This window comes from Bacteroides sp. 2_2_4 (assembly GCF_000157055.1).
In the GTDB taxonomy this organism is placed as follows: domain Bacteria; phylum Bacteroidota; class Bacteroidia; order Bacteroidales; family Bacteroidaceae; genus Bacteroides; species Bacteroides ovatus.
On sequence record NZ_EQ973355.1, the window covers coordinates 406,389 to 463,269 of the forward strand.

The following is a 56,881-nucleotide window of genomic DNA, read 5'->3' on the forward strand; positions in this document are numbered from 1 at the left end:
AACCCTCACCTTTGACCCATTCATTAGCGCACCGTTTAACTCGTTTCAGTACAGTTCTTAATTAAATGGGAATTTATCGGTTAGGCTGAAAGCCTTACAATTATATATTTATTGGGGTGCCCTGAAAGGGCGGAACTGTATACAATTATGCCCTTTCAGGGCGCAAATTCAGATTGTCGTTTTTACGTAGGGCGTTGCCCTACGCTATATAATTAAGCCCTTTCAGGGCACTCCGCAAAATTATCATTTAGCTCATTTCTGCACGGTTATGAATCAAATTTTGGTGCAGTTGCCCTGTATTTTATCTGATAAGTCTAAATATCAATCTAGTTTTTTTATAACTTCGCAGCGCGAAGATCAAGAATTAGAATTAAAATGAATCAGACAACACAATCATGGTGGTTTATCTTTTACAAAGACCAACTGCTTCTTGAGAAAAAAGAGGATGGTATATATACCGTCCCATGTGGAGAAAGCTCTCCTATTGTTATTAAAGAAAAAACAACCGTACACAATATCACTACACTGGAAGGGAAAAACTGCAAGGCTTTCTCCCTCTCCTCTCCCATTGAAGAATCGGAGCAATGGATCATGATAGGGCTTCGTGCCTCCTATGAATATCTTCCTTTGTCTCATTATCAGACAGCAGGAAAAGCACATGAGATTCTGCATTGGGATAGAAACAGCCGCTTTTGTTCCGCCTGCGGCACGCCTATGGAACAGAAAGAATCTATCATGAAGCGTTGTCCGAAATGTGGCCGGGAGGTATATCCTTCCATTTCCACAGCGATTCTTGTATTAGTGAGAAAAAAAGATTCACTACTTTTAGTGCACGCCCGCAATTTTAAAGGAACATTCAACAGTCTCGTTGCCGGATTTCTGGAAACCGGAGAAACGCTAGAAGAATGTGTAGCACGTGAAGTGAAAGAAGAAACCGGACTGGATGTAAAAAATATCACTTATTTCGGTAATCAGCCCTGGCCTTATCCCAGCGGACTAATGGTCGGCTTTATTGCCGATTATGCCGGAGGGGAGATCAACCTCCAAGATGAAGAATTGAGTTCGGGAGACTTTTATACAAGAGACAATTTACCCGAACTTCCCAGAAAACTTAGTCTTGCCCGAAAGATGATTGATTGGTGGATAGAGCATCCAAATGAATAAATCAAACATGGAAAATATCATCAAAGGAATCCGTCAGTATGTTCCCGAAGCCTGCTTAGAGATGGGTAAAATGAACATTTACTAAAAACAATCATAAATTAGCCCCATGGAATTATCAACAAAAACACCCCGAATTGAAGTAGTAGATGCTCTTAGAGGATTTGCTGTAATGGCCATCCTTCTGGTTCATAACCTGGAGCATTTCATTTTCCCCGTATATCCGGAAAGTTCTCCTGAATGGCTCACCATTTTGGATGCCGGAGTATTTAATGCGACATTTTCACTGCTTGCCGGAAAGTCTTATGCCATATTCGCTCTGCTTTTCGGATTCACTTTCTATATCCAGTCGCACAACCAGCAGTTGAAAGGAAAAGATTTTGGTTACCGCTTTTTATGGAGAATGATATTGCTGGCAGGATTCGCCACTTTGAATGCCGCTTTCTTCCCGGCAGGAGATGTCCTGCTTCTGTTTGTTGTAGTCAGTCTTGTGCTGTTTATCGTACGTAAATGGAGTGACAAAGCGATTCTAATCACCGCCATCTTGTTTTCACTGCAACCGATTGAATGGTTTCATTATATAATGAGCCTTTTCAATCCTGCCTATACCCTACCCGATTTGAATGTCGGAGCCATGTATGCTGAAGTAGCAGAATACACCAAAGCCGGAAACTTTTGGGATTTTCTGATAGGCAATGTTACTTTAGGACAGAAAGCAAGCTTGTTTTGGGCTATCGGTGCCGGACGTTTCTTGCAGACTGCCGGACTTTTCCTGTTTGGCTTATATATCGGACGCAAAGAATTGTTCGTAACTACCGAATCTCATTTGAAGTTCTGGATGAAAGCACTTATTATTGCAGCTATCAGTTTCGCGCCACTGTATTCTCTGAAAGAACAGATCATGCAAAGTGACAGCAGTTTAATTCAGCAAACGGTAGGTACTGCCTTTGATATGTGGCAGAAATTTGCATTTACGATTGTACTTGTTGCTTCTTTCGTGTTGCTTTATCAGAAGGATCAGTTCAAGAAAACTGTATCTAATCTGCGATTCTACGGAAAAATGAGTTTGACCAATTATATTTCTCAATCTATTTTGGGAGCCATTATCTATTTCCCATTCGGATTCTATCTTGCTCCTTACTGTGGATATACTCTTAGCCTGATTATCGGTATTATTCTTTTCCTGGCGCAGGTTCGGTTCTGCAAATGGTGGCTGTCTAAACATAAACAAGGACCATTGGAAACAATATGGCATAAATGGACTTGGATAGGCACGAAGAAATAACAGAAAAAAAGAAATAGCACTGACTGAAAAATAGACTAAAAAAGCAGGCCACGAAATACACATAACTACAAACGAACAACTTACGAATATGAAACTGAACGTATCACTCTAAAGCATCAACAAAACATGTGTATCCGCAGCCTGCGGGTTGAAATTGAGATGATGTCAATACAACAAGATTCGGGCAAGAAGGATTAGCAAGTGGACTTAAAGAATGCAAAGGAAATGAAAGAACTGTGCCAAGTTGGGGAAAAAGCCCGAAAATAGGCAGAATCAGAGCTATGTATAGAGAAAAAGAAGCGCCTCCATAATCTTCGAAAAGACCATGGAGGCGCTATTTATTTATCTTTCGTTATCTATATCTGAAATTTCAGAAGAAACAAAATCAGATACCCAATGATTTCTTCACTGCTTCAATCTTTTCCATTGCAGCAGATTCGGCAGAAGCATAACAATTGCGGCAACCCATTTCACCCTGAACTTCCATATAGAACTTAATCTTCGGTTCTGTACCTGAAGGACGAACAGAAACTTTGCTACCGTCTTCAGTGAAATATTGAAGTACGTTAGATGGTTCCGGCATATCGATTGCAGTTACGTTACCTTTATCATCTGTCTGTTTCAGTGTCTTATAATCTTTGCTCAAGATCACTTTAGAGCCACCCAATTCTTTCGGAGGATTGGCACGGAAGTTCTCCATCATAGCTTTGATTTCTTCTGCACCACTCTTACCCGGTTTCACTACGTTTACAGTAAACTCTTTAGAGAATCCGTATTCTACGTAGATATCCAGCAACAACTGATACAAGGATTTTCCATTATCTTTTGCCCATGCAGCAACTTCAGCAATCAAACAGCAAGCTGATACGGCATCTTTATCGCGAACGAAATCTTCGGCAAGGAATCCGTAGCTTTCTTCACCGCCACCGATATATTTCTGTTTGCCTTCACGCAGACGGATTTCACGGGCAATCCATTTAAATCCGGTGTAGCAGTCAAGCATTTCGATATTGTTCTTATCTGCGATTTTCTTGATTAGTTCAGTTGTAACGATTGTCTTCACGCAGAACTCGCCACCTTTAATCTTACCCAGTTGTTTGTACTGTGTCAGAATATAATAAAGGTACATCATACAAGTCTGATTACCGTTAATCAGTACCCATTCGCCTTTATCATCCTTGCAAGCAATACCCACACGGTCAGCATCCGGGTCGGAAGCCATAACGAGGTCAGCATCAATTTCTTTGGCAAGGTTTACAGCCATAGAAAGAGCTTCCGCGTTTTCCGGGTTCGGAGATACGACAGTCGGGAAGTTACCGTCCTTAATCATCTGTTCGGGCACAGTAAATACGTTTTCGAATCCCCACATTTTCAATGCACGAGGAATCAACATCATACCTGTACCATGAATCGGAGTATAGACAATCTTCATATCTTTGTGACGGGCGATAGCTGCCGGATCAATAGAAACAGTTTTCACCATATCCAGATAAATCTTATCGATGTCTTCACCGATAATCTGAATCAAATCCGGATTTCCCTGGAATTTAATATCGGCAGCAGAAGCAATTGCATTCACTTCGTCGATGATACCTTTATCGTGTGGAGCCAATACCTGTGCACCATCGTCCCAATATGCCTTGTAACCGTTGTATTCTTTCGGATTGTGAGAAGCAGTCAGGATGATACCGCTTTGGCAACCGAGGTGACGGATGGCGAAAGACATTTCCGGTGTCGGACGCATGTCGTCAAACAGATATACTTTAATACCATTGGCAGAGAAAATATTAGCAGAAGTCTCCGCAAACAAACGACTGTTGTTGCGGCAATCGTGACCTACTACTACAGAAATTTGCGGCAGGTCTTTGAAGTTCTTTTTCAGATAGTTGGAAAGTCCTTGAGTGGCAGCACCTACTGTATAGATATTCATACGATTGCTACCTACACCCATAATACCACGCAGACCACCAGTACCGAATTCAAGATCTTTGTAGAAAGCTTCAATTAGTTCGGTTTTATCATCGTTTTCCAACATACGTTTCACTTCAGCCTGGGTTTCAGCATCATAAGCCGGGGTTAGCCATTTTTCGGCTTTTTCAGTGACCTGTTTAATAAGTTCCTGATTTTCCATTTCGATTGTTATTTATTGGTTAATGAATTATTTATTATCAATTTCTTGAGCACACAAATGTAAAATAATAAGTTTATAATTCCTATTCTTTTAATTGAAATTTGAGAATTAAGAATTAAAAAGCGATATACTTAATACCTAATATCTCATACTTAATATCTATTCTTGTGGCACTTTATATCTGTCACCAGTCTGCTTGACATATTCCTGCAAGAATTCTTTCGGATATCCGGGACGCATCACTCCGGCAGGCTGCCCGATAGAATTACGCTCAAACTTACCGTCTTTAACGCGTTTCACCACTCCATCATTGTACTTCACAATCAAGAATGTTCCTAATTGTTTCCAAGTATCGAAAGTGCTCTGTGCGGTCATATTTGTATAGTTTGTCAGAAAGTCAATTGCTGCGTTCTTATCTTTTGCCAGCAGTTTGGCAGCCATTTCTTCAATGCCTTCCTGTGCATTGTTGAAAGTAGTTTCCATTTCTTTCTGCGCTTCCCGTACATCACCGATCATCAAATCATAACGCGGATAGACCATATTAGATACCCAGTTGAAAATCCAGAAAGCAGAATTCCAGGAGAAAGTAATATAATCGGCTCCGTCTACACGGGTATAACATACCGGCGCTTTAGTAGCACAACAATAAACCGGGGTAAATACAGCCATGTTCGCATCATCCACGCCAAACCAAAGTACTCCGCCTATCGGGTCCGGCTTGTTAGCGCGCATTTGTGCAACAAATACAAACCCGCTTTGTTGAGTGGAAATCGGACGTTCGTTGAAATATTCCTGGCCGTCTACCTTGAAGTTCAGAGGAGAAAGACGGTAAGGTGTCTTATAAGGTCCGGCTCCGAAATCATTGGAGATGTCAAGAGGGGTTCCTTCATAATGGTCGCGCATCATATCTTTCACATCTTGCACGGATAACTTCTGTTTCGGCTTCACAAAAAGAGGCATCGGCGTATTAGTCTTTCCCTCAATGTAAGGAAGATAATCTTTTCCGTTATCCGTAAACTTATTAAAATAGCTCCACACACGAGCCTCACAGAAACGACGGGCACCAAAATCAAGAGGCGCATAGGCTAATGAGAAACTAAAGTCTTTGTTTACTCCATTAAAATATCCCTTCTCACGGGCAAAAGAAACGACATCCGGAGAGTACATACAGTTTTCCTTGTCGTTCATATCAAACTGGTGGATACGTGACTGGTTGGCATGGGCCGAAATACAATCATCGGGCACACGTACAGCTACCCAAACTGCTCCACGGATGCCGGGACCTTTACCAATCATTTCCATAATCCATATTTCGTTCGGATCGGCAATAGTAAAGGATTCTCCTTCGCTATAGTAGCCGTATTGCTGCACTAAGTCGGTCATGATCTTAATAGCTTCACGGGCAGTGCGCGAACGTTGCAAACCGATATAAATCAGACTTCCGTAATCGATAATCCCTGTAGAATCGGCCAATTCCGGACGTCCGCCGAAAGTTGTCTCACCAATGGTAACCTGATATTCATTCATATTACCGACTACATTGTAAGTCTGGCGTGCCTGCTCTATTTCTCCCAGATACTTGCCGGTATCCCATTCATAAACTTTCAGCATCGTACCTTTTGGATAGGTAGCAGCCGGATAATGATAAAGTTCTCCGAATAAGCCGTACGAGTCGGCAGAATAGGAAACAATCGTCGAGCCATCGGCAGACGCATTTTTTCCGACAATCAGGTTGGTGCAGGCGAAGGTGTTCGCCACAGCCGCCATCAATACGGCGGCACAAAGAATAATTCTTCTCTTCATAATAAATATATGATTCACTTTTAATAATTTACCAAATAAAGCTTTCACGGGCCACTGTTTCATTCCCACAATAGTCGGTCACTGTAAATTCAACAGTATGCTTGCCTCCCTTCTTTACGCGTTTGGGGTCCAACGTACATTCCCAGTATGATTTCACAATATTGGGACGTCCGAAAAGCGCATACTTTCCGTCAATCGTTCCACGATAGGAAGCAATTCCCGCGCCCTGATCTTTCAAACGATAGACAATTTTTCCGTTTCTTCCCCACTGATTCTTGTTGACAGGGATAATCTCCGGCGGGATGGTATCGATGGCAACAGTGTAAGTTCCCAACTCCCGGATAGATGCTTTCATGTATCCGTCTTCATACTTTCCGCCTACGCTGTACTTTCCTCCTTTGGGAGTTATGCGGGCCACATAATATTTCGTCGTATCGGCAATTGGTTTTCTACGCAACCCGATACACAGTTCACAAGCTGCATGCAGCGGAACCGCCTTATCATTCAGCTGATAAGTAAAAGCAACGGCACCACTATCCGCCTTCACCTGATAATTGAGGGGAACATCATCATACAACATTCCTTTCGGAACAACCAGGTTCAATCCCGGTTCTTGCAGATAATTAGTCTTATTCCAGGTAAAATAATATTTCTCCCGATGATTCAACGGTTCAATCGGCTGTTTCCGACCCCGTACGGTGAAACTATATTTGGAAGTGTTTCCGAAAGCATCTTTTAATGTATATAAGAACTGATAGTCCCGTTCCTCATCAATTGTCACCAAGCCACGGTTATCATTCGATGCTTTTAGCAGACGCAAAGTGTTGCCCGGATCAATGAAAGATTTCATATATTGCCCGTAAGTCCAGGAATTAATCATCCGGTTCTCTTCCTGCGAGAAACGATCTACGGTGCTACGAAATATTTCATTTCCATCTACCGTAAGCACAACTGAATAAACTCCATAATGGTTATTCACTCCATCCATGTAATCGTATGCTTTGATCCCCACACCTATCACTCCCCATGCTTCCACCGGACGCTCACTATTGGGAAGGATGGTTTTATTCTCTTGCTTTCCATCCACTACTCCTTTACCCAGTTGCGGAAAAAATAGAATGCCATCCGCTTTCGGAGCACGCGTATCTTTTATTTTCGATTGAAAGAAAGGCATAGGGTCAATATAATCTCCCGATTCCGTTTCAAATACATCCAGGTGAAGATGCGGACCGAACGAATATCCGGTATTTCCGCTCCATGCGATCTGCTGACCTCCTTTCACCGGATATTCTCCCGGTTCGGGAACAATCTCTACTTCCCAGCTTTCTTCTTCATATTGAAGTTTCTCCACCCTTTCGGCAATGGGAGAAACAAAACCACTCAAATGGCGGTTGATCGTTGAATAGCCATTGTGATAACAGACATCAAGTACATATCCCGAACCATTCGTGACGCGAATACGCGAAATATAGCCATCAGCGAGAGCACGAACGGGTTTACCGATAACTCCGCCTGTCTTAAAATCCAGTCCGCCGTGGAAGTGATTGGAGCGGATTTCTCCAAAGTTCCCACTCAATGTAAGAGGAAAGTCAAAAGGAGGTACAAAGGTTACTTGCTTCTTCTCTTGTCCATACCCTCCGATGCAGCAAGCCAGCATCAAAGCAGTGATATATCGTCTCATCATTCCGTTCACTTTTTTACTCCCGCAAATGTACACTATTCCCACTAAACTATGAAATATCCGAGGAGAATGATGACCGTAGATACTAGTTAATATTTCTTTTTAATGTTATATTCATTGCAAATTAGTAGTCATTATGTTATTTATATTAGTACTTTTGTAGCCGTTTTTTAATTATAATTAAAAGTTAGAAACTCAATGAGAATGTATGTAAAAGTAATGGCAGCGGTCATTGCATGTATATTGCTGAGTGGAGAAGCGCTCTCGGCATTTGCAACTACCCCCGCTACAGAAAATCTGAGTTGGTTTAAAAAGAAAAAGAAAAAACCAGAAGAGAAAGAAGAGAAGAGTAAAAGCGACTACGAGAAATTAGTGGAAGACAGTAAAACGACCAAAGGGATGTTTGCTGTACATCAAAAGAAGAATGATTATTATTTTGAAATTCCCACCTCACTTTTGGGACGTGACTTATTAGTTGTCAATAAGCTGCAACGAGTTCCTACCGAACTTAATGATGCGGGTGTAAACCGCGGAGTAAACTATGAAAACCAGATGGTTTGCATGGAATGGGACAAAGCGACGGGCAAACTAATGTTACGCCAACAACGTCCATTACCTCTGGCCCCCCCAACGGATGCTATCTTCCGTTCGGTAAAGGATAATTTTATCTCTCCGCTGATTGCCGCATTCAAGATCGAAGCAGTCAATGCAGATTCTACGGCATTAGTAATCAAGGTGAATGATATTTATGATGGTACGGAAACCAGTATCAATAACGTATTTACCAATATTAATCTGGGTACTTCGGCTATCAAGAATTTATCACGTATTCTATCCATCAAATCCTTTTCAAACAATGTCGTGGCAACTTCCGAGTTGACTACCCGGGTAACGGAAGGTACTACTACTGTTTATGTAACGGTGGAAGTTAGTTCTTCTATTCTCTTATTGCCCGAGAAGCCGATGATGGGACGATTCGACAATCAGAAGGTCGGTTATTTCACGAATCCGTTATTAAGTTTTAGTGATGCGCAGCAGCGTACGGATAAGACACAGTATATCACCCGCTGGCGTATGGAACCCAAACCGGAAGATCGGGAGGCTTATCTGAAAGGTCAGATGGTGGAACCTGCCAAACCGATTGTCTTCTACATTGATAATTCAACTCCTTACCAATGGCGTTCGTACATTAAGAAAGGTATCGAGGACTGGCAGATTGCCTTTGAAAAGGCTGGTTTCAAGAATGCGATTATTGCCAAAGAAATCACGGACAGTATGCATGTAGACATGGATGATGTCAATTACTCCGTACTGACTTATGCTGCTTCGGAAAAGAAAAATGCAATGGGACCTTCTCTGTTAGATCCCCGTTCCGGAGAAATCCTGGAAGCTGATATTATGTGGTGGCACAATGTGCTTTCTATGGTACGTGAATGGATTACTGTCCAGACCGGAACAGTGTGTCCGGAAGCACGTAATGTACAATTGCCTGATGCTTTGATGGGAGATGCCATTCGATTCGTCGCCTGTCATGAGGTAGGCCACTCATTGGGACTCCGTCACAATATGATGGGATCATGGGCTTTCCCGACGGATTCATTACGTTCCGAAGCATTCACTTCCAGAATGAATTCTACCGCTTCATCTATCATGGATTATGCACGATTCAATTATATCGCACAACCAGGAGATGGCGTGAAAGTTCTTTCTCCGCATATCGGTCCTTATGACATGTTTGCTATCGAATATGGTTATCGTTGGTACGGAAAGAAGACTCCGGAAGAAGAAAAGGATGTTTTATTCGATTTTTTGAGCAAACATACTGATCGTCTTTATAAATATAGTGAAGCACAGGATGTACGTGATGCGGTAGATCCACGTGCACAGAACGAAGATTTAGGTGATGATCCGGTTCGTTCTTCTTTACTTGGCATTGAGAATCTGAAACGTATTGTTCCGCAAATTCTTCAATGGACTACTACCGGTGAGAAGGGACAAACTTATGAAGAAGCATCTCGCCTCTACTACGCTGTAATCAACCAATGGAACAACTATTTATATCATGTCCTTGCCAATATTGGCGGTATCTACATTGAAAATACAATTGTAGGAGACGGCGTTAAAACTTATACATTCGTAGAGAAAGAGAAACAACAAGCTTCACTGAAATTTCTGATGAATGAAGTTTTGACATACCCTAAATGGCTGTTTGACACGGAAGTGGGGCAATATACTTATCTACTTCGCAATACTCCCATTGGAAAACAGGAAAATGCTCCTACACAAATCTTAAAGAACGCCCAAGCCTATATCCTTTGGGATTTACTTGGCAATACTCGTTTGATGCGTATGATAGAGAATGAATCTGTCAATGGAAAGAAAGCCTTTACAGTAGTGGAACTTATGGACGGACTTCATAAGAACATTTTCGGTGTTACCGAACGCGGTGGCATCCCTAACGTTATGGAACGTTCTTTGCAGAAAAACTTCCTTGATGCATTACTTACAGCCGCTGCAGAACCGGAAGCCGTTAAAATCAACAAGAAGATCGCCAACGAACATTTCTTGCTTGACCACGCTACTCCTTTCTGTAGCTGTTACGCTGCCGAACAGCGTGCACTTCGTCAGGAAGACCGGATGGGTGCTCCACGTGTGCTCAATTTCTATGGCAGCCAGCTCAACCGTATTTCAGATGCTATCTCTGTGAAACGCGGTGAATTATTACGTATCAAGAAGTTGTTGCAGAACCGTCTCGGAACTTCCGATACTGCTGCACGCTATCATTATGAGGACATGATTCTACGTATTAATACTGCTTTAGGAATCAAATAAAACCACTTATTACTTTAACTATCTACATTAATGAGAAAAAAATACTTGTGCATTCTTATATGCCTCTTTGCAAATGCGCTGGCCTTTGCCAGCGCTGCTAATCGTACAATCACCGGAGTCGTTATATCCGGTGAAGATAATGAACCTCTGATCGGTGCTTCCGTATATGTTAACGCAGATGACTTGAAAAAGGCCGGAGCATCACAGACTTCTCTAGGTACTATCACTGATATGGATGGTAAATTCTCCATTTCCATTCCGGAAAAGGTGACTAGGTTACATTGTAGTTATATAGGATTTGAAGAACAAGACATCGTTTTGCAAGCAGGAAAAGATACTTATCGTATTGTACTTCAAGCTTCATCACACACATTAGGAGACGTAGTAGTAACTGGTTATCAAGAACTGGAACGTCGTAAACTGACTGCTGCCATTGCCAAAGTAGATGTTACAGATGGAATGGTAGGTGCTGCAAAAAGTATCGATCAGGCGTTAGCAGGACAAATCGCCGGTGTAGCTGTTACGACAACTTCTGGTGCACCGGGAGCTCCAGCACGTATTCGTATTCGTGGTACGGCTTCATTAAATGGAACACAAGACCCATTATGGGTATTGGATGGAATACCTTTGGAGGGGACAGATATTCCAGAGATTAACAAAGATAACGATAATGACATTGTAAATATGTCACAATCTTCTATCGCAGGTTTGAGCCCAAACGACATTGAAAGCATTACGATATTAAAAGATGCAGCTGCTACTGCCATTTATGGCGCACGTGCTGCAAATGGTGTAATTGTGGTAACAACCAAAAGAGGAAAAACCGGAAAACCTGTTATTAACTTCAATACTAAATTGACTTATACTCCAAATCTCAATACTTCACGGCTCAACTTACTAAACTCGGAAGAGAAAGTCGATTTGGAACTTCAATTATTAAAAGAAGCACGGTTTGACATATTATGGGGATTAACAGATCCGATACCGGTATTTCCTGAAAAAGGAAAAGTTGCTGCTATCATGAAACAATATAACTTAATAGACATCTATAAAGAACAGGGGTGGAACGGACTGACACCTGAAGCCCAAAATGCTATAAACAAACTGAAAACAATCAATACAGATTGGAATGACATATTATTCAGAGATGCTTTTACGCAAGAATATAACTTTAGCATTTCTGGTGGTAGCGAAAAGGTTACTTATTACAACTCACTTGGTTATGTCAAAGAAAACGGAAATGTACCAGGTGTAAGCATGAGCCGTTTTAATCTGACCAGTAAAACGTCTTACCAAATCAACAAAATATTAAAAATTGGAATGTCTATTTTTGCCAACAGACGCAAGAATAACACATTTATGACTGATACTTACGGACTTATTAACCCTATATATTATTCACGTATCGCCAACCCTTACTTTGCTCCGTTTGACGAACAAGGAAACTACCTTTACGATTACGACGTAGTCAGAAGTAATGAAACAGATGAAAAGCAAGGCTTTAATATATTCGAAGAACGAGCAAACACCAATAAAGAATCTGTCACCACAGCCATCAATTCTATCTTTGATGTTCAGCTACGTTTTAACGATCAGTGGAAAGTTTATTCACAGATTGGTGTGCAATGGGATCAATTGTCGCAAGAAGAATATGCCGGGATAAATTCATATAATATTAGGAATATACGTGAAACCAATAAATATTGGAAAAATGGTGTACAAACCTATCTTATACCAGAAGGAGGCATGCTTAAAACAACTAATAGTACAACCTCACAACTCACATGGAAAATCCAAGGAGAATACAAAAACACATTTGGGGATATACATGACATACAAATAATGGCTGGTTCGGAAATTCGCAAAAACTGGGTAGACAACCAAGCCTCAACCGGATACGGATATGATCCCAAGAAACTAACATTCCAGAATCTCATATTTAAAGATGAAGCACAAGCCAATGATTGGAATCTAAAAACTAAATCGTACAAGGAAAACGCTTTTGCTTCTTTCTTTGCCAATGGTTCATATACTTTAATGAATCGTTATACATTGGGAGGAAGTGTGCGCATGGATGGTTCTGATTTATTCGGAGTAGATAAGAAATACCGTTTCTTACCAATCTATTCGGTAAGCGGTTTGTGGCGTTTATCTAATGAATCGTTCATTAGACAATACAAATGGATTGATAATTTAGCTCTTCGCCTTTCTTATGGCTTACAAGGAAATATTGATAAGGGAACCTCTCCATTCCTAGTCGGAAAATATGATAATGTGAATATTTTACCAGGTTACAGTGAAGAAAATATTATTATCAATAGTGCTCCCAACAGTAAATTACGCTGGGAAAAAACAGCATCTTACAATCTAGGAATAGATTTTTCCGTACTCAATCAAGCCATCAATCTTAGTGTAGATTACTACTATAGAAAAGGAACAGACTTAATTGGTTCTAAAGCATTAGCTTTAGAAAATGGATTCACTAATATGTCTATAAACTGGGCTAGTATGGAAAATAAAGGTGTAGAAATAAACCTGCAGACACGTAATATCACCACTAAAAACTTCTCTTGGTACACTACTTTCAACTTCGCATATAATCAAAATAAAGTACTAAAAGTACTTACAGATAAAAGCCAAGTGACTCCTAGTCTGGAAGGATATCCTGTAGGTGCAATCTTTGCACTAAAAACAAAAGGTATAAATCCTGATACAGGACAAATCTATCTTGAGAATAAAGAGGGAAAAGCTGTCACTGTAGAAGAGTTATTCAGAATGACATCGAATGAAGATGGTCTTGGCACTTACCAAATAGGACCAAGTACTGAAGAACAAAGAGACTTTTACAGCTATGTTGGAACGTCAGATGCTCCCTACACGGGCGGTTTTCTAAATACGTTCAATTACCGAAATTGGGAACTGAATCTGAATTTTTCATATAATTTTGGAGCACACGTAAAAACAACTCCAAGTTATAATGTATCTGACTTAGACCCAGGGCGCAATATGAATAGAGACATACTGGATAGATGGACACCGGAAAATACAACAGGAAAGTTCCCTGCATTAGCAACGTACAATTACAATCCGGCCGACTACTACTTGTTCAGTACTCGAAATGACATTTACAGATCACTGGATATCTGGGTAAAAAAGCTAAGCTTTGTACGTCTACAAAATATACGTCTTGCTTACCGGGTTCCATCCGAATGGCTTCATAAACTAAGTATCGGCGGAGCAACTGTAGGATTAGAGGCTCGTAACCTATTCGTTATCAGCTCTAATTATGATAATTATATGGATCCGGAATCAATGGGCAACCTATACTCTACCCCAGTTCCCAAATCCATTACCTTCAATCTAAGTCTTAACTTTTAAAAAATATATTATGACAAAGAAAATATATTATATATTCACATTAATAGGAAGCCTGTTATTATCTTCCTGTGATAGTTATTTGGACATACAACCAGTAGGCCAAGTAATTCCCAATACGCTAGCTGAATACAGAGCTTTATTCACAACAGCTTACAATACAGCACTCAATGACAGAGGAATATGCGAAATCAGAACAGATATCGCAACCATATTACAGTCTGATGCCACTTCCAAAAATTCTTTAGGAGATGTTGAAAAATGGAATGATGTTAATCCGAATGCAAGTACGAGACAATTTGGATGGGCGGCCTATTATACCAATATCTATTATGCCAACGCAATCATAGATAAAAAAGATGAAATATCAGAAGGAAGCCAAGAAGATATTAATCAATTAGTTGGAGAAGCTTACCTCATGAGAGCATATATGCATTTCATATTGGTCAATCTTTATGGACAACCTTATACAGCTACCGGAGCATTAGAAACCAAAGCAGTTCCTCTAAAACTCAATACTGATTTAGAAGAAATACCATCAAGAAATACTGTAAAGGAAATATATACCTCTATTTTATCTGATATAGAAACAGCACGGAAACTGATTAATAAAAAAGAATGGGAAATTCAATATTCATACCGTTTTTCAACATTATCAGTAGATGCTATGGAATCACGGGTATATTTATACATGGGTGAATGGAGCAAATCTTATGAAGCTTCGGAACGTGTATTAGCCGGAAAATCGACATTGGTAAACCTAAATGATGAAGGAGGCAAACTTCCTAATGAATTTACATCTGTAGAAATGATCACTGCCTATGAAGTTTTTCCAAATAGCGATTATGCCGGATCACTCTTACTTTACCCTTCATTTTTACAAGAATATGAGGAAGGAAAAGATCTACGTCCAAACAAGTATTATCAAGCAAATAAAAATGGAAATTATACTTCCATCAAAAGTGGTGAATCTAAATTCAAATGTACTTTCCGCACCGGAGAGCTTTATTTAAATTCAGCAGAAGCTGCTGCACATTTAAACAAATTACCTGAAGCACGTACCCGGCTCTTGAAACTAATAGAGAATCGTTATACATCAGAAGGTTATGAGCAGAAAAAGAATGAAATAAACGCGATGAGCCAAGAAAAGCTAGTCACAGAAATTCTGAAAGAACGTGCTCGCGAGCTTGCTTTTGAAGGCCATCGCTGGTTTGATTTACGCCGAACTACCCGACCGGAAATCAAAAAAGAAATTGAAGATGTAACCTACACACTTGTACAAGATGATTCCCGTTACACATTGCGTATTCCACAAGATGCAATTGATGCTAATCCCGGACTTTTAAACTAATAACCAAGCATTTTTCATAGAAACAAACCGCCTGACATCATAGACTAAAAAGCTCCCTTTACCTAAAGCGTAAAAGGAGCTTTTTTTAATCTATCTATTAGCCATCTCTCATTTTGTACACCTACCTCATTCACCATTAAATCTTTATCCCCTAAAAGCATTGTTCTTTAACAAGAAATCCGTATCTTTGTAGCGACTTATTACGATTAATAACGTAGAAGCGTTTAGAATATTATCTCTATTCAGAATCTGGTAAATTCTTTAATTGGGGAGATAATGGCAACTAAGCGTTCACGTCTTTGTTATATGCAAGGGCGTGGACTCTGTTGTTCATTTCCCAATAGGTTTACCAGAGCCTTGAATAGAATGAACTAACGACGTCCACGCTTCTCTTGTATATATATGGTATCCGGACGCTTACCACACAAACAATAAAGGTAATGAGCAGCACTATTACAAAGTTCTTCGCTTCTTTTTTAGCTTATGGGGTAGCTAATAAGAAAAAGCGCTTCTCGGCAATTGGCCGTTTCTCCGAAGGATTGGCTCCGGTAAAAGGAAAAATCCAATGGGGATACATCAATAAAGGATATGACGTTGTCATTCCTCTAATGTACGAACGGGCTTTCTCTTTTAAAGAAGGATTAGGGATGGTAGTACTCAATTCTCAATACGGATTCATCGACCATACCGGACAAATACAGATTCCGTTTAAATACACAGCCGCTCACTCGTTTGAACAAGAATGTGCACGGGTATGCCACGATGGATTATGGGGATTGATTGACAGACAAGGAAACTACATTCTTCCACCGACTTACAGTCAAATAGAACAATTCGCGGAAGGATTAGCTCTCGTCTCGCTACACAATAAGATAGGATTCATTAACAAGAAAGGAGAAGTTGTCATTCCCCTGGAATATGATAATGGACGCTCTTTCTCTGAAGGATTGGCTGCTGTTTGTATTGAAAGTCAGTCGTCCAAGTGGGGGTATATAAACAAAGACAATGAAGAAGTACTTCCTTTTAAGTACGATATTGCAGAACCCTTTTATAACAACATAGCTCGAGTGGGTCTCTATGGAAAAAGCATGAAAATCAACAAACAGGGCAGTGAATGTCTATAAAACAACCACTCTACGCATTTATTCATCTCAACACGCAAGGCATTCTGTTCTAAAACATCCCCTTACGAATAACAACGTAAGGGGATTTTTCGTACTTTCGAACATGTTAAATCTTTAATACGTAACATTATGATTATCGGAGTACCAAAGGAAATCAAAAACAATGAGAACCGTGTAGGCATGACACCTTCAGGAGTGGCCGAAGTGGTAAAACAAGGGCACCGGGTGTTTATCCAACATACAGCGGGAGTAAATAGCGGTTTTCCGGATGAAGCATATCAAGCTGTCGGCGCACATGTCCTGCCAACAATAGAAGATATTTACGCCACTGCTGAGATGATAGTAAAAGTGAAAGAACCGATAGTCACTGAATATAACTTAATAAGAAAAGGACAGTTACTATTCACTTATTTCCATTTTGCTTCCGACAAGGAATTAACCCTTGCTATGCTCTCTAACAAATCAATATGCCTGGCTTATGAAACTGTAGAAGAAGCAGACCACTCATTACCTTTATTAATTCCCATGAGTGAAGTTGCCGGACGTATGTCTATCCAAGAAGGCGCCCGTTTTCTGGAAAAACCGCAAGGCGGAAAAGGTATCCTTTTGGGAGGTGTACCAGGTGTTAAACCAGCTAAAGTATTAATTTTAGGAGGTGGAGTTGTAGGTAGCAATGCTGCACAAATGGCTGCTGGAATGGGGGCAGATGTCACTATTACAGATATAAATCTGGCACGTCTGCGCTATTTGAGCGAGACACTGCCGAAGAATGTAAAGACATTGTACGCATCCGAACTAAGAATCAGAAAAGAATTGCCGGATGTTGATTTAGTTGTCGGCTCTGTACTGATTCCCGGTGATAAAGCACCACATTTGATTACCAAAGAGATGCTTTCAATAATGCAGCCCGGCACAGTATTAGTAGATGTAGCAATCGATCAGGGAGGATGTTTCGAGACCTCTCACCCGACCACCCACAGTGCACCGACCTATATTGTAGACGGAATCGTTCATTATGCAGTAGCTAATATTCCGGGAGCTGTACCTTACACTTCCACCCTTGCACTAACCAATGCTACCCTCCCCTATGTGATAGCTTTAGCAAATAAGGGATGGAAAAAAGCCTGCAAAGAGAATCCAGCATTAGCACTCGGATTAAATATCGTAGAAGGAAAAATCGTTTATAAGGCCGTTGCCGACGTATTTGGTTTGAAGTACGATCCTATCAACCTGTAACTATGCATTTTCACCATACAGTAATATAAAGTCTTACAGAGTTCTTTCTTTTTTTCAAAGTAAGGCTATCTCAATGTCTTACGTCTTCGATTGATAACCTTTAAAAAACTCTGCAAGACTTTGTATTACTCTGTGGTGAGCTATATCTTTAAAATAAATAATCTTTCTTTGCCGCCCGTTGATAAGCCGCTACCAATTCGTTCATTACTTCTGCCACAGACTGCCGACGGGATATGATTGCCGAAACTTGTCCGATCTCCAATTCCCCTTCTTCCAGATCACCTTCAAAGATTCCTTTTTTAGCACGCCCCCGTCCTAATAAAGTTCTCAAATCTTCAGCACTAGCTCCACTATCTTCAGCCTTCTCCACCGCTTCGCGGAAAGCATTCTTTACCAAACGTGTTGGAGCCAGCTTTTTCAACAACAACTTAGTATCCCCTTCTCTGAGACTCAAGCAATAATCTTTAAATACCGAACTCGCTGAACTCTCTTCAGTAAGAGCAAAACGGGTTCCTATCTGCACCCCTTCGGCTCCCAACACCATAGCAGCCAATACTCCTTCCCCTGTGCCGACACCTCCTGCAGCTATCAAAGGTAATGTTGTAGCCTCACGTACAGCCGGAATCAAACAGAAAGTCGTTGTTTCTTCGCGTCCATTATGCCCTCCGGCTTCAAACCCTTCTGCCACTACCGCATCTACTCCAGCCTCCTCACATTTTACAGCAAAACGGGAAGAAGAAACAACATGAACAACCGTTATTCCACGCTCTTTCAACCACCCAGTCCACGTTTTCGGATTTCCGGCAGAGGTAAAAACAATCTTCACTCCCTCTTCCACCACAATATTCATAATCTCTTCTATCTGGGGATACATCAAAGGAATGTTTACACCAAAAGGCAATTTCGTGGCCGCATTACATTTACGGATATGCTCGCGTAAAGTGTCCGGATGCATGGAACCGGCACCGATCAATCCCAGTCCACCGGCATTGCTCACAGCAGAAGCAAGACGCCAACCGCTGCACCACACCATACCACCTTGAATAATAGGATACCGAATACCCAGAAGAGAAGTAATTCTATTCATAACCAATAATTTATCTATGTGTTAATATACTAAGATACCAATAATAGCGACAAAGCTATATAACAATGCGCCAACATAACAACACACAAATATACTAATTATTCAATTACAAACATTCTCTAGTCAGCACATTAGCGCATTGCTACATCAACACATCATTATAACGCCTTCAACGGGCAATCTGTTCAATTGGTTTATTTATCAACACAGTGGTAGAATCTCCATAAGTTCTCAACACTTCCAATGTGCGGGCACGGTTATCCCGTCCCGTCTTATTCCAGAAATCTTTTGTAAAGACAGCCATCAGGTCAAGTCCGCCGATAGTTCCACCATTGATATACACTCCACTCCCACCAAACAAGGGAATAGGTGCATCCATCACTACCGTGTTCACCATCATTCCGTTAGCACGTTCACCCAACTGACGGAAACGCACCCCACTCGCCTGTATCTCATCCAACGACTTACGCATTCCCTTTGCCATCGGATTGCGTGCCCAGTTTGAATAAGATCTTTGATGGCGTATCTCGTAGAAAGGATCACCCCGCCAGGTATTTTTATCGATCTTTATCTTCTTCTGATAGATGGGATCCCAGTTATAGCGGGTATTCGCTTTATATGGCATCAGAGTCAACATCACTTTCGGTTTAGGCAACGCTTCAGGAAGCGATTCGTCAGGCATCATCCAGCTTTTCTCCTCCGACATCCGGGGAGTACCCACTGCGCTTCCGAAATCAATCGATTTCACAGCATCCATATTTAAATGCAACTCCTGGTCACTCTCCAGCAATTTCTTCAAATGCAAAGAATCTTGCGCCGTCCATACTTGCGAATATGCAAATACAGCAGTCAAGCACAGTGCCATCGTTGTTATAAACCGTTTTAATCCATCCATCCTTTTTACTCTTTCATTACCTATATTTCGGAGCACTTCATATACATTTGCACGTATGAGAGCCCATCGTTTGAGCGTAATAATCCCCTGTCAGCAGCAAAAGACTGCTGATACAAACAAATGTTCCCACATGAATGTTTCCTATTTTTTACTTTCCGAAGGCTCTTCCCCCTTTATTACCACCAACGATAACCCGATCCGCAAAGCGGCTCATCGTAGCACGGATCAATTGTCCATCTCGTTTTCGGATATTGGCGTTCTTCCCACCAACTACGATAACAAGCGGCTGCATCGAGTACTTCCTCATCGGTCAGGAAATAGATTGCTTCATAATTTTCGGCATTCGCCAATACCATTTTGCAACCTAATGACGGAGGTGTGCCCTGACGGATAGACTCAATCACCCAAAGCATACACTCGCCCAACCGAATTTTACCGTTGTTCATATTATAAACCGACGGAAAAGAAGGAATAATGGTCAGATCTTCTGCATATTTTAAAAGTTCGGGGATGTCCTCTTCCGTAAAATGAGGGACCTCCACCACCCCTTTATCATTCTTCATCTTGTACGTACCCGACTTCAATTGTTTCACAAAAAGGGCAACATCCGGATTGTTATAATCCATTTCTTCGCTGGTGCATCCTGTAAAAGATACGATCAGGCAAACAGCCATCCACAGCATTAGTAGTGTTTTTTTCATTTTCATAAGGATTAATACGTCATGCGAAGTCCGCAAAGTAAATTAAAATTAGTCGGCCGTTTCGTTCGTACCGTAGCCAGTTTCGAATCTGTTTTGAAATGATGCGAAACTCCGGGTTCGGCAAAAACAGCAAGTCGGTCATTAATCTTATAATTGATTCCAATGCCGGCAGTCACTGCCAGTTGGATAGGTTCTTCTTTAAAACTGTTGTCCGGCGCGCCGGCGATACATTTATCGGCTATTCCGCCTACGGTAGCGTAAAGGTCAAATTTCTTCGTATCTACCAGTGTTACATTTACTTTAACGGGGATACCCAGATAGTGCAAATGCTGCCCCGCCGAACGAAGGTTTGAATAAAGCAGTCCGGTTTCTATTCCGAGAGATTCGTTTAGTTTACGCTCTACCGTTACCCCTGCGGAAACCGGCATTTTATAAGTGCCATTATCAGCCGGAAGCGCCGTGCCTACCTGAACTTTCATCGCCCAGCGATGCTTTTTCACCGCTTTGGGTTGAGCCACATTCACATTCGATTGTTCTTCCGGAGCTACAGATGATTCCGTATCACCGTTTGTTGCCTGCCAAAAGCCGTTATTCCCTTGATTACCATATCGGTTGCCATTTCCTGTGGAAGTGGTGGCGGAAAAAGAAAACGACATGGAGAAAGTGATAGAAAGCGAATCTTCTTCCTCCGTGTATTGTGACAGCATACCGTAAGACTTTGGAGCCGGTTTCGGCAACACCGGTTCTACCGGCAACGGTAACTGATTGACGCGTACTCCATCTCCATCCATCTGCCCTCCATTTGTCACGGCTATCTTTGTAAATGCTTCTTCCATTTCTTCTTTGGGAGAGAAATACAAGAAAGTAGCCGACGAGGCCGCCAAAACGAGCAATACAGATGCCGCAGCCGCCACACGGAAGAGCAGAATCCGACGACGATGCTGGCAAGCCACAGGTATTTCCTGCGAGAGCTCTTCCCAAAAGCCATCCCGTACACTCATCCCTGCATCAGCGAGACGCGTGCGAAACAGATCGGTTATTTCATCATTTTCTTTCTTCATGATTCCTATACTCTTTAATTCTTTTTGCTAACAAATACTTGGCCCGGTGCAACTGCGAAGTAGACGAATGTTCTTTAATGTGAAGCATCTTGGCTATCTCCTTGTGCGATTTCTCTTCAAACACATAAAGGTTGAAAACGGTTCGGCAACCATCCGGCAATTCGGCAATAAAAGCCATCAATTGCTCTTCGGAGATTCCAGCCCCTCCTCCCGAGTCCGATATATCCGGTATATCGGGAAGCTGCTCTTCATGCACTACCAACTGGCTGACTCGTTTCTCCCGCCGCAGGAAATCGAGTGATTGAGTAACCATCACCCGGGTTATCCATGTACAGAGCGAAGACTCGCCCCGGAACGAGAAGTTGGTAAAAATCTTGATGAAACCGTCATGCAGTACATCGTGCGCCGCATCCATATCGCCCGTATAGCGGAAACATACCGCCAGCATCTGTTTGGAATAGAGGGTGTAAAGTTCCTTTCGGGCTGAATCCTTTCCTGCCCGACAGCCCTTTATCAGTTCTATCTCGTTTTCCAAAGTCAATTACTTTTTTTTTAAAATCGAACGTATGTCTGCGTCGTTTTACTCATTAGACGCAAGAGTTTGAAGAATGCTGCAAGGAATATTGCTAAAAGAAGTTAAAGAATAGAAGAGAGTTCACCACAGAGGACGCAGAGTACACAGAGGTTTTAAACTTACTTTATAGGAAGAATTTCCTATCATTGTTCCTCTGTGTACTCTGCGTCCTCTGTGGTGAAAAAAATCAGCACGCTTTGAAACTCATATCCAGTCCTTTCACTGAATGAGTCAAAGCCCCTACCGAGATGAAGTCTACGCCACATTCGGCATAGTCACGGAGGGTATCAAAAGTAATGCCGCCCGAAGATTCGGTTTCGTATTTGCCTGCTACCATCTCCACTGCTTTCTTAGTCATTTCGGGAGTGAAGTTATCAAACATGATACGATCCACTCCGCCGAGGTCAAGAACTTGTTGCAGTTCGTCGAAGCTGCGGACTTCTATTTCTATTTTTAGGTCTTTGCCTTTTTCCTTGCAATATTCTTTAGCGCGAGTGATAGCTTTGTCGATACCTCCGGCAAAGTCTACGTGGTTGTCTTTCAGAAGAATCATATCGAACAAACCAATACGATGGTTTACTCCACCACCGATTTTCACTGCCATTTTTTCGAGGATACGCATACCGGGAGTTGTCTTACGGGTGTCGAGCACACGGGTATTTGTTCCTTCCAATACCTTTGCGTATTTGCGGGTCATGGTTGCGATGCCGCTCATACGCTGCATCACGTTCAACATCAGGCGTTCGGTCTGAAGCAAAGATTGCACTTTTCCTTCCACTACCATTGCTACGTCGCCCGGTTTCACTTCTGTTCCATCGTTGATAAACACTTCCACTTTCATAGTGGAGTCGAAGCAGTTGAAAATTTCTTTGGCAACTTCGATACCTGCCAGCACACCGGCTTCTTTGATAAGCAATTTTGATTTTCCCATTGCCGTAGCGGGAATACATGAAAGGGTGGTATGATCGCCATCACCTATATCTTCTGCAAAAGCAAGATCGATCAACTTGTCGATCAGTTCTTTTTCCTTATTCATTGATCTTGTCAATTCTTATTTGATGTATTAAATATTGATTCTGCACTTTCTTCAGGAAGCAGTTCACACGAAAGTTCCCATTAGTAGTAGCCAACGTGCCGATAACGAAACTTGATTCGTCCCGTTTTCCCTGATGGTTCACATTAAATCCGCTGACTTTATTCTCCGTAAAGAATTCCTGCATCGCAGCTGTTGCTTTCTGTTTGTCAACGTTTGTCGAGCGACCTTGGAGCACCAGGTTTACCTTGTCCCCCATATACTTACTTAGCTCTTGCGAGCTTCCTCTTTTAAATGCCGTAATCACTCCTGCCGGTATCTCTTGCGCCATTAGCAACGAGAGGGAAAGAAGCAATGCGGTCATTCCTACGAGCACTCGTTTTTTCATAATTACAAGCTTTTAAGTTGAAGTTTAAAGGCTTAAACTTTCAACTAATGATAGGCAAAGGTAAGCATTAATTGCAGAATAACATAAAAAATGCCTATTTTTGTGCAATAATCAGAATTGTAGACGTATGAAAACAACCCTGCTCGTCGTAGGACGAACCGTAGAACAACACTATATCACTGCCATCAACGACTATATCCAGCGTACCAAACGCTATATCACTTTTGATATGGAAGTAATTCCCGAACTGAAAAACACCAAGAGTCTTTCAATGGAAGTACAGAAAGAAAAGGAAGGAGAACTGATACTGAAAGCTCTTCAACCGGGTGACGTCGTGGTGCTGCTCGATGAACACGGAAAAGAAATGCGCTCTCTTGAGTTTGCCGAATATATGAAACGGAAAATGAATACGGTGAATAAACGGCTCGTTTTTATTATCGGAGGCCCTTATGGCTTTTCAGAAAAAGTGTATCAGGCAGCACACGAAAAGATTTCAATGTCGAAGATGACTTTTTCTCATCAAATGATTCGGTTAATATTCGTGGAGCAGATTTATCGGGCAATGACGATATTGAATGGAGGGCCGTATCATCATGAATAAAGTATTCCAATATAGTGTTAAAAGGAGTAGCCTATTTTGGCTACTCTGAAATAAATAGTTTCTTTGTAAACTACAACCCGATAAATATAAAAGTAAAAAAATATCAGGATAGTCTATCCTAATTCATCTGAATACAACTTATCAAATACCTTAATCAGTTCGTCCTCATTAGCAATCAAATTTCGAAGTTCCGCCAACCGACCTGCATTATCCGATTGGGGTATCCATAGTTTCAGATACCCTCCTTCTGCATATTTATCAGTAAGATGTCTCCGAAAGCGGGCATATTGCCCCTCTTTATCCATTTCCGGATAATGGGATAATCCATATTGAACGGTACGACGCAAAGTTATTTCGGGATCTATAATTCGGTCAGCCTCGGCAACAATCATTCCATAGATTGTTCTAGGAGCCTGTTTGTTGGAAGCCCGATGATCTTCTATCGCTTCTTTCATTTGTAACAGTTGTTCTTCGGTAAACCAACGACGTAAAGTTTCATCAGCTAACAAAACTTTACCGGAGGCTATATGATGAAATTCACGTCCTTCATACAACCCCAAGTCATGATAAGCAGCAATGATGTAAACCATCGAATAATCGACTTCATAATGCATCGCTAATTTCAGACTTTCCTCAATCACCTTTTCTACATGATCGATTTGATGCGCTTTATCAAAGTTGGCATATTGAGAGATAATATTTTGGCAAACATAGCTTTGCAAATCAGCGGGCACATGATGAGTCATATTCAATATTTTTAGCTAATGAGTTTTTATATCTTTACTATTATTCCCGATTCATTTACTCCCGATTCATCAAACGATGTTCCGCCATCTGCTCGAATTTTGTTCCCGGACGACCGTAATTGGCGTATGGATAGATAGAAATACCGCCACGAGGAGTAAAGATACCTGTTACTTCAATATATTTGGGATTCATAAGTTTTATAAGATCCTTCATTATGATATTTACGCAGTCCTCATGAAAAGCACCATGACTGCGGAAACTGAAAAGATAGAGTTTCAAACTTTTGCTTTCTACCATTTTTATATCAGGAATGTAGCTGATACGTATTTCAGCAAAATCCGGTTGCCCTGTGATAGGACACAGACTTGTAAATTCCGGGCAGTTAAAACGTACCCAATAGTCATTTTCAGGATGCTTATTATCAAAAGCTTCCAATACTTCAGGAGCATAATCTTGCTTATACTCGGTCTTTCTTCCTAATAAAGAAAGTTGGTCTTTTAATTCTGTCATTGTACTCGTTAACTACAACCCCTATCTTAGATAAAAAAACACATTTCCTCTTTCACCTATCACCGACCAATCTTAAACACTCTATTCATCGATGTTTCAGTGGTGAAAGATTCGTTTTACAACCTATTACCGCATCTATCACCTATCACCATCAACTCTTAACCCACGGTTGCTTTATCCGCAGCTTACTTGTTACAGTTTGTTTCATTACCTGAAACAAAGAGTTTCCCGTAGAGAAACAAAGTGTTTCACACCGAGGAACCAAGTGTTTCACGCCTTGGAACTAATAGTTTCAAGTAACAGAAACTTTAGTTTCCCACCGTTGAAACTCTAGTTTCCTACCGTTGGAACTTTAGTTTCAAGCTGCTGAAACTAAACTAAGCCAATACATTCTAGGCAGAAGCTACTATCTTCTATTAATTGAAACTTACCGGTGACAATAGATGTGACGGCAAAATATCAAGTTTTGTTGCTGTCACCACTTGCTGTCACAAACTATTTATTTTATAATCAACTGTTTAACAACAACAATGTGACAGATGACAGCAAGAAAATGCATTTTAATCTCTATGTAGAGATATTATTGATTCTTACTTTTTAAATACTTCTCCAATCCTTCCCGGCGTAACGTACAAGCCGGGCAATGTCCGCAGCCATCTCCTTGAACACCATTATAGCATGTCAAAGTCTCGGTGCGAATCAGTCCCAGTACTCCCAATTCGTCGGCCAACGCCCATGTCTCTGCTTTATCAATCCACATCAAAGGAGTATGAATTACAAACTGTTCATCCATAGCCAAATTGAGAGTCACATTGAGAGACTTGATAAACGCATCCCTACAATCGGGATAGCCGCTGAAATCCGTTTGGGAAACTCCCGTTACCAAATGATTAATACCACGTTCACGGGCATACACAGCCGCAATACTCAAAAAGAACAGGTTACGTCCCGGAACAAATGTATTGGGAACACTATCTGCCGGCTTTTCCTGATCCATCACCATGGTAGTATCGGTCAATGAATTATGGCCTAACTGTCCGATGAAAGAAACATCCATCACATCAAATTCCACTTCCGCTTTCCGGGCTATCTCCCGCGCAAGTTCCACTTCTTTCTGATGCTTCTGACCATACAGAAAACTCAAGGCATATACTTTCTTAAAATTGCGTTTTGCCCAAAACAAGCAAGTGGTAGAATCCTGCCCACCACTAAACACAACCAATGCTGCTTCTCTATTCATATTCTATATTAAATATCTTTGATTTTCAACACATTATAAGAGATATCCGTGTCGTAAACATCACTACCATCTATTTTCTTGATTGCTTTCACCACACGGATCGTTACCGGGAGGATCATCACCTCATACAAGGATTTCAGTACAATCTGAATCCCCATCATGATAAGCAATTCTTTCCAAGCAATGACACCTCCAAAAGCTACCGGGAAGAAAATCAATGAATCGGCAGTTTCACCCACCACAGTCGACCAAATGGCACGGGCTGAAAAGTTACGTCCCTGACTGGCTACTTTCATTTTACTCATCACATATGCATTAAGAAACGAGCCTACCAAAAAGGCCATCAGACTGGCAGCCACAATACGAGGAGCCATACCGAACACAAAATCAAAGTGCTCTTCACCTTCCCAAAAAGGAGCAGCAGGAATGGCAACAGCTATCAACCCAAGAGCGACCACAAAGAAGTTCATAGCAAAACCACTCCAAATGATAAGGCGCGCTTTCTTGAATCCCCAAACCTCGGCGATACAGTCATTTATAATATAAGAAATAGGAAAAACCAATAATCCGGCTGTCACGGTCAAACTACCGATCTGGATTACTTTCGTTTCAAGAAGATTGGCTGCAATAAGGCAAACGTTAAAAAGGATACCCAGCAGCATAAAGGGTACAGATACTTTTTCTTTCATAATTCCTGTTTTTTACGTGGTGTTCTAGAATACACGACCGCTATTCACGGCATCATACATTTTTTATTCTTTCAGGGTGCAAAGGTAGAAAATAAAACTGGAATTGTCACATTCATCTCATCAGAATCTATGTTCCCTCAAAATAAAAGATAAGAAAAGCCTTCCCATCAGCGTCGTATTCTGACAGGAAGGCTCATCACTTTGACCTTAAAACACATCACTCAATTAAAAAGGCGCATCAGGAAGAGAAATCTTTCAATTCCTCTTTCAACCGTTTACGGATGAAAAACAGACGGCTCTTCACCGTTCCCATCGGCAATCCTAATTTCTCGGCAATTTCTCTATATTTAAATCCAGCTACAAACATCTGAAAAGGCACTTTCATCTCTTCCGGTATGGAATGTATCACCCTATACAACTGTTTCATATCGTATGTAAATTCGAATCTGTCAGCATCCTCATCTTCTATCAGATGTTGTTGATTGATGGAGTAACTATCATCAATCAAGTTCATTTCGCGAACTGTACGACGATAGTTATTCACGAAAATATTACGCATAAGCGTATACATCCATCCTTTCAGATTTTTGCTATACGTAAACTTCTCCTGATTATCCAATGCCTGCAACAAACAATCCTGAACCAAATCATTGGCAGATTCGCGATCTGCCGTCAATTTATATGCGAAGCGATGCAAATCCGGTTGTATCGCTAATATTCCTTTCGTAAAATCTACTTTTTCCATCGTCGTATTTCTTTTATCTAATTAGTACGGTACAAAGATCCGCTTTTTTAGAATCATTATAAATAGCAATTCTTCCGATTAGTTTGGCAATTTTTCCTTTGCCCCTCTCAACCATTTCTTTTTTTAGTTGTTGATTGGGCATTCACCTAAAACTTAACTCATAATGAAAACAAGCTTTAAAATGGTAGCTATGCTACTGGGGATAGGAATTTTCCCCCTCTGTGCCCATGCGCAAAAGAAGGTAATCATCGAAGATGAAGAGCCCAACTCGATCATGTTTGTCTCAAAGAACAAAGCAGGAGATGAAATCATCCGAATCATGAACGACCGTTCACAGATGCGTTTTCACGACCCCAATGCTCCCCGTTTCCTGCTCACTGACCAGAAAGGGAAATTCGCCCTCGGTATCGGAGGATACGTTCGTGCAACGGCAGAGTATGATTTTAACGGTATCGTTAATGATGTAGATTTCTATCCGGCATTGATACCACAACGCGGAAGCGGCAATTTTGCAAAGAACCAATTCCAGATGGACATCACCACTTCCACCCTGTTCCTCAAATTGGTAGGACGTACCAAACATTTGGGAGACTTCGTAGTTTACACTGCCGGAAACTTCCGTGGCGATGGAAAGACCTTTGAATTACAAAACGCTTACGCACAATTCCTCGGTTTCACTATCGGGTACAGCTATGGTTCGTTCATGGACCTCTCCGCACTGCCTCCAACTATCGACTTTGCAGGTCCTAACGGATCAGCCTTTTACCGCACTACGCAATTAAGCTATATGTGTGATAAGTTGAAAAACTGGAAGTTTGGTGTTTCGATGGAAATGCCTTCAGTAGACGGAACAACCAACAATGATTTGTCTATCAACACCCAACGGATGCCTGACTTTGCCACTTCCGTACAGTACAACTGGAACAGCAACAGCCATATTAAATTAGGAGCCATTATCCGCAGCATGACTTATTCGAGCAATGTGCATGAGAAAGCCTATTCTGCTACCGGCTTCGGTCTGCAAGCCTCTACAACCTTCAATATTACCAAGAAATTGCAGGCATACGGACAATTTAATTATGGAAAAGGTATCGGTTCCTACCTGAATGATTTAAGCAACCTGAACGTAGATATCGTCCCCGATCCCGACAAGGAAGGAAAAATGCAAGTTCTTCCGATGCTGGGATGGTATGCAGGATTGCAATACAATCTTTGCCCGAGCATCTTTATATCCGGAACATACAGTCTGTCCAGACTTTATTCTGAAAATGGATACCCTAGTGAGAATCCCGAATCCTATCGTAAAGGACAATATCTGGTAGCCAATGCTTTCTGGAATGTAAGCAGCAATCTGCAAGTCGGCGTTGAATATTTGAGAGGATGGCGCACTGATTTCAGTTCCGCAACCCGCCATGCCAACCGGTTGAATATGCTGGTGCAGTATTCTTTCTAAATCAGCATATACATAAAAGATTATTTCATTGTATAAAATTGAAGAGGGAGACAGCCATTGAAACGCTATCTCCCTCTCATCATTATTAACTTCGTATTTTATTGAGTTCTAATTTATTTAGAATCTGTAGTCAATGCTAAGACCAAATACTTTGTTGGTACGGCTATATACATTGGTACCAGGCAATCCTGTACCACTATAATTCTTTGAAGTTTTAGTATAATCTTCATAGGTAGTCCACATATAACCAACATTCAAAGCTGCTCTTTCACTCAACTTCACTTTCGCTCCAACACCCAATGTATAAGAGTCACAAGAGAAACTCGTATCACTTTGGAAATCGTCAGATAATCCGTAGTCTGTAATCTGTCCGCCACAGCTCAATGTCAGTTGCTTGGTTACATCCCATTCAATACCCATTAAATATTCATTTGCTCCCTTTGTCAGATATTTCTGTTTGTCACCAGCCATTCCCGCTTTCTTATCATCATAGAAGTGATACTCTACAGACGCACGCAACACTGGAAGGAATTCATAAGCCACTGCTACCGAAAGCATAGAAGGAATATCATTCGGAGTATTCACACCGTCTTTATAGCTACCAACCAAACTCTCTGCCGAATCTGGATATTTCAAATTATTAGTTTTGTTTTCAATATTCAAGTTCGTCTTGAATTCATATTTCGCACCAATATTGAATTTACCAAACTTGGCATCCACACCGAGAACAGGAGTCAATCCCCAACCCGTCTGATCACAATCCAATTCCAGATTCATCAATTCGCCACCACCATAAGCTTCTTTCAGATGAGCATTTAGAAAACCTTTATAACCACCTGTAAAATAGTTCATACGTCCACCGGCGAATGCAGAAAGCCAATCGTTAATTTTATAAGTTAGTCCTAACTGTAAAGAATAGATGTATTGCTTACCATCCATTGCACTATTGATGTCATACATATTGGGAGTCACAAGAGGACTTTGTACACCAGGAGTAAGGTGTCCCGGAATACTACCCTGAAAAATCCCCGCCATAGCAGCCGCGTCGAACATAGGCAGACCGTCATCAAACGAAGCCTTTCCACCTCCGCCAGTTATAGCGAAGAAACCGGAAATCGTCCAATCTCCTTTCTTATAGGCTGCGAACACGCTAGGAATGACCGGTGCAGCAGCTTTTCCCTTATAATATTTATTAAATGGATTATCAGATTTTGTTGGTACCGGTTTCCCATCAACCATAACCGGGCTCCCATTATTCATAGCAATTCCATTATAAGTATAGAAGCTAGCATCAATATTTCTCGTCTGAAAGGCACTCTGAACACTCAATCCCATATGGAAACCATCATTCGGCAAAAAAGCCAAACCGGCAGGATTGGACAAAGCCCCGTCTATTTCAAAGGTAGCACCACGAGATAGCATACGAAGAAAAGCAGCGTGTTGATTAGTATTTGTCAGAAGACCTCCGGCAAAAGTTGGAATTGAAACGATTAGCATTACAAATCCAATCAAGGAAATTTTTCTCATCTAAATCTTTTTTTAATTATTTCGGGCGCAAAGATACGATATTATTGCACACGAGAGATACGTTTGTGCATTTATTTTCGTTTAGCCTCCTATTTTAATTGAAAAAGTAAACTGTTTCTAATGAAACAATTCTCATTTATAACCCAAAAAAGGATAAACAATTCACCCTATTTTAGCGTTTACTAGTAAGCAATAAAAACTGAAAATATTATGGCCTATACAATTGCATTTTTCGGCACAAAGCCTTATGACGAGTCCTCTTTCAATGACAAAAACAAAGAGTTTGGATTTGAAATACGCTATTACAAAGGACACCTGAATAAAAACAACGTACTACTGACACAAGGAGTGGATGCAGTCTGTATCTTTGTGAACGACGTTGCCGACGCAGAAGTAATCCGTGTGATGGCGGCAAACGGAGTGAAACTACTGGCATTACGCTGTGCCGGATTTAATAATGTAGATTTAAATGCTGCCGCCGCTGCCGGAATCACCGTAGTGCGGGTTCCCGCTTATTCTCCCTATGCTGTTGCAGAATACACGGTAGCACTTATGCTATCGCTAAACCGCAAAATACCCCGCGCCTCCTGGCGTACCAAAGACGGTAATTTCTCCCTGCATGGTCTGATGGGATTCGATATGCACGGGAAAACAGCAGGTATCATCGGCACAGGAAAAATAGCGAAAATACTGATTCACATCTTAAAAGGGTTCGGAATGAACGTACTGGCTTATGACCTCTATCCGGACTACAACTTCGCCCGTCAAGAACAAATAGTTTATACTTCACTGGACGAACTATACCACAATTCGGATATTATCTCCTTACACTGTCCGCTCACTGAAGAGACCAAATACCTGATAAACGACTACTCTATCAGTAAAATGAAAGACGGAGTAATGATTATCAATACCGGTCGCGGGCAACTGATTCATACCAATGCACTGATTGAAGGACTGAAGAACAAAAAAATAGGTTCCGCAGGACTGGACGTATACGAGGAAGAAAGCGAATACTTTTATGAAGATCAATCCGACCGCATCATCGACGATGATGTACTCGCCCGTTTGCTCTCGTTCAACAATGTAATCGTCACTTCTCATCAAGCTTTTTTCACACATGAAGCAATGGAGAATATTGCCGCAACCACCCTGCAAAACATAAAAGATTTTATCAATCACAAGCCTTTATTAAATGAAGTGAAGAAATAAAACTTTTAAGCCGCTTTCTTTGTTTACCAAACATATAAACAAATAAGAGAAAGGACAGTTTTTATGAAAAAAGTAATACATAAAGCAGATACAAGAGGACATTCCCAGTACGATTGGCTGGATAGTTATCACACTTTCAGTTTTGACGAGTACTTCGACTCCGACCGTATCAATTTTGGTGCTCTTCGCGTATTGAATGATGATAAGGTTGCGCCCGGACAAGGTTTTCAGACTCACCCGCATAAGAATATGGAAATCATTTCCATTCCTCTGAAAGGACATCTGCAACATGGAGACAGCAAGAAGAACAGCCGCATTATTACTGTCGGAGAAATTCAGACAATGAGTGCGGGAACAGGAATCTTCCATAGTGAAGTAAATGCAAGTCCGGTAGAACCGGTGGAATTCCTGCAGATTTGGATTATGCCGAGAGAGCGGAACACACGTCCCGTTTATCAGGATTTCAGCATTGCAGAACTGGAGCGTCCGAACGAACTGGCAGTCATCGTATCTCCCGACGGTAGCACACCTGCTTCCCTTTTGCAAGATACCTAGTTCTCCATCGGCAAAGTAGAAGCCGGAAAGAAATTAGGTTATCACATGCATCAAAGTCATGCAGGCGTCTATATCTTCCTCATTGAAGGAGAAATAGTAGTAGACGGTGAAGTTCTGAAACGTCGTGACGGCATGGGTGTTTACGATACGAACAGCGTTGAACTGGAGACATTGAAAGACTCACATATTCTATTAATAGAAGTACCTATGTGATATCATCATTAAAAATAATAAACTAAAGCTGCCAGATAATCTTATGGCGAAATTAAACATAGCAGATATCCGACAGGAATATACGAAAGGCGGGTTGCGGGAAAGTGAACTTCCCGGCGACCCGCTTTCGCTTTTCAGTCGTTGGCTGCAAGAAGCGATTGACGCAGAGGTGGACGAACCGACTGCGGTCATTGTAGGAACTGTATCCCCCGAAGGGAGACCGTCCACACGTACAGTATTGTTAAAAGGACTCCATGATGGAAAATTTATCTTTTATACCAATTACGAAAGCCGCAAAGGCAAACAATTGGCACAAAATCCATCTATCTCCCTCTCTTTTGTCTGGCACGCCCTTGAAAGACAAATACATATAGAAGGAATAGCGACGAAAGTTTCACCGGAAGAATCGGATGAATACTTCCGGAAACGTCCTTATAAAAGCCGGATTGGCGCACGAATTTCTCCGCAAAGTCAACCGATAGCAAGCAGAATGCAATTGATACGATCCTTCGTCAGAGAAGCCGCCCGATGGATTGGAAAAGAAGTGGAAAGACCTGATAATTGGGGCGGATATGCCGTCACACCTACAAGGATTGAATTCTGGCAAGGACGCCCCAACCGACTACACGACCGCTTTCTATACACCCTACAACCGGACGGAGAATGGAAAATCAGTCGTCTTGCTCCTTGATTTCGTCGATTTTTCTTGGCAACTCCAACGAGAATACGTAATATTGCAACTATAAAATAGTCAGCTATGACACTGGATTATATTTATCACAGCGGTTTCGCCATCGAAATGGAAGGTGTAACCATTATCATCGATTACTACAAAGATTCTTCCGAAACGGAACACAACCGGGGAATCGTGCATGATTATCTCCTGCAAAGGCCGGGTAAACTATACGTATTGGCCACTCATTTCCATCCCGATCACTTTAACCGTGAAATATTGACTTGGAAAAAGCAACGCCCCGACATTCAATATATCTTCTCCAAAGATATTCTGAAGTCCCATCGTGCCAAAGCCGAAGATGCTTTCTATATTAAAAAAGGAGAAACATACGAAGACAACACGATCCGCATCGACGCCTTCGGATCAACAGATGTCGGCAGTTCGTTCCTTCTTCACTTACAAGATTGGAGTATCTTCCATGCCGGCGACTTGAACAACTGGCACTGGAGTGAAGAATCGACCGAAGAAGAGATACGAAAAGCCAATGGTGATTTCCTTGCAGAAGTTAAATATTTAAAAGAAAAAGTGCCTAACATCGATCTAGTGCTATTCCCGGTGGATCGGAGAATGGGAAAAGATTACATGAAAGGGGCAAAACAGTTCATCGAACAAATAAAAACTACTATATTTGTGCCCATGCACTTCAGTGAAGATTATGAAGGAGGAAATGCGCTTCGTAGTTTTGCAGAAAATGCAGGATGCCGTTTTATCAGCATCACCCGTCGGGGCGAAAGTTTTGAGATTACCAAATAAACACATTATAATTATGAATAAATTTACGATTCTGTTTCTTACTATGTTTCTCGCATTGCCGATGGCAATGAAGGCAGATTCTGCAAAAGAGAAGAAAGATGACACCAGGTACCTTGTAGGAGCTGTTCCTGAAGTAGAAGGTAAAGTAGTATTTTCCAAAGAGTTCCAGATTCCGGGAATGAGTCAGGCACAAATCTACGACACAATGACAAAGTGGATGGATGAACGTCTGAAAGAGAATAAAAACATCGATAGCCGCATTGTTTTCTCCGACGAAGCAAAAGGAACAATTGCCGGTATTGGAGAAGAATGGATTGTTTTCAGCTCCAGTGCCCTGTCATTAGACCGTACATTAGTTAACTATCAGATTACCGTTACCTGCAAACCCGGAAACTGCCTGGTAGAGCTTGAAAAAATCCGTTTTACTTATCGTGAAACAGAAAAATATAAAGCTGAAGAATGGATTACTGATAAATATGCGCTCAATAAAGCTAAGACTAAATTAGTACGTGGCTTGGCTAAATGGCGTAGAAAAACTGTAGACTTCGCCGATGATATATTTATGGATGTAGCAGTAGCTTTCGGAGCACCTGACACCCGTCCGAAAACAGAGAAAAAGAAGAAAGAAGAAGAGCAAAAAACTCCATCAATCGTTGCAGCCGCAGGTCCGATTGTCATTGGTGGCGCAGATAAAAAGACGGACATAAAAGTGACAACTGGCGAACCAGCTCAAACCACTGTTCCTGCTGCAACTCTCACTCCTGCTACTCCTGCAGGCAAGGCTTCCGCTGATATGCCGGGTTATATAGAAATTGATTTGAAACAAATCCCGGGTGAAGTATATGCTTTGATGGGAAGCGGAAAATTAGTAATCAGCATCGGAAAAGATGAGTTCAACATGACCAATATGACTGCAAATGCTGGTGGCGCACTTGGTTATCAATCAGGAAAAGCAGTTGCCTATTGCACGCTTTCACCCGATCAAGCTTACGATGCAATAGAAAAGGCAGATAGCTATACATTAAAATTGTACGCTCCGAACCAAACAACACCTTCGGCTGTTATCGAATGTAAGAAAATGTCTTCACAGACAACTCCGCAAGCCGGACAACCGCGCACGTATGTTGGAGAAATCGTGAAGCTCTTAATGAAAAAATAAGGAGAATCGCAACAATGGAAATAAAAAGCAAATTTGACCATTTTAATATCAACGTCACTAATCTGGAGCGGAGTATAGCTTTTTATGAAAAAGCACTCGGCTTAAAAGAACATCATCGGAAGGAAGCATCCGACGGCTCGTTCACGTTAGTCTACCTGACTGATAACGAAACAGGTTTCTTGCTGGAATTGACGTGGTTGAAAGATCATACTGCTCCATACGAACTGGGGGAAAACGAAAGCCATCTCTGCTTTCGTGTAGCCGGCGATTACGATGCAATCAGAGCTTATCACAAAGAAATGAATTGTGTATGTTTTGAGAACACGGCCATGGGGCTTTATTTCATCAATGACCCGGACGATTACTGGATTGAGATTCTTCCGCAGAAGTAAGAGAGGTCGTCCCAAAAGTCCTTAAAAAGAAAAATCACCCTTACTACAATTTGAAGTGGCCCTAAAAAGCTAAACAGATTAAAAAGGGACATTCAATAAATAAAAAAGATAAGGCAACTAATTCACTGCGAATTAGTTGCCTTTTTGTATTTCTAGGCAGAGATATTCAACAAATGTCTCTAAAAATTAACAAGATTGATAAAGAGTCCGGTTTTGCATCGGGCTCTTCCCTTTTTAACCTTGATTTGACTCTACTATCATTGTACTACTCTATAATATTCCTCTAAGGCTTTTCGGACAGCCTATGCTGTTTCTAAAAAACAAAGCATAATCCTAAAATTGCCGCCAGTATAAAAAAACAACCAGGAACAAATTGGTTAACAAGCAGCCTCATTAGTTGCATTCTGGGCAACACAAACATATCATTCGCCTTACCTTTATCATACAATATGGTAACCTTATCATCTATATGATACTGTTTCGGATAAAGATAAATGTTATTTTCCTCTCCACTCTTTAGATTAGAAGGAAGAAATTGGCAACACTTTTCGTCTTCTCCCTCCAATTTATATTTTATTTTTGGTATACATACATCAGTAATATTCATACCATCAGACTTTACCTGTGTCTCTATATCCACTACCTTTCCATGTGTTTTCCTGTCATACGATTTTATTATCCTGCAATGAAGCATCCACAAGAGTCCCATTTTCAGAATTAGAAAAGCACCCCGCAACATAAGTATAACAGATACTACACAAATTATTATATTTATAACCATACTTTTATTTCTTATGACGGATAGCTCTCTTCTTCCGGATATCTGCTTTCATCTTCGCTGCACCCGAACCATGCTGTCCACGAATATACGTCGCTTTTTTCGCTTTCGTCTTCACTTTTTCCTCTTCTTTGGGCTTATCTTTCTTACCTTTAAAAACGATTCCACCCATGATTGCTTCTTCTATACTCATATAATCATTTATTAGTATTCAACATTTCCGACGGCAAAGATAACCCTTTTCTGCGGATTTATTTATCTTTGCAGAGTTAACAATCGTAACCACCAATGGCAACAACAACTCTTTCTGCAGAAAAGGACCCAATGGGAGCCGCTATTTCTGATTATTTCAACCATCACAGAGCTGATCGTTTGCGGGTATTTTCTTCCCAATTCGAAGAAGATGAAATTCCTGTCAAAGAATTGTTCCGTAGTATACAGTCTATGCCTATATTAGAGCGTACCGCCCTACAAATGGCTACAGGACGAATATTGGATGTAGGTGCCGGAAGCGGATGCCATGCACTGGCACTTCAGGAAATGGGAAAAGAAGTGTGTGCCATTGATATTTCTCCGTTATCCGTCGAAGTGATGCAACAACGCGGAGTGAACGATCCGCGCCTCATCAACCTTTTTGACGAAACATTTACCGAAACATTCGATACGATCCTGATGCTTATGAATGGTTCCGGAATTATCGGCAGACTGAATAATATGCCCAGATTCTTCCAACGAATGAAACGTATTCTCCGTCCCGGCGGATGCATACTCATGGATTCCAGCGATTTGCGCTATCTTTTTGAAGAAGAAGACGGCAGCATAGTCATCGATCTGGCCGGAGATTATTACGGAGAGATCGACTTCCAAATGCAATATAAAAATGTAAAAGGAGACACATTCGACTGGTTATATGTAGATTTCCAGACTCTTAGCTTATACGCTTCCGAATGTGGTTTTAAGGCAGAACTGGTGAAAGAAGGAAAACATTACGATTACCTAGTCAAACTTAGTATTGCTTGAAAAGCTCATTATTATATAGTGACGGTATGCGTTCCGGATAGCGTCACTATATAACCCAAATAGTGACGCCATCACATCAGGATAGCGTCACTATTTTTATATGCTCATAAATGCTCCGTCAGAAATGCCTAATGAAGGCTTTCTTTCATTTCAGCATCTCATTAATCTTCTGTACAAGAGAAGCAAACTCTTCTTCATTATATAAACGAGTCAGTTTTACAATTCTTCCTTCCTTATCAACTAACACATTTCTTGTTATTCCGGATTCACGCAATGCATATTTCGCAAAAATATCAGCTCCCGGATCCAGTCCTAACGGATAAGTCACTCCGGTAGATTTAGCAAAAGCCAATACTTTATCAAGTGGTTCGTCACGGTCAATGCCAATTAAAGCAAAGTCTGCATTATTTTTATGCTTTAACCAAATATCCTTCTCAATAAACGGCATTTCTTTACGACAAACTCCGCACCAACTTGCAGTAAACTGCAACATGACAACCTTACCACGAAGGGAAGATAGACTCACTTGTTTACCATCTGTCAGGGTAATCGTAAAGTCCGGAGCCATCTCTCCTACCCGAACAATATATCCTGTACTATCTGCCTGAACAGATATAGCATCTGCAGCTACTTCTACACTATCTGTTGCAACTTCTACATTTGCCGTCCCCTTTTTCTGTCCGGAACAAGCCCATATACCTATGGCTAGAATCGCCATACCACATACATTCATAATTTTCATTTTCATCTAATCATTGGTAACTTTGCAAATATAAAAAAAGTATGCGATGTATTTGTATTTTTAAAAGAAATTCATACCTTTGCACCCGCAAAAGAAAAACGCCTCTTTAGCTCAGTTGGCCAGAGCACGTGATTTGTAATCTCGGGGTCGTTGGTTCGAATCCGACAAGAGGCTCTCCTATAAAAATGTTGTTTATCCGATCAGGTAAAACAGCATTTTTTTTATTTATACTCTTTCATTTTTTTGTTTACGAAATATTACCACACTCACAGCCAACAGAATTAAAATAATCCCAATAGCGCTATTCAGAGTAAATAGTTCTTTAAACACAAAAACTCCGATCACCACAGCTGTCAATGGTTCCATCGCACCTAAAATAGATGTCAGCGTAGGCCCTGCATATTTAATAGCTCGTACCAATGTTATATTAGAAATGGCTGTAGCCGGTAATGCAAGTCCCAAAATAATCAACCAGGTATAACCGTCAGCTACCAGCCGAAGCCCGGAAGTAGTCAGAGCACCTATAAAATAAAGAACGGTTCCTAACCCCATAACATAACAAGTCAGTACAGTGGAATTGATTCGAACAGCGCGTGTCATTCGTACACCAACAATATACCCCGCATAGGAAAACACAGAAACACAAGCTGCTACCAGTCCGACTATCGTATCACCATTTTTCGCCTCCAGTTCCCCCGATGAAAGCAAGGCCGCTCCTAACAAGGACATGAAGACCGCAAACATCACCCAAAGGGATTTCTTCTCCTGAAAGAAGTACATCATAACTAGAGATACCGCCAACGGATACATAAAATGAATGGTTGACGCCACCCCGGTAGCTATATTCTGATATGCTATAAGCAAACTGAATGAAGTAACTGCCCTCAACAAACTTAATAAAAGAACAACTAAAAAATCCTTCTTTTCCAATCGAAAACTACATCCCGAACACCATCCGAACAGAGTCAACGCAATTGTCGCCACTCCCCAACGATAGGAAAGCACTTCGAAAGCTGAAAAACCTGCCAACAATAAAGTGAGGGAAAAGAACGGAGCCAGTCCAAAAGTAGAGGAAGACACCGCTGCATAAAGTATACCTTTTATACGATTCATCAATCTATTCAACTAATTTCCGATATTCATGGGTACAAAGATCATAAATATTTCTTTAATATCACCATTAATTTCACATTATCAGTTAATCGATCTAACCCCTAAATCAGTACAAGAAGATAAGTCTGATACATTTCCTCCTTATAAATATAACCTTTTAATAATCCTCAATAACTGTATTTCCAAAAATATCCTTTTTGATAATTTTTCTATGACCATCACTACTTTCAATTATTTCGTTCCCAAAAATATCTTTTTTAATGGTTGTTCTATTGCCTTTGTCATCTTCGATAATGGTATTTCCAAAGATATCTTTTTTAATCGTCTTTCTATTACCTTTATCATCACGAATGATGGTATTTCCAAAAATATCCTCTTCAATAGTCTTTCTATTGCCTTTATCATCACGAATGGTGATATTCCCAAAAATATCCTCTTCAATAGTCTTTCTATTGCCTTTATCATCACGAATGGTGATATTCCCAAAAATATCTTTTTCAATGGTCTTTCTATTGCCTTTATCATCACGAATGATGATATTTCCAAAGATATCCTTTTCGACAGTCTTTCTCTCTTGATTAACTCCAGAATACCCATAATTGTCTTCAATAAGATTTGCACCATAGCTCTTTATTATATAAGGAGCCAAAATAAATTGGGTAGCAAATAGGATAAATAAAATCTTTTTCATGGCGTTTTTCTTTTGGTTTATAACAAAAGTAACGCAGGAAAATCATAAAAAACTAGTGAATACTATAATTGTCGATAGGGAAAAGCCTAAAATAAAGAATTAAACACAGTACCTATTGTACCATACCATAATGCGGGAATTGACGAGAGCACTCAGCAGGAACAATAGATTTCTCTTCTAAATAAAGAATAAAGCAGGTATTCAGACTGAGCCGAATATTCTCAAATTTTCAAGTGGTCCCCCGAAACGGTCTCCGTAAAAAATAAGCCCTTGAAAGTGCTTGACTCTCAAGGGCTTTAAAGTGATAGTTGAGGTTCCTGGCGAACCTCTCTTTCTTTATTTTCCTTATTTATTAGATAAAACACCATTTTTATAAAACACTGAAAAACAACAAATTATTTATCACACAAAGAAAATAGAGTAAAATAAGATAAAAGTTTGTAGTACCAATGTAGTACCAAATCAAAAAGAATCTCTATCTTTGTAGTACCAACTTATAAAAGTAAAATATGGGTGCAACATTCATTTTAAGAACTGACAAAAGCGAAGGATATGCAACCTTATACGCTCGCATACAAAACAGGGTTCCAAAGATTAACATCCGAGTATCTACCGGATTAGAGGTTGATATAAAAGAGTGGAACAAATCTTTAACAGGAGCCAAAGCCCTAACAGCTTTCAGGACAGGCAAAGGAAAAGAACTTTACCTTAAACTAGATGCTATTTCATCAACGATTGACGCACTAATAAAAAATGGTGTAGCCATAACTTCCGACATGGCTAAAGAGCGTATACATGAAATAGTATATGCTGAACAGATAGCAGCCGAAAAAGAACGAGCAGAAGCCGAAGCTAAAGCCCTAGAAGAAGAACAGGCTACCAACTTCAACGACTTCATAGCACAATTCATTCACGAATGCGAAACAGGAAAACGGAAAAAGAAGGGAGGAACTACAAATATATCTCCTGGAACAATCAAAAGCTACAAAGGCTTTCAGTCCCAGTTTAAAGCATATCAGGAAACAAGGCTAAAGGTTATTGACTTTGAAGATTTGACAATAGAGTTTTATAATGACTTCCGGTTGTTCCTGACTGACAAAGAGTATTCCCCAAATACCATCGCCCGGATGGTGAAGATATGCAAAACAATCTGTTATGCAGCCGAACAGCTTAAACTAATGGATGCGGCAAACGTCCGGTTTGGTTTTGATGTGATCTATAAAGATGTTGATAATGTCTACTTGACTGAAGAACGAATACAGGAACTTTATGAGTACGATTTATCCAATCGTCCGGCATGGGAAAAGATAAAAGATGTGTTTGTAGTCGGCTGTCTGACCGGGCAACGAGTAAGTGATTATAAGCGCATCAATGCGAAAATGATTGTTACCCTTACCGATGGCAATAAGTACATCAAACTTAAACAGGAAAAGACCGGAAATATCGTTTATATTCCTCTTGATTATCGTGTTGCGGCTATCCTTGACAAATATAACGGTGCACTTCCCAAAGTTTATGACCAAAAGATAAACGACCATATCAAAGAGATTGGCGAGGCTTTAGGATGGACGGAAATAGTAGAGTTAGACGAACAACGGGGAGCAATGGAGTATACAGCAAAGAAACGTTTCTGCGACCTTCTTAAAACTCATACCTGCCGAAGAAGTTTGGCAACCAATATGTATAAAGCCGGTGCTTCATTAAGTTCTATTATGGCTATTACTGGACACAGTAGCGAGCAGCAGCTAAAGACATATCTCAAACTGGATGAATCAGAAAAGAGTATGCTGGCAGCTAAAGAGAATTATTTCACGAAATTACGAATAGTTAAATAATAAAATAATCATGAGAAATATTAGAGCATTTTTCAATAAAGTTTACGACATAGAAATAAGTGATGAAGAATATTATGTTGAAGAAGAACACTGTTTGGATCATATTTGCAATAAGCTGCTAACAATGGATAGTACAAATAAAAAAAGTTTTTGCAGGATGATCGTTGACCATCTGTTTTATAATCTAGGTTGCATGGAAGATTTTAATAAAACTTTCACAGGGAAAGATATGGAACATTTTAGAGATAGGGTAGACAATGCATCGGAAGGAACTAAATGCCTTGCATCTTTTTTATTACAATTGTCTGCTATTCTATTATTTTGTGATATTAAATTAAATGATATTTGTGTTGAATGCGATCATCCGATATTGCTACCAGATGAATATAGTAAAAACATATATGAGAAATTATATTTTAGAGAAGATCTAAAGCGCAAAAATAAAAAAAGTGCAGGAGCAAAAACAACCCAACAAGTAGATGTAGTTAGGACACTATTAAGAAGTGCGGGAGTAGAGTATAATAACGATGTCAAGTTGTCCGAGTTTATAGAGTGGCTTTGTGGAGGTTCAGCAGATTCTATAAGAAAAAACGGGATAGTTCCCAATACGGGTTATGAAAATGAAGAAGTACTAAAAGAAAAATTTTTAAATATTGGAATAAGATATGATAGAGGTAGAGTAACACAACAAAATACTTAATTTTGTCATATGACAACCAATATGACACCATAAAACTTACTATATTTTTGCGTCCATAAGAACTAAAAACAGGTAACTTATGGACGCAACTCTTTTTTCTTTAAATGCAACGCTTATTCAAGGAGCAACAATGGGTGACCTTGAAAGCATGATTAGCCGACTACTTGATGAGAAGTTAGCTAATATTACAAATTTCACTCCTAAACTAGATAAAGATCCTAGAGAGGACGAATTATACAAACGCAAAGAAGCAGCAATAAAATTAGGAATTTCTCTTCCGACATTAGACGCATGGACTAAGGCGGGACTTATTAATGCACGTAAAATAGGAACACGTGTTTATTATACTGATGGTGATATTAATAAAGCGATAAAGAACACTTTTAGAGGGTAATACTATGGGAAAGTCAGACATTAACATTACCCAGACGCAACAGATCGTTATGGGCTTCATCTCCCCTATTATTGACGAAATAGTAGACAGAGTATCAGAGAGAGTATTAGCCGCATCAAAGAAAGAACCAAAGTTCTACACTCGAAAAGAAGCCGCTGAAATCCTTCATGTCACCTTACCAACATTGGCGAGAATAACAAAAGACGGACTTCTTATCTCCAAACGTGTAGGTAGTAGAATCCTGTATGAAGCAGATGCTATCGACGAGGCAGTAAAAAAACAGGTCGTATTCAAATATCGGAGGGCATGACTATGAAAGAAAAGAAAAAGGCAGCCTCCACGACTGCCAATCTCCAACATAGATCCGGAAACAAAGATAGCAAATCATTTCGAATCAAACAACAGATTCGCAAACTATTCTTAGATGGTGGCAAGTACACTAGTAAAGATTTAAACACCCTTACTGGCGGAAACGATAGCCGGAAAGTCATATCCGACCTTAGAAAAGAAGGCTGGGACATTAAAGACGTTCGTCTGGACGATAGAAGAAAACTATACTGGTTAGAGCCGGACACACGGCAAATGTCTATTGACTGGGAAGGAGGCAATAATGAATAAAAAGTCTTTTGTTATATACTGTGATATAGGGGATCAATTAGAGCTACTCACCGACGAGCAAGTAGGAGTTTTGTTTCGTTCAGTAGTGAAATATGCTAGTAATGAAGAAGAGCTATCCAGTAATGACGGTATGGTCAAACTTCTTTTTTCGGTAATAAAGAAACAAATAGATCGGGACACAGAAAAATATAAAACAGTTTGTGAACGCAGAAGAGAAGCCGGAAGCAAAGGAGGCAAGCAAAAGGTAGCAAATGCTAAGCAAAACTTAGCAAATGCTAGCAATTGCAATCAAAACTTAGCAAACGTAGCTGATAATGATAGTGATAATGATAGTGATAATGATAGTGATAATGTAAATGATACTCTCTCTCTTACTCTCTCTCATTTGGTAGAGAGTGCAAGTGTGAGCGAGAGTGTGAGTGTGAGAGAGGAAGCTAATAAAGTTTTCAATCCCCAATCAATCAAAGAACAACTACTATCGGATGAAACATGGAAAGAATCAGCATGTATGCAATCTACTTTGGGAGTATCATTCATGAATATGCTTCCCGCCCAGCTAGATAAGTTCATTGCTTATATCGTTTCAATCGGAGAGGAACGAAGTATATCGAACATATCAGACGCAAAGAGAAGGTTTACTTATTGGTGGCAGAATCACGGAAGAAAGGAGGTACAGGATGAAAACAAACAAGTATATACCGTCCCCAATTAAGGGAATGCCGAACGCACCTGAAGCAGAACAAGCCGTTATCGGTTCACTTCTTAGCTTTGGCGGTGACAAAGTATTCGATGCCATATCTCCCGAACTGAATAAAGATATGTTTTATGATAACCGGTACGCTGTATTGTATGATGCTATCCAGTCGCTTTATGCAAGCAATAAACCATGTGACATCGTATCGGTATCAAATGAAATCCGCTCAATAGGGAAGATCGAGGAAGTGCCTCCACACTTCATAGCGGAAACCCTCAATTACGGGTTTGATTCGTTTCATGCCGTCGAACATGCTTTGATGGTAAAACAGAAATATCTACAACGGAAAGCTATTGAATTATCCCATATACTCCAACAGCAAGCCTATGATGATACGGAAGATATCGGCGACGTCCTTTTCAATGCGGGAAAAGCACTGGAGCAAATGCAGCAGGATTTAATCGGGCAAAGTGAATCCCAGTCATTTAAAGACATTGCACAGTCCGCATTAAAAAACATAGAGAGGAAGATGGGATTGTATAGTAGCGGAAAACAGACAGGAATAACAACCGGGCTACAAGACCTTAACGATATGAATTCCGGTTGGCACGGTGGCGAGTTGATAGTATTGGCAGCACGCCCAGCTATGGGAAAAACTGCTGTATCTCTACATTTTGGAAAGTCAGCAGCTAGACAAGGTATTCCGGTAGTCATTTTTTCTTTAGAAATGGATTCTGTCAGCCTGTATGAACGTTTCATTGCTTCTGAATCCAATGTACACCCAAGCAAATTAAGGTCCGGCAATATAAGCCAAGATGAGCTACAGCAAATAGATAAGGCGATAGGGGGAACTTTATACAGCTTACCGATAACAATAAACGATAACGCAGCTATAGGAATGAGTTACATCCGTGCAACGTGCCGTTTATACCATCGACAAAACAAATGTGGAATGGTGATAATAGACTATCTACAGCTGATAACCGAAAGCTCAAATGGGACAAGAAACAGAGAACAGGAAATAGCCCGAATGTCCCGGGAGGCAAAGATTATCGCTAAAGAATTGAATGTACCTGTTATCCTTCTGTCACAACTCAACCGGGAAGTAGACAAGCGGCAGGATAAAAAACCTATTCTTGCAGACCTTCGGGAATCGGGAGCCATTGAGCAGGATGCGGACATGGTTATATTCGTCCATCGTCCGGAATATTACGGAATCAGCGTCAATGATTCATCCGGACATGAGATTTACAACTATGGTGAATTGATTATAGCCAAACATCGAAACGGTTCTGTTGGAACAGTCAAATTCAAGCATAACGGTTCCCTAACTAAGATATTTGACTACGATACGAAAGGTTATACGGAAAACAATCCTTTCTAGCTATGGAAATAGAAACAATCTACGGGCAAGTGATAGCGAAAGCAAACAACTATCAAGCCGTACCGGGCAAAGACGGCCAGAAACGGATCATCAAAAACGAACGGATCAGGGAGTATGAGAAATCCTTCTGCCTACAATGCAAGAAGTATCGAGGAAAGCGCATTTCCGGTCGTTTCAAGCTATTTATTCGTGTCTGGCATGGAAATATTCGCTTCGACCTGGATAATGCTCTAAAAACGATCCTTGATTGCTTGCAAATGGTGGAGGCTATTACAAATGACAGCCTATGTTTTGAGATTCATGCGGAGAAACGGATAGACCGACGGAATCCGAGAGTAGAGTTTGGTCTGGAAGAGATAAACGAGCAAAAAAATATATTTAGCCAAAATAAAGCGATTTAAGCCATTTTCTTTTGCGGGATAATAAGATGTTCATCTTTGCGGAGAAAGTCGCTAATATAAAAACAAGATTAAAAAATGGAAAGATTAAAGCACATAAAATATCCTCCATTAAAGGATAAATTTAAAAAGTACGGTGATTCTTTCGAATTGGTATCTAAAAACGAAAGCAACCGAATGTACTGCTACCGAAGAACCACCCCGGAAGGGATTGTATATTTTGAGGTGTTCCGGTCGAATCTGGAGAAGGACGACAACGGGAATGTTTATGAATCCTATCCCCGTTCATCGCAATTTGGCGATACAGCTTGGTGTATCAGAGATGGCGAGAACGCAATGAAGAAAGTATTGAAATATATGCAAAAGACATTTTCAAATTAAATAAATTATTAACAATCAAAATTTTAAAGTCATGAAAAATAAAGTTTATGAAATTGGTAACCGGAATGATTTAAAATTCAGTGTACAAAAAACTACCCCATACATTATTAGGGGAAATGCTAAAGAGATGATGCCCGAAGAGATTACTTTTCTTTTTGAAGAAATTGATCCTGAATCTGATTTGACAGAAGATAACAATCTAGTATGTAGTATCAGTAAGGAAGAAGCCGTAAATCTGGCAATCCGTTTGCTAAAGCTTAGTACGGAGAGAGTACCGGAAAACGGGCTATTGTTGCACAACTTTTCAGGACACGATTTTTCCGTTCATCACGCAAAAGAAGATGGCGTACATATTGATGAACCGATTTTCGAGATCGGGAATTTGGAGACGGGTGATATTGCGGAGGATGGAACCATTTCCGTATGTCTGACTAACGAATCAGCAAAAGAGTTAATTAAAGCGTTGGCAAAGATTGTATAACCCAATACCGGGTAGGTCTGCTTCGGATGATCTACCCGGCATAAATCAAAATGATATGGAACAAATAGACGAAAAAAAGAACTCCGAAGAATTAGTAGGGCTTATTAATTCGGGAACAAAGGATATTTTCAATAAGAGAGAAGTTGCTTCACGTTTGGGTGAAGATGTGGCTAACCGCATAAAAGACGGATTGGAGGAAAAGAAAGATGAAAAAAGAGGAAACTAAAAGAATCTGTGTTGGTTCCGGTGACACAACTTTTAGACGGGACTTTGAAAAGATGCTTAGTAAATTGCAAGGCATTATAAGCCGCCAAAAAATAGAAGAGTTTGGTATTGAGTTGAACACCGAAATATTGCAAGATTTGATTGCTGGCGGTGAAAACACCGGGAAAACCGTGTTGGAACGCCTTAATAAAGACCTGTTGGATGATGCCAGTTTGCCGATCATACGCAGGCAGAAGGAGCAGATGTACAACCAGCTCTTGCAGGAGTTCGAACTGTTGAAAGTAGCCGTACACAAGTTGGTGAAAGACTTCCCTTATGTTCTTCCAGAAATGTACTTCATTGGTGATGACGGTTGGATTCACGCCCAGGAAGAAGCGTTTGCCCTGTGTGATGAACAAGGAAAGATTTACATAGACAAGCCGGAGCAGATAGAAGTTTATCATCAGGCAATAAAAGCCATTGATGAAATAAACAAGCTTCAGGAGATGGCTGCTAAGTATTATTGCAGTGCTCTAGGACATAGGGCAGTGATAGGCTTTGAAAAAGATACTGCCCGCCTTTATCCCGGTGCTTTGATTGAATGTCACTCCAGCGGAATTTTTGTGAGAATGTTTGAAGGTAAAAAACAATAAAATTAAAAACTATGAACGAAATAAAAAAACAAGGACTTGAAAGGGTGCTATTGCGCCACCAAGACGAAAACACTATCGAAAAAATACAGCAAATAGTGAATTGTTTGATTGAAACAGGATTTACAATTTCAACGAAAGAACTACATGATTTGTCCTGTGTATGCGCATTGCTCACTAAACAAGCAGAAGAGATGGCGAAAAAAGATGCTTCCCGGATAAAAATTGCCTTTAAACGTGAAGAGGATTATAAAGAGACCTTTGATCGTTTGGAGGCTTGTATAACCGAGAAAGCAAACGAGTTGAGAAAAGTTCTTTTGTATCATACGACAAAACCGTTGGATGAGAACGCATACGAAATAGTAGATAATTGCGTAGTGTTTTCCCAAACATGGGCGGAACGGAAGGCACAAGAGTTTATGATTCCTCCTACAATAACCCGCCTACGTGCGAAAGGACTTATCAACAATGTGAAGGAAGCCATAAGTGAGTTAAATGCCTTTGTTGCGGATAATCCGAACTTTGGAAAGGGTATCACGACTTCACACGATTCCCGTAGATGCTTGTGTTGGCTGGACGATGATGGCGGGTTTCATGAGGAACAAGAAGCATACGAATTTATTTAAAGAATTATCATTATGACTACAGAAGAAAGACAAAAGTTCAACGCTTTCCAAAGGACATTACAGGAAAGCCCGGCGAACCGATTAAGCTTCTTTGCAAGTGTGGAAGGGATAGAAAAACCGCAACCGGCAAATAATCCGTTTGACAAATGGAAACGGGATGCCGAGTACGAGAATCAAGCGATCTGCAAGCATCTTGGTATTGAGTATCACAAAGAAGATTTTACGGTATCAGACGAGAAACTAGCCCGCAACTGGGCGCAGGGATTGCCGGACGCATAATATTAACATTCCGGGCAGGGATGCTTTATTGATTCTCTGTCCGGTTTACTAAAGAAAATCAAGATAAAAACGGTGTATTCTCTAACTGTTTAGGCTGAATTTAGAAATATGGCAGCAATCATAGATTACATACCAAGAGTTACGTTATCAAACTTCAAAGAGTTAATAAAACAACAATCCGAAACAAAGGAAACGCTGTTTATTCGCTTCACTCTTAAAGATATACAATATACCGTAGTGATGTCGGTAGAAAAACAGAAGCTTATTTTCTTTTGGGAACATCAAGGGAAAAGGAACCAAAAAGAGATCAAGCTCCAGACCGAACCAAGCAATCTTGGAAACGGGACTGTGTGGTACTTTCTTTGTCCTTATACCGGTCATAAATGCCGCAAACTTTTTCTGGACGGTAAGACGATTGCAAGCCGGTATGCTTTTAGCCATATTTACAGTATTCAGAAAGAAAGTAGATCGGACCGTTTTTTCTATGGATTCGGACGATTGGAATACCCAGTACGAAGATACGGGAAACAGTTCTATAGAGGAAAAACAACCCCTTACGGGCATAAAGTCTGGACGTATCATAAGAAACTGGAAAAATACAATCAGTTGTTGGATGAATACATTTTACCAAGATCAAGAGGACGAAAACCATTAGTATCAAATGATGAAGTATGAAAGATAACATTTTAAACTTGCCAAGTGATGTTCTTGGCGACATATTCAAAGAGATTTATTCGGAGTATGAGAAAAGCATCCGTAAAATGTTCTCCGCTCCACCCTGTGAGATAGAGATAACCGCCCAACAGGTTGCAAAGGCTTTTGATAAAAGGGGGCTGATAGAATACGCTCCGCAATTCTACATTTTTGCCACTGGGGTGTTTATCGGGATCAAGGACAGGTGTAATCCCTACCAAGAGATTAACGAATGGGTTGCCGCCTATCGGATGGCTAAGGAGATGAACGTAGATGTCTCCGTTATAAATCCAAAGAAAGCATTTGAGTATTATCAACAAAAAAATAAATAGTTATGAATGAAACAATTATTATTAACGGGTGTAGTTTTAATCTTAAAGCAATAAAGATCAAAAACTTTGTTTTAGCCGGAGAGTGTTTAGGGGATTTTACCAACAAAGAAAATGCAGATGAAATGCTAGCGGAAAAAGACAAGAAAACCTTGTGTGATGCGATTTCCTTTCTTTTTGCTGGCGATAGTTCCTTGAGCGATACCTTATGTGAAGGTACTAAAGATGATGCTATAGAGGCTTTAAAACAAATAGCATTGTATTACCAGTCACTGTTTAAACGTGCTAGCCTCATGGCTAAAAGTGTGTCACTAATAGCAGCAAAACCTAAAATATGAAAGTAACAGTCAATTTATCCGGTTTGGATTCTTTCATCCAAGAAGTCGAAGATGAAATTAATCAGGGCTTGATAGATGCGGCTCATAAGGCTGTTGATACCCAGAAAGTAAGAAATGAGAGTGGCAAAAAGACTTATGAGAACCACACTTGGAACTTGCGTAATGCTCCCGGTGCTGCTGTTATTCGCAATGGGGAAATCGTTGATTTATATGTTCCGGCAGACGGGGAGCATGCTGAAGCGAAAGCTAAAACCGAAAACCTTCTAATCTACGGAAAACGCCCTAAAAACGGGATTGTTGCAGCGGACGGAATGGAATACGCAAGCTTTGTATCAAGCAAAGGTTTTGATGTTATGGACACGGCTCGCCATGTCTTAGAGAGAGAAGTAAAAGAAAATGTAACAACTAATATTAAAGTAAAATGGCAGGATTGAGAATTAATTTAGATGCTGATCTTACAAGATTCACTCAACTTGTAAAGCAAATACAGAAGGTAAGAGCGGAATTAGGTAAATTATCTACCGCTTCACCCAGTTATGATAAGTTGTACAAAGAGTTTAAAAGGATAAAAGGCGAGTTGGACGAAATGAAAAAGAAATTCGCTGAAATTCAAACGGCTTTGGCACAAGTAGATATAGCCAGTAGTATAGTGAAACAGTCTGAAACAATCAGGCATGAGACAGACGAAACTTCTAAACACTTTGAAGATTATGCAGACTCCTTGAACGCTGTGAAAAAGCAAGTAGCCGCATTACAAAAGGAATACTATGCACTGGAAGAATCGGAAAGAAATTCATCTGTAGGACAAGCTAAACTAAAACAGTGGGCGGCTTTAAATGCACAGTTGAAGGTTACGGCTGATTCAATGCGTGATGTTGCAAAAGTGGAAGAAAACGCCATTAAAGTTTATAAGTCAGCTGAAGGATCACTGGTGCAATTAAGGAAGCAGCTAAGTATGTTGAACTTCCAGTATGATAATCTTTCTCGGGATTTACGTAATGGTGCTACAGGAAAAGAGCTATTAATACAAATACAGGCGGTAACTAATGAGCTAAATTCAGCAGAACAAGCGACCGGACGTTTCCAAAGGAGTGTTGGGTATTATGCTACAGCCTATAACGGATTAAACGCCCAAGTACAAATGTTAGCACGAGAATTACCGAGTTTGGCCGTTTCCATGAATACTTTCTTTTTGGCAATTAGTAATAATTTCCCGATGCTTATTGATGAAATTCAAAAAGCTAGAATTGAACTTGCAAAACTTAGAGCCGAAGGAAAAGAAGGTACTCCAATTTGGAAACAACTCACAAAATCCCTATTAGGTTGGAATACAGCTTTGGTTGTCGGGCTTACTCTTTTATCTAACTATGGAACTGAAATCGGTGATTGGATAAAGCAATTATTTGATAGTAGAGAAAAACTAGACATTCTAAAAGAAGCTTTAAAAAGTTACAATGAAACCATAATTGAGGGGAAAAAGAATGCACAAGATCAAATTGTAGAATTAAAAATGTTGTACAAGGCTGCGACGGATGCAGCAGAGAGCACGGATACTCGAAGTAAAGCCATAAAGAAGCTACAAGACCAATATCCGGATTACTTTGAAGGTATGAATAACGAAGCCTTTTTAGCAGGAAAGGCGAAAACGGCTTATGATAATCTAACCCAATCTATTTTAGACTATGCTCAAGCACAAGCTATCAAGAATAGGATAACCGAAAACTTCGATAAGATAATAGACCTTGATACCAAAATAGCGGAAGCGCAAGCCGAATATAATAGGTTAGCAATAGAATCCAATAATAGTCTTAATTTTGTATCATCTGGATTAATTGCGAAAAAAGCACAAGAGCAGTTGAAAATTTATCGTGAGGCGAAAGAAGAACGTGAAAAACTGATAGAATCCAACAAAAAACTAGAAGAGGGATTTAATGCTAGTGCATTTCTTTTTACTCCTAATTCTATTAAAACCAATGATAATAGTTATAGTGATGTTTATCAACGGGGCAAGTCTATATTAAAGGCAGAACAGAATATCAAGGACGCTATTTTAAAAAGCCAATTAGACGCCCAAAAGATAGCTATTGATATTATGGAAGAAGGAAATGCCAAAGAACTTGCTCAAATCAATGCTAATTATGATGCAAAGATAGCAGAAATCCAAAAACGTGAAAGGGAGCTTCTGCAAACCTTACAAGACGCAGAATATGAAGCATGGAAAGCGGCAAATCCTGATTACAAGAAGAAAGGATTGCAATTTGTTCCTACCATTGTAGACATTCCTACCGAACATAGAAATAATTTTGATACTGAATATTCTTCAGCATATCAAAAGCAGCAAAATGATATAAACAAGCTGTTACAATCAACCCTCAACAAGTATCAGGACTACAATAAGCAGCGTGAGCAGCTGGTTAAGTCCTTCAATGAAGAAATGGAGTTCCTGAACTCACAACGTACCGAACAAAATTCGGAAGAGATAGACCGGGCAATAGAAGTTGCAAAGAAGAAACTCAAAGAAGGATTGAAAGGAATACGGGATGAAATGGAAAAGGAGTTTGCCGGACAAGAAAATACATTCTTAAAAATGCTATATGGTGATATTTCCCAAATGGGATTTTCTGACCTATCAAATTTGATTTCTCAAGCCCGCCAGCTGAATGATTATCTTTCTGGGAAAGGAGACAAGGAGGGAATTACATTTATTTCTAAAGAACAACTAGAAGCGATTGAAAAAAGTCCGGCAGACTTAGAAAAGTTGAGAAAAGCACTGGATAAGTTGCTCGGTACAGGTAAAAAAGAGAATAAATGGGAAGAGATATTTGAAACCTTCAAAAAGGGTTTTGCTTCTCTTAAAAGTGCAAAAGATTTTAAAGAAATATCTGGTGCCATAGGTACGATAAGTAATGCCGCTTCATCGGCAGCTGGAGAAGTTGCGAATTTATTTGAAGTGATGGGTAAGACTTCGGCAGCAGATGCTATAAGCGGTGTAGAAAGCGCAATGAATGCAATATCCAATATCGGGCAAGGTTTTGCTAAAGGTGGAATTGTAGGCGGTATTGCAGCCGCAGTAGGAGAAGCTGCCAATTTTATAGGAAAGGCTTTTGCAGCTAATTCTCGGCATAAAAAAGCTCTTGAGGCTATTATGAACGAAACGATAGATCAGCAAAGAGAATACAACCTTCTTTTGTTGGAGCAAAATCTTTTGTATGAGAAAGCATCTACAATCTTTGGAGTTGATGCTTATTCTAAGGCCAAGAACGCAGTTATTAACATGAAGGACAGTGTAAAAAGCCTTAATAAAGAACTTACAGACGGAGAATATGGGAGTTGGATTACAAATATTGAGAGAAAGTTTTTAAAAAGAGCAAATCAATACATCGGATCCGCACTAGCTTTAAAGGATCAATATGCAGGGCTTGCCAACGTAGAAATCAAAACCGGACACAAAAAAACGGGGTTGTTTGGTTGGGGAAAAGGAAAAGACGTTTATTCTTCAGTTCTTGATGTTTATCCCCAATTAATAAAAGCTAATGGAGAGTTTGATAAAAGTTTGGCAGAAACAATTATCAATACCCGTACTATGTCAGATGAAAGCAAGGCAGCGTTGCAGTACATGATTGACCTAGCGCAACAGGCGGAAGATGCCTATAGTGAATTAAATGACTATATGACCGATATTTTTGGGGATTTAGGAAACTCCATGACAGACGCACTCGTTAATGCTTTTGTCAGTGGAACCGATGCAGCAAGAGCTTTTACCGAATCCGTTTCTAGTATGCTTGAAACACTATCCAAACAAATGATTTATTCTGTTACATTAGCTCCAGTGATGGAACAGGCACAATCTAAAATGCTAGATGTAATGAAGAATACCGATTTATCAGATGAGCAACGCTTCAACCAATGGACTATTATTCTTGATAATTTGGTAGATGATGCACTAGCGCAACAAAGCAAGGCCGAAAGATTAATGGAAGAATATCAGAAAATAGCAGCTAACAAAGGTTTTGACATATTGTCAAATAGTTCCTCTTCATCCCAAGAAGCTTCAAAGAAAGGCTTTGCCACTGCATCGCAGGATTCAATAGACGAACTTAACGGACGTTTCACCGCTTTGCAGATTGCCGGAGAAGAAATCAAGAATCAAAGTGTAGAACAAACTAGGCTATTGGATTCTATAAACTCGATATTGCTTAATATAGAGCCTTCACAGGATTCTTTCAGTATTCCCGATCTATCATTAAACAGAGAAGCTTTAAATAGTAGTTTTGCAGCTGATATAGCAATGAGAGCAGAATCTAACGCCCAGTTACAGGCGGCTATAGTTAACCTAACCGGAGAAGTACAAACGATTAAAAACAATGTTAGTGAGATGTTGACTTTTAGCGCAGAAGATAGGATAAATCAGCAAACTATTGCCGAGAACTCCAGCAGTCTTAATAAAAATATTCCTAAGATAACCCAGACATTGGACGGTATTAAGCAAAATACTAACGGTTTATCACGTCGTTAATTTTATTCCATGCCATTATAGAAGAATCCCCGACCGCTTGTGATAAGTAGCCGGGGATTAGTAGTATTTATCCTTTAGAAAAAATATTATCCACCTTATCGAAAGTGTCGTAATCCTTGTAATTTAAAGTGAAATCTGTAAAGGATATTTTGGACTTATAAAAACGGACTATATTAGGATAGTGTAATTTCCACATATTTGCTCTATCTTCTTTTAGTGCTACGTTGTATTTTTGAGAAATATTGTTATACAATTCTACTATAGACATGAGAAAAGATTGTTTATAACACCTAAAAGCTTTTTCTTTTTCTCCATCCAAACATAATAATTGGGCTTCATCTATCAATTCGTCGGCTTTTGATGGAGATTGCTTTAAGCTGATTTTTTTCACATCATTAGTCATTTCCCATAATTTGAAAAACAATACAATTTGTAATACACCAAATACGATGATTACAATAGATACAAATAGTGTGATATTTTCCATAATTCAGTGTGTTTTATGTTATACAATGCGCAAACGTACAAAAAGCAGGAACAAAAAACAACTATTACAAATGTTTTCTAATTTTGCGGAAGGTACAAAGTAAAAGAGCGTCACCCGAACCACCAGATAGACGCCCTTTCCCAATTCATAGTAGTACAAATATACTATTTACTTTTAAATAATCGTACTATGTTTTCAGAAATCAACGAAAAAACAACGGTAAATACAGGGGTGAAAGGTAAGAAACAGAAGGAGATAATCAAGGCGAACAAACCCTTTTCGATCCGTGTCCTTTATATCAGGTACGGGGTTTATGATATTGTGTTCACTTACCAAGAGACAACCGTTTTTCAACCGATTTCAGACGAACAGTATAGGGAGTATAGGAAATTGTGTTATTTGCGCCCTATCAGGGCTAAAAACTATCTTCTTGATCTTGTAAACTTTGACGGTACACCATATAACAGGGGAGATTTTCAATTTATAGGTAAGGATGATGAACCGACAAAGGCAATGATAGCACTTTGGCAGGAGATAGAAAAGAACTTATTTAACCGGGATAATCAACATACATAGACCTGTCCTAATGATTGTTGAGATTAGCCTACTTTGATATTGATTTTAAAGGTAACCCAGAATTACCTTTTAAAAGTAAAATATGTACTCAAACCATATTTAAAGGTGCTATGGTGGCACTATTAAAAGCAAAGGTTTCAATCTTAAAATATGATACTCCCTGTTATTAACAGCAACCTAACATTACCTTAAATAAGATATAAAAAAGCCCGCACTGGTTAGTAAATCATGTACGGGCGTTTCCTTTATTTCTTTTCAGGTTTGATAAATCCGATCGGATTACGTAGCTTATTCTCCATCTTCTTTTGTGCCTGAAGCTCGGCTAACGTCTGGTTGATTAGTTCCAGCTGCATCCGTGTACTCCATTATAGACAAATATCTTTGCAAAGAGGCTATTTCGGCTTCAACAACAAGCTTTTGAAAGGCTTCCGGCTTATTCTCTGTATGAGATTCTTCCAGTGCTTTATAATAACTTATTTTATCCTCATTGCTACCTTTTAAAGTAACCAATGTATACCCATTCCGTAAAAGATAAAGATTCATCAATAAACGTGACGTTCGCCCGTTTCCATCAATAAACGGATGAATACGTACAAGTTCGTCGTGAAGATATGCGGCTATAAGTACTGGATGTACTTTTTCTTCCTCCATCTGCCGGTACTTTATCATAAAATCCTCCATTTGCTTCTGTATTAAATAGGTTG

58 protein-coding genes, 1 tRNA gene and 1 pseudogene are annotated in these 56,881 nt (G+C 40.1%); 37 read left to right on the top strand and 23 right to left on the bottom strand.

The window, feature by feature from the left end; all coding sequences use genetic code 11:
- Positions 1-369: 369 nt before the first annotated feature.
- Together nudC and BSCG_RS25505 are read left to right on the top strand one after the other, a co-directional pair.
- Entirely contained in the window at positions 370-1,164 is a 795-nt protein-coding gene (nudC, locus tag BSCG_RS25510; RefSeq protein ID WP_256379247.1) for an NAD(+) diphosphatase, read from the top strand.
- 106 nt (positions 1,165-1,270) lie between these two features.
- The gene (locus tag BSCG_RS25505; RefSeq protein WP_007749594.1) at positions 1,271-2,446 is read left to right on the top strand and encodes a DUF418 domain-containing protein; all 1,176 of its coding nucleotides are present in this window, start codon (positions 1,271-1,273) and stop codon (positions 2,444-2,446) included.
- 385 nt (positions 2,447-2,831) lie between these two features.
- Here BSCG_RS25505 and BSCG_RS25500 read toward each other — a convergent pair whose 3' ends face one another.
- The 3 genes from BSCG_RS25500 to BSCG_RS25490 all read right to left on the bottom strand — a co-directional run bounded on the left by BSCG_RS25500 (position 2,832) and on the right by BSCG_RS25490 (position 8,061).
- A complete protein-coding gene (locus tag BSCG_RS25500; RefSeq protein ID WP_004300737.1) occupies positions 2,832-4,577 on the bottom strand; it encodes a phospho-sugar mutase in 1,746 nt (581 codons plus the stop codon).
- A 159-nt stretch (positions 4,578-4,736) separates the two neighbouring features.
- Positions 4,737-6,380, bottom strand: coding sequence for a C69 family dipeptidase (locus BSCG_RS25495; RefSeq protein ID WP_008774696.1), 1,644 nt, complete (start codon positions 6,378-6,380; stop codon positions 4,737-4,739).
- Between the two features lie 28 nt (positions 6,381-6,408).
- On the bottom strand, positions 6,409-8,061 hold the full coding sequence (locus tag BSCG_RS25490) for a M23 family metallopeptidase (protein WP_008774697.1): 1,653 nt from the start codon (positions 8,059-8,061) through the stop codon (positions 6,409-6,411).
- Positions 8,062-8,259: 198 nt separating this feature from the next.
- Between BSCG_RS25490 and BSCG_RS25485 the strand changes: the two genes are divergently transcribed.
- The 5 genes from BSCG_RS25485 to ald all read left to right on the top strand — a co-directional run bounded on the left by BSCG_RS25485 (position 8,260) and on the right by ald (position 17,979).
- Positions 8,260-10,893 (top strand): zinc-dependent metalloprotease, encoded by a 2,634-nt coding sequence (locus BSCG_RS25485; RefSeq protein ID WP_032849267.1) that lies wholly within the window; start codon positions 8,260-8,262, stop codon positions 10,891-10,893.
- A gap of 30 nt (positions 10,894-10,923) precedes the next feature.
- On the top strand, positions 10,924-14,271 hold the full coding sequence (locus tag BSCG_RS25480; RefSeq protein WP_004300745.1) for a SusC/RagA family TonB-linked outer membrane protein: 3,348 nt from the start codon (positions 10,924-10,926) through the stop codon (positions 14,269-14,271).
- Between the two features lie 10 nt (positions 14,272-14,281).
- The gene (locus BSCG_RS25475) at positions 14,282-15,619 is read left to right on the top strand and encodes a RagB/SusD family nutrient uptake outer membrane protein (RefSeq protein WP_004304248.1); all 1,338 of its coding nucleotides are present in this window, start codon (positions 14,282-14,284) and stop codon (positions 15,617-15,619) included.
- 440 nt (positions 15,620-16,059) lie between these two features.
- On the top strand, positions 16,060-16,743 hold the full coding sequence (locus BSCG_RS25470) for a WG repeat-containing protein (RefSeq protein WP_004311339.1): 684 nt from the start codon (positions 16,060-16,062) through the stop codon (positions 16,741-16,743).
- Positions 16,744-16,872: 129 nt separating this feature from the next.
- A complete protein-coding gene (gene ald / locus BSCG_RS25465) occupies positions 16,873-17,979 on the top strand; it encodes an alanine dehydrogenase (RefSeq protein ID WP_004311340.1) in 1,107 nt (368 codons plus the stop codon).
- Between the two features lie 148 nt (positions 17,980-18,127).
- Here the strand turns inward: ald and BSCG_RS25460 are convergent, their stop codons facing one another.
- The 7 genes from BSCG_RS25460 to BSCG_RS25430 all read right to left on the bottom strand — a co-directional run bounded on the left by BSCG_RS25460 (position 18,128) and on the right by BSCG_RS25430 (position 23,718).
- Complete coding sequence (locus BSCG_RS25460; protein WP_004321438.1) at positions 18,128-19,066, bottom strand: NAD(P)H-dependent flavin oxidoreductase; 939 nt, start codon at positions 19,064-19,066, stop codon at positions 18,128-18,130.
- Between the two features lie 169 nt (positions 19,067-19,235).
- A complete protein-coding gene (locus BSCG_RS25455) occupies positions 19,236-19,961 on the bottom strand; it encodes a DUF4858 domain-containing protein (RefSeq protein ID WP_008774701.1) in 726 nt (241 codons plus the stop codon).
- Positions 19,962-20,137: 176 nt separating this feature from the next.
- On the bottom strand, positions 20,138-20,662 hold the full coding sequence (locus BSCG_RS25450; protein WP_008644616.1) for a DUF4943 family protein: 525 nt from the start codon (positions 20,660-20,662) through the stop codon (positions 20,138-20,140).
- Positions 20,663-20,673: 11 nt separating this feature from the next.
- Positions 20,674-21,723 (bottom strand): outer membrane beta-barrel protein, encoded by a 1,050-nt coding sequence (locus BSCG_RS25445; RefSeq protein WP_008025786.1) that lies wholly within the window; start codon positions 21,721-21,723, stop codon positions 20,674-20,676.
- Complete coding sequence (locus tag BSCG_RS25440; RefSeq protein WP_004300758.1) at positions 21,707-22,258, bottom strand: RNA polymerase sigma factor; 552 nt, start codon at positions 22,256-22,258, stop codon at positions 21,707-21,709. Before BSCG_RS25440 ends, BSCG_RS25445 begins: the two co-directional genes overlap by 17 nt.
- A 226-nt stretch (positions 22,259-22,484) precedes the next feature.
- Complete coding sequence (nadC, locus tag BSCG_RS25435) at positions 22,485-23,333, bottom strand: carboxylating nicotinate-nucleotide diphosphorylase (RefSeq protein WP_008774702.1); 849 nt, start codon at positions 23,331-23,333, stop codon at positions 22,485-22,487.
- Positions 23,326-23,718: a DUF4783 domain-containing protein gene (locus BSCG_RS25430; RefSeq protein ID WP_004311346.1), complete on the bottom strand. Its 393-nt coding sequence runs from the start codon at positions 23,716-23,718 to the stop codon at positions 23,326-23,328. The genes nadC and BSCG_RS25430 overlap by 8 nt, the downstream gene beginning before the upstream one ends.
- 127 nt (positions 23,719-23,845) lie before the next feature.
- Between BSCG_RS25430 and rlmH the strand changes: the two genes are divergently transcribed.
- Positions 23,846-24,319, top strand: a complete 474-nt coding sequence (gene rlmH / locus BSCG_RS25425; protein WP_004314516.1) for a 23S rRNA (pseudouridine(1915)-N(3))-methyltransferase RlmH — start codon at positions 23,846-23,848, stop codon at positions 24,317-24,319.
- A gap of 113 nt (positions 24,320-24,432) precedes the next feature.
- Here the strand turns inward: rlmH and BSCG_RS25420 are convergent, their stop codons facing one another.
- The 5 genes from BSCG_RS25420 to BSCG_RS25400 all read right to left on the bottom strand — a co-directional run bounded on the left by BSCG_RS25420 (position 24,433) and on the right by BSCG_RS25400 (position 28,250).
- Complete coding sequence (locus tag BSCG_RS25420; RefSeq protein ID WP_032849268.1) at positions 24,433-25,065, bottom strand: HD domain-containing protein; 633 nt, start codon at positions 25,063-25,065, stop codon at positions 24,433-24,435.
- Between the two features lie 55 nt (positions 25,066-25,120).
- Positions 25,121-25,576 (bottom strand): preQ(1) synthase, encoded by a 456-nt coding sequence (queF, locus tag BSCG_RS25415; RefSeq protein ID WP_008644607.1) that lies wholly within the window; start codon positions 25,574-25,576, stop codon positions 25,121-25,123.
- A 580-nt stretch (positions 25,577-26,156) separates the two neighbouring features.
- The gene (gene queC / locus BSCG_RS25410; protein WP_004311351.1) at positions 26,157-26,816 is read right to left on the bottom strand and encodes a 7-cyano-7-deazaguanine synthase QueC; all 660 of its coding nucleotides are present in this window, start codon (positions 26,814-26,816) and stop codon (positions 26,157-26,159) included.
- 8 nt (positions 26,817-26,824) lie between these two features.
- A complete protein-coding gene (locus BSCG_RS25405; RefSeq protein WP_008774705.1) occupies positions 26,825-27,505 on the bottom strand; it encodes a queuosine precursor transporter in 681 nt (226 codons plus the stop codon).
- A gap of 238 nt (positions 27,506-27,743) precedes the next feature.
- The gene (locus BSCG_RS25400; RefSeq protein ID WP_004314521.1) at positions 27,744-28,250 is read right to left on the bottom strand and encodes an RNA polymerase sigma factor; all 507 of its coding nucleotides are present in this window, start codon (positions 28,248-28,250) and stop codon (positions 27,744-27,746) included.
- Between the two features lie 163 nt (positions 28,251-28,413).
- Here BSCG_RS25400 and BSCG_RS25395 point away from each other — a divergent pair, with 163 nt between their 5' ends.
- On the top strand, positions 28,414-29,703 hold the full coding sequence (locus BSCG_RS25395) for a DcaP family trimeric outer membrane transporter (protein ID WP_008644596.1): 1,290 nt from the start codon (positions 28,414-28,416) through the stop codon (positions 29,701-29,703).
- A gap of 117 nt (positions 29,704-29,820) precedes the next feature.
- Here the strand turns inward: BSCG_RS25395 and BSCG_RS25390 are convergent, their stop codons facing one another.
- Positions 29,821-31,230, bottom strand: a complete 1,410-nt coding sequence (locus BSCG_RS25390; RefSeq protein WP_008774706.1) for an OmpP1/FadL family transporter — start codon at positions 31,228-31,230, stop codon at positions 29,821-29,823.
- 210 nt (positions 31,231-31,440) lie between these two features.
- Between BSCG_RS25390 and BSCG_RS25385 the strand changes: the two genes are divergently transcribed.
- The 6 genes and pseudogenes from BSCG_RS25385 to BSCG_RS25365 all read left to right on the top strand — a co-directional run bounded on the left by BSCG_RS25385 (position 31,441) and on the right by BSCG_RS25365 (position 36,250).
- On the top strand, positions 31,441-32,442 hold the full coding sequence (locus BSCG_RS25385; RefSeq protein WP_008025799.1) for a 2-hydroxyacid dehydrogenase: 1,002 nt from the start codon (positions 31,441-31,443) through the stop codon (positions 32,440-32,442).
- 63 nt (positions 32,443-32,505) lie between these two features.
- Positions 32,506-33,210 (top strand): annotated as a pseudogene (locus BSCG_RS0127145) (pirin family protein).
- A 43-nt stretch (positions 33,211-33,253) separates the two neighbouring features.
- Entirely contained in the window at positions 33,254-33,901 is a 648-nt protein-coding gene (pdxH, locus tag BSCG_RS25380) for a pyridoxamine 5'-phosphate oxidase (protein WP_008025801.1), read from the top strand.
- A 66-nt stretch (positions 33,902-33,967) separates the two neighbouring features.
- Positions 33,968-34,699, top strand: a complete 732-nt coding sequence (locus BSCG_RS25375; protein ID WP_008774708.1) for an MBL fold metallo-hydrolase — start codon at positions 33,968-33,970, stop codon at positions 34,697-34,699.
- 13 nt (positions 34,700-34,712) lie between these two features.
- Positions 34,713-35,858 carry a DUF4468 domain-containing protein gene (locus tag BSCG_RS25370; RefSeq protein WP_008774709.1) on the top strand — a complete coding sequence of 382 codons (1,146 nt, stop codon included), beginning with the start codon at positions 34,713-34,715 and terminating at the stop codon, positions 35,856-35,858.
- A gap of 14 nt (positions 35,859-35,872) precedes the next feature.
- The gene (locus tag BSCG_RS25365; protein ID WP_004304308.1) at positions 35,873-36,250 is read left to right on the top strand and encodes a VOC family protein; all 378 of its coding nucleotides are present in this window, start codon (positions 35,873-35,875) and stop codon (positions 36,248-36,250) included.
- A 313-nt stretch (positions 36,251-36,563) separates the two neighbouring features.
- Here BSCG_RS25365 and BSCG_RS30320 read toward each other — a convergent pair whose 3' ends face one another.
- Both BSCG_RS30320 and BSCG_RS0127150 read right to left on the bottom strand, forming a co-directional pair.
- Positions 36,564-36,857, bottom strand: coding sequence for a hypothetical protein (locus BSCG_RS30320; RefSeq protein WP_225450386.1), 294 nt, complete (start codon positions 36,855-36,857; stop codon positions 36,564-36,566).
- A gap of 178 nt (positions 36,858-37,035) precedes the next feature.
- Positions 37,036-37,221, bottom strand: coding sequence for a hypothetical protein (locus BSCG_RS0127150; protein WP_032849269.1), 186 nt, complete (start codon positions 37,219-37,221; stop codon positions 37,036-37,038).
- Positions 37,222-37,316: 95 nt separating this feature from the next.
- On the opposite strand from BSCG_RS0127150, the gene BSCG_RS25355 reads away from it, so the two are divergent.
- The gene (locus BSCG_RS25355; RefSeq protein ID WP_008774712.1) at positions 37,317-38,048 is read left to right on the top strand and encodes a class I SAM-dependent methyltransferase; all 732 of its coding nucleotides are present in this window, start codon (positions 37,317-37,319) and stop codon (positions 38,046-38,048) included.
- Between the two features lie 145 nt (positions 38,049-38,193).
- On the opposite strand, the gene BSCG_RS25350 is transcribed toward BSCG_RS25355, so the two are convergent.
- Entirely contained in the window at positions 38,194-38,796 is a 603-nt protein-coding gene (locus BSCG_RS25350; RefSeq protein WP_008018304.1) for a TlpA family protein disulfide reductase, read from the bottom strand.
- Between the two features lie 94 nt (positions 38,797-38,890).
- On the opposite strand from BSCG_RS25350, the gene BSCG_RS25345 reads away from it, so the two are divergent.
- Positions 38,891-38,964, top strand: a tRNA-Thr gene (locus tag BSCG_RS25345).
- 51 nt (positions 38,965-39,015) lie between these two features.
- Here the strand turns inward: BSCG_RS25345 and BSCG_RS25340 are convergent.
- Both BSCG_RS25340 and BSCG_RS25335 read right to left on the bottom strand, forming a co-directional pair.
- Positions 39,016-39,903 carry a DMT family transporter gene (locus BSCG_RS25340; protein WP_008644587.1) on the bottom strand — a complete coding sequence of 296 codons (888 nt, stop codon included), beginning with the start codon at positions 39,901-39,903 and terminating at the stop codon, positions 39,016-39,018.
- A gap of 157 nt (positions 39,904-40,060) precedes the next feature.
- Complete coding sequence (locus BSCG_RS25335; protein ID WP_008774713.1) at positions 40,061-40,594, bottom strand: hypothetical protein; 534 nt, start codon at positions 40,592-40,594, stop codon at positions 40,061-40,063.
- A 509-nt stretch (positions 40,595-41,103) separates the two neighbouring features.
- On the opposite strand from BSCG_RS25335, the gene BSCG_RS25330 reads away from it, so the two are divergent.
- The 19 genes from BSCG_RS25330 (at position 41,104) to BSCG_RS25240 (ending at position 55,114) form a co-directional block, all read left to right on the top strand.
- Complete coding sequence (locus BSCG_RS25330) at positions 41,104-42,429, top strand: tyrosine-type recombinase/integrase (RefSeq protein ID WP_008774714.1); 1,326 nt, start codon at positions 41,104-41,106, stop codon at positions 42,427-42,429.
- Between the two features lie 10 nt (positions 42,430-42,439).
- A complete protein-coding gene (locus tag BSCG_RS25325) occupies positions 42,440-43,129 on the top strand; it encodes a hypothetical protein (RefSeq protein ID WP_008774715.1) in 690 nt (229 codons plus the stop codon).
- Between the two features lie 79 nt (positions 43,130-43,208).
- The gene (locus BSCG_RS25320) at positions 43,209-43,523 is read left to right on the top strand and encodes a MerR family transcriptional regulator (RefSeq protein WP_008774716.1); all 315 of its coding nucleotides are present in this window, start codon (positions 43,209-43,211) and stop codon (positions 43,521-43,523) included.
- 4 nt (positions 43,524-43,527) lie between these two features.
- The gene (locus BSCG_RS25315; protein ID WP_008774717.1) at positions 43,528-43,833 is read left to right on the top strand and encodes a helix-turn-helix domain-containing protein; all 306 of its coding nucleotides are present in this window, start codon (positions 43,528-43,530) and stop codon (positions 43,831-43,833) included.
- Positions 43,830-44,141 (top strand): hypothetical protein, encoded by a 312-nt coding sequence (locus tag BSCG_RS25310; RefSeq protein WP_008774718.1) that lies wholly within the window; start codon positions 43,830-43,832, stop codon positions 44,139-44,141. Before BSCG_RS25315 ends, BSCG_RS25310 begins: the two co-directional genes overlap by 4 nt.
- The gene (locus tag BSCG_RS25305) at positions 44,134-44,853 is read left to right on the top strand and encodes a DUF6291 domain-containing protein (RefSeq protein ID WP_008774719.1); all 720 of its coding nucleotides are present in this window, start codon (positions 44,134-44,136) and stop codon (positions 44,851-44,853) included. Before BSCG_RS25310 ends, BSCG_RS25305 begins: the two co-directional genes overlap by 8 nt.
- Positions 44,819-46,219: a replicative DNA helicase gene (gene dnaB / locus BSCG_RS25300; RefSeq protein ID WP_008774720.1), complete on the top strand. Its 1,401-nt coding sequence runs from the start codon at positions 44,819-44,821 to the stop codon at positions 46,217-46,219. The genes BSCG_RS25305 and dnaB overlap by 35 nt, the downstream gene beginning before the upstream one ends.
- 2 nt (positions 46,220-46,221) lie before the next feature.
- Positions 46,222-46,620, top strand: a complete 399-nt coding sequence (locus BSCG_RS25295) for a RusA family crossover junction endodeoxyribonuclease (protein WP_008774721.1) — start codon at positions 46,222-46,224, stop codon at positions 46,618-46,620.
- 75 nt (positions 46,621-46,695) lie between these two features.
- Complete coding sequence (locus BSCG_RS25290) at positions 46,696-46,998, top strand: hypothetical protein (protein ID WP_008774722.1); 303 nt, start codon at positions 46,696-46,698, stop codon at positions 46,996-46,998.
- 31 nt (positions 46,999-47,029) lie between these two features.
- Positions 47,030-47,479, top strand: a complete 450-nt coding sequence (locus BSCG_RS25285) for a hypothetical protein (protein WP_008774723.1) — start codon at positions 47,030-47,032, stop codon at positions 47,477-47,479.
- Between the two features lie 55 nt (positions 47,480-47,534).
- Positions 47,535-47,705, top strand: coding sequence for a hypothetical protein (locus BSCG_RS29850; protein ID WP_153880837.1), 171 nt, complete (start codon positions 47,535-47,537; stop codon positions 47,703-47,705).
- Complete coding sequence (locus BSCG_RS25275) at positions 47,686-48,336, top strand: hypothetical protein (RefSeq protein WP_008774725.1); 651 nt, start codon at positions 47,686-47,688, stop codon at positions 48,334-48,336. Before BSCG_RS29850 ends, BSCG_RS25275 begins: the two co-directional genes overlap by 20 nt.
- Before the next feature lie 11 nt (positions 48,337-48,347).
- On the top strand, positions 48,348-48,959 hold the full coding sequence (locus tag BSCG_RS25270; protein ID WP_008774726.1) for a hypothetical protein: 612 nt from the start codon (positions 48,348-48,350) through the stop codon (positions 48,957-48,959).
- A 12-nt stretch (positions 48,960-48,971) separates the two neighbouring features.
- Positions 48,972-49,238, top strand: a complete 267-nt coding sequence (locus BSCG_RS25265; protein ID WP_008774727.1) for a hypothetical protein — start codon at positions 48,972-48,974, stop codon at positions 49,236-49,238.
- A gap of 108 nt (positions 49,239-49,346) precedes the next feature.
- Positions 49,347-49,913, top strand: a complete 567-nt coding sequence (locus tag BSCG_RS25260; protein ID WP_008774728.1) for a hypothetical protein — start codon at positions 49,347-49,349, stop codon at positions 49,911-49,913.
- Positions 49,910-50,263 (top strand): hypothetical protein, encoded by a 354-nt coding sequence (locus BSCG_RS25255; protein ID WP_008774729.1) that lies wholly within the window; start codon positions 49,910-49,912, stop codon positions 50,261-50,263. The genes BSCG_RS25260 and BSCG_RS25255 overlap by 4 nt, the downstream gene beginning before the upstream one ends.
- Positions 50,264-50,265: 2 nt before the next feature.
- A complete protein-coding gene (locus BSCG_RS25250; RefSeq protein ID WP_008774730.1) occupies positions 50,266-50,598 on the top strand; it encodes a hypothetical protein in 333 nt (110 codons plus the stop codon).
- Positions 50,595-51,032 (top strand): hypothetical protein, encoded by a 438-nt coding sequence (locus tag BSCG_RS25245; protein WP_008774731.1) that lies wholly within the window; start codon positions 50,595-50,597, stop codon positions 51,030-51,032. Before BSCG_RS25250 ends, BSCG_RS25245 begins: the two co-directional genes overlap by 4 nt.
- On the top strand, positions 51,020-55,114 hold the full coding sequence (locus BSCG_RS25240; protein WP_008774732.1) for a hypothetical protein: 4,095 nt from the start codon (positions 51,020-51,022) through the stop codon (positions 55,112-55,114). The genes BSCG_RS25245 and BSCG_RS25240 overlap by 13 nt, the downstream gene beginning before the upstream one ends.
- 67 nt (positions 55,115-55,181) lie before the next feature.
- Here BSCG_RS25240 and BSCG_RS25235 read toward each other — a convergent pair whose 3' ends face one another.
- Entirely contained in the window at positions 55,182-55,601 is a 420-nt protein-coding gene (locus BSCG_RS25235) for a hypothetical protein (RefSeq protein WP_008774733.1), read from the bottom strand.
- Between the two features lie 189 nt (positions 55,602-55,790).
- Here BSCG_RS25235 and BSCG_RS25230 point away from each other — a divergent pair, with 189 nt between their 5' ends.
- A complete protein-coding gene (locus BSCG_RS25230) occupies positions 55,791-56,177 on the top strand; it encodes a hypothetical protein (protein WP_008774734.1) in 387 nt (128 codons plus the stop codon).
- A gap of 288 nt (positions 56,178-56,465) precedes the next feature.
- Here BSCG_RS25230 and BSCG_RS0127155 read toward each other — a convergent pair.
- Positions 56,466-56,881 (bottom strand): Fic family protein (locus tag BSCG_RS0127155; RefSeq protein WP_241762134.1); only part of this gene is annotated, 416 nt, incomplete at its 5' end.

Bases quoted from the DNA above. Each gene is read 5' to 3' on its own strand.
- BSCG_RS25320 (WP_008774716.1), top strand. From the start codon at position 43,209: ATGGACGCAACTCTTTTTTCTTTAAATGCAACGCTTATTCAAGGAGCA.
- BSCG_RS29850 (WP_153880837.1), top strand. From the start codon at position 47,535: ATGGAACAAATAGACGAAAAAAAGAACTCCGAAGAATTAGTAGGGCTT.
- BSCG_RS25365 (WP_004304308.1), top strand. From the start codon at position 35,873: ATGGAAATAAAAAGCAAATTTGACCATTTTAATATCAACGTCACTAAT.
- BSCG_RS25475 (WP_004304248.1), top strand. From the start codon at position 14,282: ATGACAAAGAAAATATATTATATATTCACATTAATAGGAAGCCTGTTA.
- BSCG_RS25275 (WP_008774725.1), top strand. From the start codon at position 47,686: ATGAAAAAAGAGGAAACTAAAAGAATCTGTGTTGGTTCCGGTGACACA.
- BSCG_RS25235 (WP_008774733.1), bottom strand. From the start codon at position 55,601: ATGGAAAATATCACACTATTTGTATCTATTGTAATCATCGTATTTGGT.
- BSCG_RS25335 (WP_008774713.1), bottom strand. From the start codon at position 40,594: ATGAAAAAGATTTTATTTATCCTATTTGCTACCCAATTTATTTTGGCT.
- BSCG_RS25495 (WP_008774696.1), bottom strand. From the start codon at position 6,380: ATGAAGAGAAGAATTATTCTTTGTGCCGCCGTATTGATGGCGGCTGTG.
- BSCG_RS25295 (WP_008774721.1), top strand. From the start codon at position 46,222: ATGGAAATAGAAACAATCTACGGGCAAGTGATAGCGAAAGCAAACAAC.
- BSCG_RS25230 (WP_008774734.1), top strand. From the start codon at position 55,791: ATGTTTTCAGAAATCAACGAAAAAACAACGGTAAATACAGGGGTGAAA.
- BSCG_RS25315 (WP_008774717.1), top strand. From the start codon at position 43,528: ATGGGAAAGTCAGACATTAACATTACCCAGACGCAACAGATCGTTATG.
- queF (WP_008644607.1), bottom strand. From the start codon at position 25,576: ATGACAGAATTAAAAGACCAACTTTCTTTATTAGGAAGAAAGACCGAG.
- ald (WP_004311340.1), top strand. From the start codon at position 16,873: ATGATTATCGGAGTACCAAAGGAAATCAAAAACAATGAGAACCGTGTA.
- BSCG_RS25430 (WP_004311346.1), bottom strand. From the start codon at position 23,718: ATGAAAAAACGAGTGCTCGTAGGAATGACCGCATTGCTTCTTTCCCTC.
- BSCG_RS25340 (WP_008644587.1), bottom strand. From the start codon at position 39,903: ATGAATCGTATAAAAGGTATACTTTATGCAGCGGTGTCTTCCTCTACT.
- BSCG_RS30320 (WP_225450386.1), bottom strand. From the start codon at position 36,857: ATGAATATTACTGATGTATGTATACCAAAAATAAAATATAAATTGGAG.
- BSCG_RS25325 (WP_008774715.1), top strand. From the start codon at position 42,440: ATGAGAAATATTAGAGCATTTTTCAATAAAGTTTACGACATAGAAATA.
- BSCG_RS25485 (WP_032849267.1), top strand. From the start codon at position 8,260: ATGAGAATGTATGTAAAAGTAATGGCAGCGGTCATTGCATGTATATTG.
- BSCG_RS25270 (WP_008774726.1), top strand. From the start codon at position 48,348: ATGAACGAAATAAAAAAACAAGGACTTGAAAGGGTGCTATTGCGCCAC.
- pdxH (WP_008025801.1), top strand. From the start codon at position 33,254: ATGGCGAAATTAAACATAGCAGATATCCGACAGGAATATACGAAAGGC.
- BSCG_RS0127150 (WP_032849269.1), bottom strand. From the start codon at position 37,221: ATGAGTATAGAAGAAGCAATCATGGGTGGAATCGTTTTTAAAGGTAAG.
- BSCG_RS25305 (WP_008774719.1), top strand. From the start codon at position 44,134: ATGAATAAAAAGTCTTTTGTTATATACTGTGATATAGGGGATCAATTA.
- BSCG_RS25390 (WP_008774706.1), bottom strand. From the start codon at position 31,230: ATGAGAAAAATTTCCTTGATTGGATTTGTAATGCTAATCGTTTCAATT.
- BSCG_RS25260 (WP_008774728.1), top strand. From the start codon at position 49,347: ATGGCAGCAATCATAGATTACATACCAAGAGTTACGTTATCAAACTTC.
- BSCG_RS25285 (WP_008774723.1), top strand. From the start codon at position 47,030: ATGAAAAATAAAGTTTATGAAATTGGTAACCGGAATGATTTAAAATTC.
- BSCG_RS25445 (WP_008025786.1), bottom strand. From the start codon at position 21,723: ATGAAGAAAGAAAATGATGAAATAACCGATCTGTTTCGCACGCGTCTC.
- BSCG_RS25375 (WP_008774708.1), top strand. From the start codon at position 33,968: ATGACACTGGATTATATTTATCACAGCGGTTTCGCCATCGAAATGGAA.
- BSCG_RS25405 (WP_008774705.1), bottom strand. From the start codon at position 27,505: ATGAAAGAAAAAGTATCTGTACCCTTTATGCTGCTGGGTATCCTTTTT.
- BSCG_RS25255 (WP_008774729.1), top strand. From the start codon at position 49,910: ATGAAAGATAACATTTTAAACTTGCCAAGTGATGTTCTTGGCGACATA.
- BSCG_RS25400 (WP_004314521.1), bottom strand. From the start codon at position 28,250: ATGGAAAAAGTAGATTTTACGAAAGGAATATTAGCGATACAACCGGAT.
- BSCG_RS25505 (WP_007749594.1), top strand. From the start codon at position 1,271: ATGGAATTATCAACAAAAACACCCCGAATTGAAGTAGTAGATGCTCTT.
- BSCG_RS25245 (WP_008774731.1), top strand. From the start codon at position 50,595: ATGAAAGTAACAGTCAATTTATCCGGTTTGGATTCTTTCATCCAAGAA.
- nadC (WP_008774702.1), bottom strand. From the start codon at position 23,333: ATGAATAAGGAAAAAGAACTGATCGACAAGTTGATCGATCTTGCTTTT.
- BSCG_RS25310 (WP_008774718.1), top strand. From the start codon at position 43,830: ATGACTATGAAAGAAAAGAAAAAGGCAGCCTCCACGACTGCCAATCTC.
- BSCG_RS25455 (WP_008774701.1), bottom strand. From the start codon at position 19,961: ATGGATGGATTAAAACGGTTTATAACAACGATGGCACTGTGCTTGACT.
- BSCG_RS25350 (WP_008018304.1), bottom strand. From the start codon at position 38,796: ATGAAAATGAAAATTATGAATGTATGTGGTATGGCGATTCTAGCCATA.
- BSCG_RS25450 (WP_008644616.1), bottom strand. From the start codon at position 20,662: ATGAAAAAAACACTACTAATGCTGTGGATGGCTGTTTGCCTGATCGTA.
- BSCG_RS25500 (WP_004300737.1), bottom strand. From the start codon at position 4,577: ATGGAAAATCAGGAACTTATTAAACAGGTCACTGAAAAAGCCGAAAAA.
- rlmH (WP_004314516.1), top strand. From the start codon at position 23,846: ATGAAAACAACCCTGCTCGTCGTAGGACGAACCGTAGAACAACACTAT.
- BSCG_RS25265 (WP_008774727.1), top strand. From the start codon at position 48,972: ATGACTACAGAAGAAAGACAAAAGTTCAACGCTTTCCAAAGGACATTA.
- BSCG_RS25385 (WP_008025799.1), top strand. From the start codon at position 31,441: ATGGCCTATACAATTGCATTTTTCGGCACAAAGCCTTATGACGAGTCC.
- BSCG_RS25460 (WP_004321438.1), bottom strand. From the start codon at position 19,066: ATGAATAGAATTACTTCTCTTCTGGGTATTCGGTATCCTATTATTCAA.
- dnaB (WP_008774720.1), top strand. From the start codon at position 44,819: ATGAAAACAAACAAGTATATACCGTCCCCAATTAAGGGAATGCCGAAC.
- BSCG_RS25420 (WP_032849268.1), bottom strand. From the start codon at position 25,065: ATGACTCATCATGTGCCCGCTGATTTGCAAAGCTATGTTTGCCAAAAT.
- BSCG_RS25470 (WP_004311339.1), top strand. From the start codon at position 16,060: ATGAGCAGCACTATTACAAAGTTCTTCGCTTCTTTTTTAGCTTATGGG.
- BSCG_RS25290 (WP_008774722.1), top strand. From the start codon at position 46,696: ATGGAAAGATTAAAGCACATAAAATATCCTCCATTAAAGGATAAATTT.
- BSCG_RS25250 (WP_008774730.1), top strand. From the start codon at position 50,266: ATGAATGAAACAATTATTATTAACGGGTGTAGTTTTAATCTTAAAGCA.
- BSCG_RS25355 (WP_008774712.1), top strand. From the start codon at position 37,317: ATGGCAACAACAACTCTTTCTGCAGAAAAGGACCCAATGGGAGCCGCT.
- BSCG_RS25490 (WP_008774697.1), bottom strand. From the start codon at position 8,061: ATGAGACGATATATCACTGCTTTGATGCTGGCTTGCTGCATCGGAGGG.
- BSCG_RS25240 (WP_008774732.1), top strand. From the start codon at position 51,020: ATGGCAGGATTGAGAATTAATTTAGATGCTGATCTTACAAGATTCACT.
- queC (WP_004311351.1), bottom strand. From the start codon at position 26,816: ATGAATAGAGAAGCAGCATTGGTTGTGTTTAGTGGTGGGCAGGATTCT.
- BSCG_RS25395 (WP_008644596.1), top strand. From the start codon at position 28,414: ATGAAAACAAGCTTTAAAATGGTAGCTATGCTACTGGGGATAGGAATT.
- BSCG_RS25330 (WP_008774714.1), top strand. From the start codon at position 41,104: ATGGGTGCAACATTCATTTTAAGAACTGACAAAAGCGAAGGATATGCA.
- BSCG_RS25480 (WP_004300745.1), top strand. From the start codon at position 10,924: ATGAGAAAAAAATACTTGTGCATTCTTATATGCCTCTTTGCAAATGCG.
- BSCG_RS25370 (WP_008774709.1), top strand. From the start codon at position 34,713: ATGAATAAATTTACGATTCTGTTTCTTACTATGTTTCTCGCATTGCCG.